The organism is Arthrobacter sp. TJ-170, assembly GCF_058269305.1.
Genome location: NZ_JBZCNL010000001.1, coordinates 1 through 55,939, shown reverse-complemented (window position 1 = coordinate 55,939; position 55,939 = coordinate 1). Strand labels below are relative to the sequence as shown.

Sequence of the window (55,939 nt, the reverse complement as noted above, 5' to 3'; positions counted from 1 at the left end):
ATCCGCGAGAAGGATGGCTTCCTGCTGGCGAACGGGCCCCGCGACTCGCGGAAGTTCAACACTCCGAGCGGCAAGGCGCTGCTCACGGTCAATGAACTGGATCCGATGGACTGCCCGCCTGGGCGCCTGATCCTGCAGACCATGCGCTCGCATGACCAGTTCAACACCACCATTTACGGTTACAACGACCGGTACCGCGGAATCAAGAAAGGCCGCCATGTAGTGTTCGTTAACCCTGAGGACCTTGCGGAATTCGGCTTAAAGGACGGCGATCTGGTGGACGTCCATGGCGAATACGCGGACGGCAAGGACCGCGTTCTGCGCAAGTTCCGCGCTGTGTCCTATCCGACTGCCCGGGGCTGCGCCGCCGTGTACTACCCGGAGGGGAACGTCCTGGTGCCGCTCGACGACACCGTCAAGGGCAGCAACACACCTGTCTCCAAGGGCGTCATTGTCCGGCTGGAACCTGCAACGGATGGCCCGGCCGGCGGCAGCAGCGAGGAGAACGCGCAGGAAAATATGCCGTCAACCGTCTGATCGGGGGCCGCCTCCCGTGCTTCGGCTACTGGTTTCCAGCTAACTGAACCACGGGAGGGGCAGCACGGTTATCTTCTCGTCCGGTTCACAGCCCTGCTCCGGGATAACGAGGACACCGTCGGCGTCGGCCAGTCCGCGCAGCATGCCCGAACGGTGGTGGACCGTCGGCATTCCTCGGCCGCTCTCGTGACGGTAGGGCACCAGCCGGGTGCGTCCGGACAGCGGCTCGAATGCCTCACCGACCAGGATCGAGCGCGATTCCGGGAAGGCGGCCCCGCGCAGGCCGGCGAGGAGGGGTCCGCCGACCGTCAGGAGGGCCATCATCGCGGCCAGTGGGTTTCCTGGCAGGCCGACGAAGAAGCGCCCGTCCGGCAGTCTCGCCAGAAGGGTAGGGTGTCCGGGCCGCATCGCAATGCCGTCGATGATGAATTCGGCTTCCAGCACGGCCAGCGCGCGGCGGATGTGGTCGGCGTCGGACGCCCCGGTGCCGCCGGTACTGATCAGAACATCGCCCGACGCACGCGCCAGCGAAAGTTCGTCCAATGCTTCCGCGCTGATCGCGGCGACGACATCGTCAAGATCGTCGCGTGCGCGGGCCACGGTATCCACGTGGCCACCCAGCATCGAGACGAGGCCGGGCAGCTGCGGACCAAAGGTGTCGCGGACCTGGCCGGGCTCAGGCAGTCCCGCTTCGATGACCTCGTCGCCGGTCAGCAGAAGGGAGACGCGCGGGGCGCGAAGTACTGGGAGGTTGTCCCATCCGCAAACGGCGGCGAGGGCGATCTGTGCCGGATTGAGCACCGAGCCGGCTGCGATGGTCTCGGTTCCTTCGTCTGCCTCCTCGCCCGCCGGCCGGAGGTGTTCATTCACCGCGGGTTCGTCGGGACGCGCACGTTCGTTCCGGGTCAACACACCGTCGCGGACTGCTCCGTGTTCGGTACGCAAGATTCCGGTTGCCCCCGGCGGGACAACGCCGCCGGTAAGGATGAACGTTGCCTGGCCGGGTTCCAGGGTGGCGTACCCGGACTTCTTGTGTTCATGTGCGCGGTGCCAGGGACTCTCGTCCTTCTGAACGGGCGTAATCAGCGTCCAGGGCGGCTCACCATTCAGCGCCCAGCCATCCATCGCCGAGGATGCGTAATGCGGGATAGGCTGCAGCGCCACAACGGGTTCCGCCAGGGTCTGGCCAAGAGCATCCGCAAGGTTCACGGTCTGCGCGGTCTTCGGGATGGCGGATTCGTACGCGAGCTGCCGTGCTTCCTGCCAGGTTACGTTGCGCCCGGGACCGCTCACCGGCGGTCCTCCGCCTCGGCGATGGGCGGACAGGCGGAGTGCGCGGCCTGCATCGCCGACCTCATGGCTGTGGCGCTGTCCGCCTGGCCGTATCCAACTGCCATTCCTGCCGCATAACCGGCAATGAAAGTGGTCAGCGGAGCCGCTGGACGGACCACGGAGTGCGCAGCCTGGCCCGCCAGGGCGAGAACGGCATCGACGTCCACCTCCGTACCCTCAAGTTCGAACATTTCCAGAAGCTTTTCGCTCCACTGCCTGAGCAGGCGACCCCGATCCTCCATGGTGAACCTCTCGCTATTTGCCCGCGTCTGGCTCCTCCACCCCGAATTGCCGGGCGTCGGACCACGTATCGATGTCGATGGTTGAGCCTGCGGGAACCTCGACTGGACTCCATGTCACCCTAGCAAGGAGGGCGCGCATAGACAGGTTTCTTACTTCCTGCCGGTCGACAGCACTCGCGAGGTCAGTCCAGCGATACAGAGCCGCGAGCGGCTGGTCCCTGCCGCCGTCGTGCGCCAATACCGATAACCCGGTTGCGAGGGCGCCCGAGGCAAGTGCGGGCAGCGCGTCGCTGATGCGCGGCATGTCGCATGCGAACACCAGCACCCAGGGCGGGGGATTGTCTTCCAAATGCACGACGGCGGCGCGCACCGCCGCCGCCGGCCCACCGAACGGTGGATCCTCCCGGATCAGCTCCGCCCTTGCCGGCAGGTCGGGCGAGGGACCGCCCACTACGACAAGACGCCGGGCCGCAGCGAGCGCGTCACAGGTACGTACCAGCAGCGATGTGCCGTCGACCCGCAGGGAAGACTTTGGAACCCCGCCCAACCTGGACGATCTGCCACCGCTGAGCACCACGGCGTCAAACATCAGCTCCTCGGCGGCGCTCGGGTCCGCGGTCGGGCTGCTCACGCCGCGTTGTCGGCGGGCAGGAACTCGCTCCACTGTGGCGAGGGCTTCTCAAGTTCCCGGATCTGCCAGGAAGTCCCGCGGGGAGGCCTGGGCACAACACGGAGCGACCAGCCGAGGGAGCCGAGAGTCTTGTCCCCCTTCGCGTTGTTGCATTTCAGGCAGCAGGCGACGAGGTTCTCCCAGCTGTCCTCTCCCCCGCGCGAGCGCGGGACCACATGGTCGATTGTGGATGCGGCCTTGCCGCAGTAGGCGCACAGATGATTATCACGCCGGAGGACGCCGCGTCGCGTTGCTACCGTGCTGTTGCGGTAGGGGATCTTCACATACCGGTTAAGCAGAATGACAGATGGTCTGGACAGGACTTCGTTAGGACCAACCACCGGGTCCTCCCCTTCCGCGACGACGCTGGCTTTCCCTGTGAGAACAAGGACCAGCGCCCGGCGGAAGGTGACCACCGCCAGTGGTTCATATCCAGCATTAAGAACGAGAGTGCGCATGCACATTCCTCTTTGCCGACCATTGTCCAGGAGATTCCGTGAAATCCCTGAAGCTAAAGCGAAGGTACTTCGGATTAACAGTGCAAGAGTAAGCCGTTCCGCTTATGGTTCGTCAATCGCCACACCCGCTTTTTCCCGGCGGACGGGCACGAAAATGCCCCTCGCCGGAGACGGTGAGGGGCATTTACGGATCTGTCGGAGAATTAGCCGCCGACACGGATGAACACAGGGCCCGATCCGAGTTCGGAAGGCGCGATGACGGTCTGGTTGCCGTTGAATCCGCCATGGACGGCCTGGCCGCCGCCGATGTAAACAGCGATGTGGGCAAGTCCCATCCCGCCGTCGGCATAGTAAATGAGGTCACCGGGAATGGCTTCTGCGGCGCTGACCGTGCGGCCGAGGGAGAGGTAACCGGCCGGCCACCCGTGGAAGTTGATGCCGGCAGCGGCGAGGGCGTTGCTGGCGAGGCGGGTGCAGTCCTGGGTCACTCCGAGCTGCGCCTTCGCCGCAGCAGCGATGGTAGCGGCTACGCCCGAGGACGCCTGGGGTGCCGCTGCGGGGGCAGGCGTCTTGGCGACGGCTGGCTGCGCGGCGACAGTGGCCGTTGTTTCCACTGCTACTGCGGGCTCGATTACCGCAGGTTCTGCCTCGACAAGCGGTGCCACAGCGGGAGCGATCTCAATCGTTTCCGCCTGCGGCTGAATTACAGGGGCAACCACCTCAGGAGCGGCGACAGCCTTGACGGCCGCCTTGTTGAAGGAGATCTCAGCGTCCGCAGGTGCCTGGACCGGCGCCGTGGCGGGCTGAACCTCGAGCGTGGTGGTGACGGTGTTGCGCTCCGAAGGCAGTTCCACCGCGTTTGCGGCGACGCCGGTGGTAAGAACCAGTCCGGATGCTGCGGCGATGACGGCTGCCTGGCGGCCTACGCCCCCGGCGTTGTCGCTGACGGCGCGCGCAATGGTGGAGAGAGGGGCTGATCGCTGCACTTCGGCGCGGTGGCGCGCGATGGCACGGGTATTCGGGGTCATATGTGTGAGCTCCAGGTTTTCTGGTTCTTAGCTGACGCGGACGAAGCTGTAGCCAGAGAGATCGGACAGGCTGTGAAGACCGGTGTTCATACCGTTCAGGCCACCGCTGATGACCTGGCCGTTGCCGACGTAGATCGCGACGTGACCACCGGAGACCACGAGGTCACCGGGAGCGGGAGTGGGAACGACGGATCCAAAGGCGAAGAAGTCGCTGGGAGCGATGTCGCCTACGGACTTGCCGATTGAGCGGAGGGCCTTCTCAACCATCGCGGTGCAATCCTGTGCGACACCGATCTGGGAGTAGGCCGAGCCGACCAGCGCTGCACCGACGCCACTGGCGCTGGGTGCCTTGACAGGAGCGGGAGTCTCAACGGCGGCGGTCTCTACCTTTGCCTGGGCCGGAGCTGCTGCCGCAACCTGGACGGCCGGCGTTGCGACCTCGACAACGGTCTCGACGACCGGGGCCGGGGCGGCCTCAACAACCTCAGTCTGCACTGCGACAGGAGCGTCCTCGACGGCTTCGACAACCGGAGCAGCTACGGCCTCGACGGCCGCACGCTCGAAGGTGACAGCCGCATCAGCAGAAGCGCTGACTGCGGTGGGCTGAACGGCGACTGCGCTGAGCGTCTTGACAGCCTGGGCCGAACGCTGGGCGTCGGATGCGCCGTGGGCCGGAAGTCCGGCTGTAAGGACCAAGCCTGAAGCTGCCACAATGACCGCTGCCTGGCGTCCTACGGAACCTGCGTTCGAAGATACAGCTTTCGAGATGGCTGCGAGCGAGTTGGTATGAACCGGCACCGCACGGTGGCGGCCCAGCGCAGAGCTGTTTGACACGTTAAATTGCCTCTCCCTACGCCTGCGAGGTGAGCTGTCGGATTCGGATGGGAGTCACCCGGCCGCGGATCGTCTCAAATCCTGCGACTTAACCCCAAGGACTTCTGAAAAGAAGCCCGCAATTGGTTCCCCCGCCCCTGCCATGCGATTTACGAACGGACCTCGTGCAGTGGCAGAGCTAGGCGATCTGCGCGAGAGTGCCGAACCCCCTGCGATCCGGCACGAGTTGAACGCTACCCCAGAAATTGAGGTATGTCACATTCCGATCACGGAACGGTGTGTTCCCGGTTACGACGATATTGAAACCGTTCAAAGCCAACCGAGCGGGTCGACGTTCTTGCCGTCTACAAGGACCTCGAAATGCAGGTGGCATCCGGTAGAAGCACCGGTGGATCCCACCCGTGCGATAGCTTCGCCGCGGTCAACAACCTGACCGACTGTCACGTCCATCGCTGACAGGTGGTTGTAGGTGGTCTCCAGGCCGTTGGCGTGCTGCACGACGACGCGATTGCCGCCGCCGTACGCGTGCCACCCTGCGAAGGTCACTGTGCCGGCCGCTGCAGCCTTCACGGCCGTTCCGCAGGCTTCGCTCATATCCTGCCCCGTGTGGAGCTCACCGGTGCCGGTGATGGGGCTGATTCGGGTGCCGAAGGGCGAGCTCATTACTCCGCCGTCCAGTGGCGCGGAGAGGGAACCTTTGGATTCTGCGGTCACGATGTCACTGCCCGAAGCGGAGACCATTTCGGCGAGCTTTGCCTCGGGGTCGAACTTCCCGTGCAGCCCAGCCCGGTGGAACGAGACATCCGCACCCGCGGCGGCCTGAACCCGCTGTGGTTCGTCCTGCTCAGCCGGAGCGGAAACGGCCTGTGCGTCGGAAGGCGCAACCGCTGCGGTTGTGGGCAGCGCGACGGTGAGGACCATTCCGGATGCAGCGGCGGCAATGGCAACCTTCTGGCTAAGCCCTGCCAGGGAAATATCCCGGCGTACGGTGACGGCGCGGCGTCGTCGTTCGATCCGCTGCGCGTCCCGGGGACGGAGGCCATTAGTGGACTGGGCCCCAGGCGCGGATTGTGCCGGGGCTTCGGAGACGTTGCGGGCCTCGCGCCGGGACATCGGCGCAGCTGGGCACGCAGCAACCGCCGCCGTCGGGGTCTTGAACTCCTGGACAGCTGACGTGACCGGCACAGCGACGTGGGGCGCTGTGAGGTGGGGCACAGCGACGTGGCGGGCTGGGAGGTGGGGCACAGCGACGTGGCGGGCTGTGAGGTGGGCGGTTCGCTCGGCCCGGTGACGCCTGTGGGCGTCGCGGGGCCGTGCTTCAGCAACCGGGGTGCCTGCACGGCGGCGCCCCGAAGCAGTGTTCGACAAGGAGACCCTTTCTCATTTTCGCCTGCGAAGTTAGCTGTCGGGTTCGAGTATGAGAAAACTCGGTTCGGATACTTCCGTTATGGCAGCACCCGGCACTTCACCCCAAGGCCATGGCGAGCCATAACCGGTGGTGGGTCCTCCGCCCCTGTCATCTGTTCAACACTGCGTTCGCTGACAGGGTTAGGCATGCGAACCAGGTAACGCTGGAGTATCAGCGCCAGGTATTAACTATAAAACCGGTGAGATCGAGCGTAACCGTTTCGTAACCAAACTGTGGATAACCTTAGGCAATCCAGAGCTTTCCCGACTTTGGTCAAGACTGGGGATGAACCGCCACGAAAACGTGTGAGGCGACTTCCGGCGGCAGTTCCAGTGCGCCCTCCACACCGGGCACCCGAACGGACACGTAATCCCCCGCCGCCTGCAGGGTCATGGACGCTCCGGGTCGCAGGCCACCCTCATCCAACTGCGTGAGCAGTTCCGGATCGACCTGGATAGGTTCAGCCAGACGGATAAGAGTCACAGCTGACCCGGCGATATTCGTCGCCAGGGCTTCGCTGAGGGTACACACACCGAGGGTCACGGTTTCGGAGGGCGTTCCGCCGATCGCTTCAAGCCCGGGAATGGGATTGCCGTAGGGCGACTCCGTCGGCTTTCCAAGCAATTCGTAGAGGCGCCGTTCGACCCGCTCACTCATGACGTGTTCCCACCGGCACGCCTCGTCGTGGACATAGGCCCAGTCAAGACCGATGACATCGGAGAGCAGTCGTTCAGCCAGCCGGTGCTTGCGCATCACCTCGGTGGCCCGCCGACGTCCGAGTTCGGTCAGTTCAAGGTGACGATCGCCGGTCACCACAACCAGCCCGTCGCGTTCCATCCGGCCCACCGTCTGAGACACCGTGGGTCCTGAGTGGCGAAGGCGCTCTGCGATGCGCGCACGCAGGGCCACGATGTTTTCTTCCTCGAGCTCAAGGATGGTCCGCAGGTACATCTCGGTGGTGTCGATGAGGTCCGTCATGCGGGGTTCAGCTCCTTGGCACTGGTGCGGATTGAGCGTTGATGCAGCGGTTGCCTGCAGTCCCTGGAAGGTGGGCCGCCGTCGTCATCCCTACGCCCCACAAGGTTAACCCATTTAGTTGGCCCGTTTGACGGTTGTCGTTTGCCACCGAACCGAGCGGTCATAATGCACCCGCGACGGAATCGCTGGGGCAGAATGGTCTGCGACCCCACATCACAAGTAAACGTCCTGGAGCAACCATGAGCACTTCCGCCGATATCCGCATCCCCGCCGAGCTGCTGCCGCAGGATGGACGGTTCGGCGCGGGTCCCTCCAAGATCCGTCCGGAGCAGCTGGACGCTCTCAAGAGTGCAGGTAGCGCACTGCTCGGAACCTCTCACCGTCAGGCCCCCGTAAAGAATCTGGTCGGATCGGTGCGGTCCGGCCTGATGGATTTCTTCGGCGCTCCTGAGGGCTACGAGGTTGTCCTCGGTGTCGGCGGATCCACTGCATTCTGGGATGTCGCCTCGTTCGGCCTCGTCGAATCCCGCGCACAGCACCTCTCCTTCGGTGAGTTCGGGTCCAAATTCGCTGCGGCAACGTCCAAGGCACCCTTCCTCGGGGAGTCCACAGTGATCACCTCCGAGTCCGGTTCACGACCGGCTCCCACCGCCGAGTCCGGCGTCGACTTCTACGCCTGGCCACAGAATGAGACCTCCACCGGTGTGGCGGCGCCCGTTGAACGCGTGAGCGGAGCAGACGACGGCGCGCTCGTTGCCATCGACGCGACCTCCGCGGCAGGCGGGCTTGCGGTGGACGTCTCCCAGGCAGACGTCTACTACTTCGCTCCGCAGAAGAACTTCGCGTCCGACGGCGGTCTCTGGCTTGGCCTGTTCTCCCCCGCAGCGCTGGAACGGGCAGCTGCAATCAAGGCATCGGGTCGCTGGATCCCAGATTTCCTCGACCTCCAGACAGCCATTGACAATTCGCGGCTCAATCAGACGTACAACACTCCGTCGCTTGCCACTCTTGTCACGCTGAACGCGCAGATCGAATGGCTCAACGGCAACGGCGGCCTCGACTTCGCCGCGAAGCGCACCGCCGATTCCGCGGGCCGCGTATACAGCTGGGCAGACGCCTCCGCCGTTGCCACCCCGTTTGTGCAGAATCCGGACCACCGTTCCAACGTCATCGCCACCGTCGACTTCGATGACACCGTTGACGCCTCAGCTGTGGCGAAGACCCTGCGGGCGAACGGGATTGTCGACGTCGAGCCGTACCGGAAGCTAGGCCGCAACCAGCTGCGCATCGCAACCTTCGTGGCGATCGAGCCCGCCGACGTGTCGGCGTTGCTGCAGTGCATCGACTACGTGGTGGAACGCTCCTAGCCGTTCCGCTCCGCCGTGTTTCGCGCCGTGGCGGCCAGGGTCAACCTGAGCCGCCGTGGGGCGGAGTGAACCAGCCGCACGGTGACGTGGTGAGACCGCCACACCCAGACCAGCCCGGCAATAGCGGCGATGAAGCCTGACACGGCGGCCACCACAAGCCCCCACCGTGGACCGAAGGCGTTGGTCACCCACCCCACAATGGGCGCCCCAATGGGCGTTCCGCCGAGGAAAATCGCAAAGTACAGAGCCATCACCCGCCCGCGCATCTCCTGCACGGTAGTCGTCTGAACGTACGCGTTGGCGCTGGTCATCAGGGTGAGCGCGAAGAGCCCCACAGGGACCAGCGCGACGCCGAAGAGCCAGACGGTGGGCGCGAGCGCTGCCAGCATGCACGCCAGACCGAACGCTCCCGCCGCCCCGAAGACGAATCTGAGGCGCGGCCGTTCCCGCCGCGCGGAGAGCAGGGCGCCGGCCACCGAACCGACCGCCATGATCGAGGACAGCGTGCCGAAGATTCCGGCGCCTGTGTTGAACTCGGTGCGCGCCATTGCGGCGATGTACACCGCAAAGTTTAGGCCGAAGGTCCCGACGACGAAGATCGCGAACATCACCATCATGAGGTCCGGGCGCTGCCGCACGTAGCGAAACCCCGCCCGGATTTTGCCGCGTCCGGGCGCGGAGCGGTTGAGGACGCGCAGTTCACTTCGGCGGATGGTTCCAAGGACAAAGATCATCGCGCCGAACGTCACGGCGTTGATCAGGAACACCCAGCCCGGGCCGACGGCGACCGTGAGCAGTCCGGCGATGGCGGGCCCGAACATCCGTGCACCGTTGAAGGAAGCACTGTTGAGGGCTACGGCGTTGGGCAGGTATTCGTCACGCACCAATTCGGAGACGAAGGCCTGGCGGGCGGGAGCGTCAATTGCGGAGACAAGACCCAATGCGAGCGCGAACGCGTAGACATGCCAGAGTTCCGCCAACCCAAGCACCACGAGGATACCGAGGCCGACGCCGAGCACCGCCATGGCGCTCTGTGTTCCGATCAGCAACTTGCGGCGATCGACTGAATCAGCGATCAGCCCTGCCCACGGGGCGATGAAGAGCTGGGGACCCAACTGCAGGGCCATGACGATTCCCATCGCCGCGGCGTCCTGGTCCGTAAGGATGTCGTAGACCAGCCAGTCCTGGGCGGTGCGCTGCATCCACGTACCCACATTGGAGATGAGTGCACCGATGAACCAGAGCCGGTAGTTGTGGATGTGCAGGGATCGGAACATGCCCATCAGGCAAGGCTCCTTCCTGCGGTTCTTTCCACCCTAGGCAACCGGGGAGTCGTCTCCGGGGGTGCTTGGGTCTTCATCCGGGGCGTGCTCGTCCGCGGCTTCGCCGTCAACGGTGACGTCGGTACTCGGATCCGGCGCGGCGTCCTCCTCGGTTCCAACGTTGTCGGGGGTGTCCTCCGGGCGCACGCGTTCGGACCACGGAACCCAGTCCGGAGCCAGGAGCGCTTCTTCCGAGGGCAGCAGGCCTACTTCGCAGATGGTCACGTCCTTGCCGCGGGGAATCCTCGCGAGGGTGGCGAACCAGTGCCAGCCCACGTAGCCGGGAACGTTCGCGACGAAACGATGCGTGACCAGTCGCTCGGCTTCGGGGAAAGCGCCCAGGTGCTCCCCCACTGGAGTGTCCCCTGCAATTTCGAGCACACCGTTGCGCGCGGTCTCCACCGCCGCAGCCAGCACAGCATCCGGCTTGGACGGCTTCCGGATGGGCCTGCGCTTGGCCGCGGGAACAGCGGGGACTGCCGGGACCGCTGATTCAGCTGGTCCTGCTTCCACTGTTTCCGTCGACGCCGGGGATTCAGTCATGGGACTTAAACGTCCAGGTCATCCGCGACGGCGCGCAGCACTGCGGCAACCTTTGCGGAGTGAGATTTGTCGGGGTACCGGCCGCGACGCAGTCCGTTGGAGACATCATCCAACAAACGGATCAGGTCTTCGGTGATCACGGCCATGTCTTCCGCCTTCTTGCGCGTTGCCTTGGCAACGGAGGGCTGCGCGTCAAGAATGCGTGCGGACAGCGCCTGGAGGCCCTTGCGTCCGTCCGCGACGCCGAACTCCAGCCGGGCGCCTACCTTGACCTCGGTCACTCCGGCGGGGAGTGCCGAGGCATGCAGGAAGACTTCCTTGCCGTCATCCGTCGCCAGAAAGCCGAAACCCTTCTCAGAGTCGAACCACTTGACCTTGCCGATAGGCACGTAATTACCTCGTTCTCGAACTGCTTGGCGTATACCGGCCGTGCTTCGCAACGGTGATCGATCGCAATCGAGAAGTTGCCAGTCAGCCAAGGCACACGCAGGGAAAAAGTCTGCCTTAGTAGGATACCCGCCACCGGAGCGCGGAATGGGCGGGGAGCGCCCTTGTACGCTAGGAGCATCATGACGCACAATCCTCCCTCTGTTCCGGCGAACGACGGCGCCGGCCCTGTCCGCGGTTCCGGACGGACCCAGCGTGCGCGGCTTGTCCTGCTGATTGCCGCCGTCGTTCTTGCAGTTATTGGCCTCCTTTCCCTTGTGGTGGTGCTCCTGTCCGCCTGGGCGGGAGCGGACCCGTGGCCGGGCTTCATGACGGCGGCCTACTTCTGCCTCCCGCTCGGCTTCCTGCTGATGATCGTCAACGTGGTTGTCAGCGTCATCTCGCGCGGCCGCAGCTGAAGTCCCTCGAAAGGGCAGGCTCGCCGCTGAGTCACCAGGATGCCGTAACGGCGTCGCCACGCGGTGCGAGTAACGTTAATGTGGTGTCCGCCATCCGTGCCCTCGCCGAGGATCTGGCCTCCCGTAGTGACGCCGAACTCCGAAAGCTCATGGCCGCACGCCCGGATGTGGTGCTCCCTCCCGTACCGGATTTCGCGGCCCTCGCGGCACGCGCCTCAACGCGGGTTAGCGTGCAGCGGGCACTCGAAGGGCTGAGTTCCCCGCAACTGATGGTGCTTGAGGCGGTGGTCCTCAGCACGGACCTCGATGCTCCCACCGGAAGCACGGCGGCAAGCCTGAAGGCGGCGATCGCTTCCATGAGCGCCAAGACCCTTGAGCCGTATCTCACCCAACTGCAGGAGCTGGCGCTCCTGAGAGTCGGACCAGTGGTGAAGAGCCGCAGGTCCTACTTCCCGCTGGAGACCCTGCACGAGGCGCTCGGACCCTATCCCGCCGGTCTGGGACGTCCGCTGGCAACACTGGCTCAGCAATACCCGGAGTACGGCGAGCGCATCAGATCCGGAGTTGAATCCCTGCGCGCCGCGGGCATCCCGCTTCCTGCAGGCCCGCCCGCGTCCACGGCGGATCCGGCAAGGGACCTCGCAGTGATACTCAGGCAATCCTGGGATGCGGTGCTGGACCTTGCGCCGGATAAAACGCGGGAGCTCCTGCAGAAGCTCGCGGCTTCTCCCGTCGGTTCGGCAAAAGCCGGTGCACCGGGCACCGCATCCCCGCTCGAGTGGCTGCTTGGGAGTGGCTTGCTCATCCGCCTCGACGCCAACCATGTGGAACTGCCCCGGGAGGTCGGAATAGCGGCGCGCGGCGGCCTGGTGATTCCGTCCCTGCCGGTTTCACCGCCGGTTCCCCAGCTGACCTCCGTACGCTCCACCCTTCGGGACAACGCCGCCTTCGGTGCGATCGCGGAGACCCTTCGGCTTATCACCGAGCTTCTGACCTCTGTGCAGTCAGAGCCCATCGCAACCCTCCGCACCGGCGGAGTAGGCGTCCGCGAGATCCGGCGGCTCGCTGACACCCTCCGAATTGACCGTGAACAAGTGGCATGGCTGCTCGAGCTGGCGGCGCTGGCCCGGCTCATCGTGCTGGATCCGGACAGTTCGCGGTGGATGGTCACGGCCGACGGCTTCTGGCACCTGTCGGAACGCCACGAACAGTGGATCCGTCTTGCGCGTGCCTGGCTCGACGCCGAACGCGCCCCCTCACTGGTGGGCGGGCAGCTGCCCGCCGGCAGTACCGTCAATGCCCTGTCCTCGGAGGCGACGCGCACGGATGCGCCTGCTGTCCGCCGTCGTACGCTGTCAGCGGCGTTAGCGCTGTCAACGGAAGCCGGGCACGACGCCGGCCGCACGTGCGTCCTCGACGCTCCTTCCCTGATCGAGCGCCTCACCTGGCAGCAACCCCGCCTGCGGCGGCGCTTCACACGGCTGGTTCCGGGCATGGTCGAGGAGATGGGGCATCTGGGCCTGCTGGGCTCCGGTGCCCTGACTGAGTTGGGAGGAGCGGTCGCCGAGGAACGGTTCGACGACGCCGTCGCGGTCCTTCGCGATGCGCTGCCGGAACCGCTCACACACTTCATGCTGCAGGCCGACCTGACGGCCGTGGCGCCGGGCTACCTCGAACCACACGTGGCACAGGAGCTGGCCCTGCTCGCTTCCGCCGAAGGGCAGGGCCCGGCAACCGTGTACCGTTTTTCCGCCCAGTCCGTGCGCCGGGCGCTCGACGACGGCCAGGATGCCGCGGGCATCCTCTCCTTCCTCCAGAAGCACTCAGCCACTGACGTTCCGCAACCGCTGCGCTACCTCATTGAGGACACCGCCTCACGTTATGGTTCGCTGCGCGTCGGCCCCGCCTCCAGTTATGTGCGCAGCGACGACGACGCCGCGCTCACCGCGCTCCTCTCGGATCCGGCGGCCGCGGCGCTGGGACTCGTCCGCCTTGCGCCGACAGTGGTGACGGCACAGGCCACGCCGACAGAACTCGCGACCGCGCTTCGTGAGCTCGGTTACTCTCCCGCGCTGGAGGGAGGAACTGCGCAGAGGCCTGCCTCCCGGGCGGCAGGCGGCTCCGCGCCGGCGTCGTCCGCGGTGCGAACCAACCCGTGGGTACTCACGGAAGGGGACGTCGAAGCGCAGATGAAGGTACTGCGCGGCGGCGCGCGGCCGGGCCCGGGAGCAGGAGCGGAAAGCGAAGCGATGATCGGTCTGGAGACGCTGCGAACGGCTATCCGGACCAAGCAGGCCGTCCGGATGGGCTTTGCGGACAGCTCCGGGAATTCCACCCGTCAGGTCTTTGTTCCACTGTCAGTTCATGCCGGGCGCGTACGGGTCTTCGACCCGGAGAAGGAAACCGAGCGCGTGATCTCCGTGCACCGGATTATGGATGTGGAAACTGTGGAAGGGGCTTCAACGGATGCCTAATGGCCCGCTTATTGTCCAGAGCGACAAGACGATCCTGCTGGAGGTCGATCACGAGCAGGCCACCGAGGCCCGGCATGCCATTGCCGCTTTCGCGGAGCTGGAGCGGGCGCCCGAACATATGCACAGCTACCGGCTCACGCCGCTCGGCCTGTGGAATGCCCGGGCTGCCGGGCTGGACGCCGAGCAGGTGCTGGACACACTGCTGAAGTACTCACGCTTCCCGGTGCCGCATGCCCTCCTCGTCGACATCGAGGAGACCATGTCGCGGTACGGGCGTCTCCGCCTGGAAAAGGACGCGCAGCACGGCCTCGTGCTGCGCACCAATGACTACCCTGTCCTCGAGGAAGTACTGCACGCGAAGAAGATCGAGCCCCTCCTCGGTCCGCGTATCGACGGTGAGACGGTGGTGGTGCACTCCTCGCAGCGTGGGCAGCTGAAACAGCTCCTTCTCAAGCTGGGATGGCCAGCGGAGGATTTCGCGGGCTACGTTGACGGGACGCCGCATCCCATCGTGCTGAATGAGGACGGTTGGGCCCTGCGCCCCTATCAGAAGGTGGCTACGGAGAACTTCTGGGCGGGCGGCTCGGGCGTCGTCGTGCTGCCCTGCGGCGCGGGGAAGACGCTCGTCGGCGCGGCTGCCATGGCCACGAGCTCCACCACCACGCTCATCCTCGTGACCAACACCGTCTCCGCCCGGCAGTGGAAGGACGAGCTGCTCAAGCGGACGTCGCTGACGGAGGACGAGATCGGTGAGTACTCCGGATCCGTCAAGGAAGTCCGGCCGGTCACGATCGCCACCTACCAGGTCCTGACCCTGCGCCGCGGCGGGCTCTACCCACACCTCGAACTGCTCGACGCGAACGACTGGGGACTCATCGTCTATGACGAGGTGCACCTGCTTCCCGCGCCCATTTTCCGCATGACCGCCGACCTGCAGGCCCGCCGGCGCCTTGGCCTCACCGCGACCCTGGTACGCGAGGACGGCCGCGAGGGCGAGGTGTTCTCCCTCATTGGGCCGAAGCGCTACGACGCACCGTGGAAGGACATCGAGGCTCAGGGCTACATAGCACCCGCGGACTGCGTCGAGGTTCGCGTGGACCTGCCCCGCGATGAGCGGGTTGCGTACGCAATGGCCGACGACGGCGACAAATACCGCCTCTGCGCCACCTCCGAGACAAAGACTTCAGTGGTGGAGAGGCTGGTCGCCTCCCACAAGGGCGAGCAGCTCCTGGTCATCGGGCAGTACATCGACCAGCTCGACGAGCTCGGTGCGCGGCTGGACGCTCCGATCATCAAGGGCGAAACGTCGGTGAAGGAGCGCCAGCGGCTGTTCAGTGCCTTCCGCTCCGGGGAACTGCACACCCTGGTGGTATCGAAGGTGGCTAACTTCTCGATCGACCTGCCGGAGGCCTCAGTGGCTATCCAGGTATCGGGCTCGTTCGGATCCCGCCAGGAGGAGGCCCAGCGCCTGGGCCGGCTGCTGCGCCCCAAGGGTGACGGCCGTGCAGCGCGGTTCTACACCGTCGTCGCTCGCGACACGCTGGACCAGGACTTCGCCGCCAAACGGCAGCGCTTCCTGGCGGAGCAGGGCTACGCCTACACGATCATGGACGCGGCCGACATACCGAAGGGCTGACCTCGTTCGCTTTCGGGAAACATCCAGAAAACTCCCAGCAACTGGGAGCAGACTGGGAATCGTGAACAAATCAGGACCTGAAGCCAAGCTGCTTGTAGTTGACGACGAGCCGAACATCCGGGAACTGCTCTCCACCTCGCTGCGGTTCGCGGGATTCGACGTGGTCGCCGCCGCGAACGGGCGCGAGGCCCTCGCCGCTGCCGAGACCCATAACCCCGACCTCGCCGTGCTCGACGTGATGCTGCCGGACATGGACGGCTTCACCGTCACCCGTCGGCTCCGCGCCGCCGGCCGACACTTCCCCGTGGTCTTCCTGACCGCACGTGATGACACCGATGACAAGGTCACCGGCCTCACCGTGGGCGGCGATGACTACGTCACCAAACCCTTCAGCCTGGACGAGGTGGTCGCCCGCATCCGCGCGGTCCTCCGACGCACGCAGCCTCACGACGACGACGGCGCAGTCATCCGCGTCGATGACCTTGAACTGGACGATGACGCCCACGAGGTGCGCCGCGGCGGCCAGGTCATCGACCTCTCCCCCACCGAGTTCAAGCTCCTGCGCTACCTGATGATGAATCCCAACCGCGTGCTCTCGAAGGCGCAGATCCTCGACCATGTGTGGGAATACGACTTCAACGGGGACGCCTCCATCGTTGAGTCCTACATCTCCTACCTGCGGCGCAAGATCGACAAGAACCCGGACGCCCCGGCGCTCATCCAGACCAAGCGCGGGGTCGGTTACCTACTGCGCACCGCTGACAAGCGCTAGCAATCCGCTCCGTACCCGCTGTGATTCGTCGTTGGAAATCTGCCTCACTCCGCACGCAGCTGATTGCCATCATGACCCTGCTCATGGTGTTCACCGTTGCCATCACGGGCATCGTGACAATGTCACTCCTGAGGAACAGTTTGGTCATTCAAATGGACCAGGACATCGAAGCTAACGCACAGTCGGTGACCAACAGCATCGGCGCCATGGGCAGCGACACCAGCCAGAACCTGTTCCGCTTCTACGGCGTATGGCTCGATGCCGACGGTGACACAGTCCGCTCCACCCACCCCTCCGGCCTTTCAGAGGTTCCCGCACTTCCTCGCCTTGACCGGGAGGATGTTGAGAGACTCGACCAGAAGGGCTTCACCGTTCCCGGGAGCAGGAATGAGAGCGAGTGGCGCGTGATTGTCTTCCCGCTGGTCGAGGACGACAGCTCCGTTGCTGTTGCCACCCCGATGTCCACTGTGAACGACACCGTCTCCGAGGCGGGCCGCATCATCTTCACGGTCGGACTCTTTTCCATCGCTGCGGCCTCGATCGTCGCCTACCTCGCGGTCACCCGGCAGTTCCGACCTCTCAGCCGGGTGGAACGAACGGCGGCCGCAATCGCCGGCGGAGACCTTTCACGACGCGTCGAAGTTGAGCGCCCCGCCACGGAAGTGGGCAGGCTCTCCCGCTCCCTCAACGCAATGCTCGCTCATATCGAGTCGGCATTCGCCGCAAGGATGGAATCTGAGCGGAAGATGCGCCGTTTCGTTGCGGACGCCTCGCATGAACTGCGCACGCCTCTGGTCACCATCCGCGGGTTCTCGGAGCTTTACCGCCACGGCGCCCTCCAGAATAACGACGACGTCAAGGCCGCCATGGGTCGCATTGAAAGTGAAGCCAAGCGCATGGGACAGCTGGTCGAGGACCTGCTGACCCTGGCGCGCATCGATGAGCAGCGGCCGCTGGAGTCCCAGCCCCTTGATCTGCTCGTGCTGGGAAACGACGCCGCCATGGACGCGCGCGCCATCGCGCCTGAGCGGACCATCAGGGTGATAGGGCTCGACGGCGGGCCTGCCCGGCATGCCCCGACGGTCGGCGACGAGGCCCGTCTACGCCAGGTCGTCGGGAACCTGATGACCAATGCGCTGCGCTATACGCCCGAAGGGTCACCGATCGAGGTTGCGGTCGGCGTCGCTCCGGTCATCCACGGCAGGAGCGATTCCGTGCTTGAGGTTCGCGACCACGGCCCCGGAATCTCCGAGGAAGATGCCGCACGCGTTTTTGAGCGCTTCTACCGAGCGGATTCTTCGCGCTACCGGGAAACCGGCGGCACGGGTCTGGGCCTCGCGATTGTCGCCGCCCTCGTTGCACAGCACGACGGAAGCGTGCGGCTCGAAGAGACTCCCGGGGGTGGAGCAACCCTGTCGATCAGACTGCCGCACGACGCCGAGAGCGTTGCTCCGGCGGACGACTGATTCCTCGGGCGCGACTTCAGTGCTTCTGTAGTCCCGCAGGCCTTTCCTCCACAGCCAGCCGGGCGGGTGCTGGTTACCCACATTCGGCTTCTTCCGGCTCCGCCGGCCTGCCCCCGCGCTCTAGCGTCAGGAGCGCAGGGCATCCCGTTAGGAGAAAACACAGGAGGAACAGGTGACCTATTTCAACGTCAACACGGATTCATTGGCGGCCAAGAGTGCAGATGTGCAGAACACTATTGCGCGGCTTCAGGCGGAGGTGAACGCCATGCAGTCGGGCCTGCGGTCCCTTGAGTCGGAGTGGCAGGGCCAGGCATCGCAGAACTTCCAGCAGCTGGTGACGGACTGGCGTGCTACCCAGACCAGGGTTGAGGAGTCGTTGACCAGCATCAACCAGGCGCTCGGCGTGGCAACAGAGCAGTACACGCAGGCTGAGCTCAGCAACGCCCGCATGTTCATGCACTAGCCCCTTCAGCAACCTGAAAGGCAGAAGGCCGTTCACCCGTGAGGGGTGAACGGCCTTCTGCCTGTCTTTGCGCTTTGGAGCGGCCGGTGAGGCGGGAGGCTTAGAAGCCGCCCATACCGCCCATGCCGCCCATCTCGTCGCCGCCGCCTGCGGGAGCTGCCTTCTCAGGCTTGTCCGCGACAACAGCTTCGGTGGTGAGGAACAGACCCGCGATGGAGGCAGCGTTCTGCAAAGCAGAGCGGGTAACCTTCACAGGGTCGTTCACACCGGCAGCCAGGAGGTCCTCGTAGTCGCCGGTTGCGGCGTTGAGGCCGTGGCCTGCGGGCAGTCCGCGAACCTTCTCGATAACGACGCCGGGCTCGAGGCCTGCGTTGAAAGCGATCTGCTTGAGGGGGGCGTCGATGGCGATGCGAACGATGTTTGCACCGGTTGCCTCGTCCCCTTCCAGGTTGAGGTTGGCGAATGCCTTGGCGCCGGCCTGAATCAGGGCCACACCACCACCGGCTACGATGCCTTCTTCAACAGCAGCCTTCGCGTTGCGTACGGCGTCCTCGATGCGGTGCTTGCGTTCCTTGAGCTCAACCTCGGTTGCTGCGCCCGCCTTGATGACTGCAACGCCACCGGCCAGCTTGGCCAGGCGCTCCTGCAGCTTCTCGCGGTCGTAGTCGGAATCGGAGTTCTCGATTTCGGCGCGGATTTGTGCAACGCGACCGGCGATTTCCTCGGCATTGCCTGCACCCTCGACGATTGTGGTCTCGTCCTTGGTGACAACAACCTTGCGTGCCTGACCCAGGAGGTCCAGTGTGGCGCTCTCCAGCTTGAGGCCAACTTCTTCGGCGATGACCTGGCCACCGGTGAGGATAGCGATGTCAGCCAACTGGGCCTTGCGGCGGTCGCCGAAGCCCGGAGCCTTGACGGCAACGGACTTGAAGGTGCCGCGGATCTTGTTGACCACGAGGGTAGCCAGTGCTTCACCCTCAATGTCTTCAGCGATGATCAGCAGCGGCTTACCGGACTGCATGACCTTCTCGAGGACAGCAACGAGGTCCTTGACGTTGGAGATCTTCGAGTTGACGATCAGGATATAGGGGTCTTCGAGGACCGTCTCCTGGCGCTCTGCGTCAGTGACGAAGTAGCCGGAGATGTAGCCCTTGTCGAAGCGCATACCCTCGGTGAGCTCAAGCTCGAGGCCGAAGGTGTTCGACTCCTCGACGGTGATGACGCCTTCCTTGCCAACCTTGTCGAGGGCTTCGGCAATGAGGTCACCGATCTGCTGGTCACCGGCGGAGATCGAAGCCGTGGCTGCGATCTCTTCCTTCGTCTCGATTTCCTTGGCGGAAGCGAGGAGCTCGGCGGTGACGGCGTCAACTGCCTTCTCGATGCCGCGCTTGAGGCTCAGCGGGTCAGCACCGGCGGCTACGTTGCGCAGGCCTTCCTTGACGAGTGCCTGGGCGAGGACGGTGGCGGTGGTGGTTCCGTCACCTGCGACGTCGTCAGTCTTCTTGGCAACTTCCTTGACCAGCTCGGCGCCGATCTTCTCGAACGGATCGTCGAGTTCGATTTCCTTGGCGATGGATACACCATCGTTGGTGATCGTGGGAGCGCCCCACTTCTTCTCAAGGACAACGTTGCGACCGCGGGGGCCCAGCGTAACCTTGACTGCGTCAGCGAGGGTGTTCAACCCGCGCTCGAGGCCGCGGCGTGCCTCTTCATCAAAAGAAATGATCTTGGCCATAACGGCGTAGGTCCTTTCGGGACGGTCATGCGTATGCTGCTACCGGTCTGTGATGCCCGCGACGGACGAGCAGATCCGGGAAGATCTCTGTACCTCCCGAACCGGCCCTCAACACAGAGGTTGCCTGGTTCACTCATGGGGCGGCGCCTTAGCAGTCGTCGCACCTGAGTGCTAACTCAATAATTAGCACTCACACCCCGCGAGTGCAAGCTGTTTCACCTGAGAGAAAACAACGACGACGGCGCGCCGCCCCTGACAGGGAGAAGCGCGCCGTCGTCGTTCGGGTACTGTGTGGGTCGGCTCAGGATGCGAGGCGCACCGCCTCAGCCTGCGGCCCCTTCTGTCCTTCACCGATCTCGAATTCAACCCGCTGGCCCTCGTCGAGTGCGCGGTAGCCCTCCATCTCGATTGCCGACCAGTGCACGAAGACATCCGCCCCGTCTTCATCGACGGTGATGAAGCCATATCCCTTTTCAGCGTTGAACCATTTCACGGTTCCCTGCGCCATGTTGTTCTCCCACTATGTAGATCCCCGCTTAGCTGGTGGTGGCGGGGCTGAGATACATCTAATCCCAGAACATCTGACCGGTGATGCAGAACACAATGAATGTTATTGATCCTTAACCGGATGCCTACTGGAAACCCGGACCAACCACCACGGTGATATTGCCGAACCCGGCATCGCCCTGCACTATGCCGATTCCCAGGGTGCCCGCAAGCGCCTCAGCCGTGGCGCGCTGTTCTTCGCCGTTGTAGAAGACGACCGACCCCTGCAGCTGCTGACCGGACCAGTTGCCGATCTGGGTCACGTTCCAGCCGTCGCCCTGCAGGCGTCCAGCCGCGGTGCTCGCCAGCCCGGCGACCGTCGTTGCGTTCAGTACGGCGACCGGCTGCTCGCGGTCGACGACACCCTCCGATTCAGTCTCTTCCGCGGTCGGCTCTCCTTCCGGGGTGGGTTCAGTGCTGGGAGACCCGAAGTCCGTCGGCGTCGGCTCCGCGCTCGGAGACCCGAAGTCCGTGGGCGTCGGCTCCGCACTGGAATCTTCGTCTGACCTCTCGCTCGCTGCATCCTCGGCCGAAACAGACGGCTCCGGGGCGGAACTGCTGGTCTCGGAAGTCGCCGCGCTGACCTGTCCGATACCCAGGCGCGGGAAAAGGAAATACGCGGCCAACCCAACCGCCAACACCAGGAGCCCTGCGACAATCTTGAAGGCCAGGCCGCTTGACTTAGGCGGCACCCGGCGCTCACGGTGGACTCCCTGCCGAGCGGCGGATTCTGGGACCCGGTCGAATTCGTCGCGGGGATATTGGGTCATGTGGCGGTGAATCCTTGGCTCGAGAGTGGCGTGAGTGCTAGACGTCAACGCCAAGACGTCGCGCAGAACGGGCTCGTTGGCGGGTTGTACGTAGTCTACGCAATCTCTTTACGAGCATCGGATCGTGAGCAAGGGCGGCCTCGGTATCGATGAGAGCGTTGAGAATCTGGTAGTAGTGCGTGGCGGAGAGATCGAACATCTCCCGAATAGCCTGCTCCTTGGCGCCCGAATACTTCCACCACTGCCTCTCGAGCTCAAGCATGCGCTGTTCGCGCTCACCGAGACCGGATTCCCGGGCTTCTGTGGAGCCTTCACGATCCGTCTGCGCTACCGGGCCCTGCATCCCCACGACGCACCGTCCAATCCACCGTTTCCGCGCGATCTACTTCGTCCATGGTAGTGCCGAATCACACCGTTGTCATTTGTACCGGTTGTAGAGGCCGCGTGCCGAAACCGGTCAAGATGGAGCCATGAACGACGACGGCGCCCCCACCCTGCCCTTCCCGCCGGTGCCCGGGGCGGCTCTGCCGTTCGCAGCTCCGGCAACGCTCCACGACGTCATGGCAACGGATTGGGCTGAGGCTCTGAGACCGGTCCAGCCGCAGGTTCACGAACTGGCCCGGGCGTTGGCACTCGAACAGCGGAATGGAGTTCAGGTGCTGCCGGGCCCGAACCACATCCTGCGGACCTTCACCTATCCACTGAGCCATGTGAAGGTCATCATCGTGGGCCAGGATCCCTATCCCACGCCCGGCCACTCAGTTGGGCTCGCGTTCTCAGTGACCCGTCAGACCAAGTTGCCGCGCAGTCTCGTGAATATCTACAAGGAACTCGCCGCGGACCTTGAGGCCCCGGCTCCAACCCACGGTGATCTATCCGGCTGGGCAGACGAGGGAGTCTTCCTGCTCAACCGGGTTCTCACTGTGCGCGCGGGAGAAACAGGATCCCACCGAAAGCTGGGCTGGAACGCCGTCACTGACGCCGCGGTCCGGGCGCTGGTTGCGCGCGACCAGCCGCTCGTAGCCATCCTCTGGGGCCGCGAGGCCGCACAGCTCAAACCGCTGCTCGGCTCCACGCCGCTCATTGAGTCCGCCCACCCAAGCCCGCTGTCCGCTTCCCGCGGCTTCTTTGGTTCCCGGCCCTTCAGCCGTGCGAACGTGCTCCTCGCGCAACAGGGCGCCGAACCTGTGAACTGGCTGCGCAGCTAGTCACAGTCAGCGGCGGCGGTTGCGACGCCGTTCATTGCTGCTCAGATTCTTGGTCAAGGGCCGTGCCAGATTGTCACCGAGGACCACGCCTCCGGCAATGGCGAGGATGATCGTGAGTGCGTTGAACAACCCGATAGCACCGGCGCCGGACAGGTCAGTTTCGATCGTGAGGTCATACATCGACCGGAAGATTGTGAGTCCCGGGTAGAGAAACATCACGGCAGGCACCGCGACCACAAGCTGCGGAGCGCCCATCCGAAGGGCAACCACTCTGGCAAGCATGCCGATCAGCACAGCCGCTATGGCCGGTGCCAGCCTGTAGCCGACGCCGAGACTGACAACCAGCGAGTAGAGCAGGAACCCTGCCGTTGCGATGAGCGAGGTAGGGACAACGAGTGACATGTCCGTCTGCTCGGCGACACAGATCATCGCGACCGCTATGAAGACGAGTACCGCAACCACAGGCAACGGATACAGCGAACCATCCGACGACGTCACATCGAGTTCCGGGATGCCGATGAGGTTTCCCAGCACAAGCGCCACGGAGATGCCGGACACGAGGCCCGCGAAAACAAAGAAAGCGGAAAGGAACCGACCTGCTGCGGTGACTGGAAAGCCGTTGATAGCGTCCTGGGTAGCGGAGACCAGCCGTCCTGTCGGCAGCAGCAGCAGGATGCCGCCGACCACTACCAGGGCTGGCGAGATCGGCGCATTCAGCCACCACATCAGCATCGCGATCAGCGTGACCAGCGCCGCCGATGTCGCCGTCGCGAAGAACTCGGGCACCCTCCAGCGCCCCAACTGCCGTGAGAACAGGTCGACGCCGATGCAGCTTGCGAACGAGATGAGGGATCCCAGCGGACCGCCGCCGATGAAGGCGACGATCGCCGCCGCGAAGACGCCGAAAGCGGCCGTTACCATCCAGCGCGGGAACGGCTTGGGTCGGTGGGTGATCTCGTCCAGCCGCCGGATCGCTTCGGAACGGTCGACGCCGCCGTCGACGATATCCGTCACCAGCTGATGGACACGCGTCAGCCCGGCATAGTTGTTGGTCCAGGACCGCACCACCCGGAGGACGGTGGTGGGCGTCTGGTCCTTGGCTGAGTAGTTCAGCACAACCGACTGATTGGTGATGTCCACTTCGATGTTGTCGAGTCCGAACGCGGCGGTCACGGCAATGATGCTCGTCTCCACCTCGAGCGCTCCTGCGCCGTACCGGAACATCGTCTCTGCGAGGCTGAGGGCGAAATCGAGCGTGCGGCGGGCGCCGACGTCGGGCCCGCCCGCCTGAATGGTGGGGTTCGCGTAGGGGCTGCCTGCGAGCCGCTCGACGAGGTTCATTGCCTGGGTAGGCGGCGCCTCTCCCTGGACCAGGCGTCGCAACATCTTGCGGGCCGCGAGCTGCGAACGGTCAGGACGCGCGTTCTGCGGGGTGATCGGCAGAGCGTGGGTCGGATTTGCAGGGGGCTGGGCGGGAGCACCGGCTTTCCTTGCAATCTTCGACTTGGCCTTTCCCGGCGTTACCGGAGGCCTCACAACGGGCAGCTGTTCGGCCACCGGAGAGGGGTTGGTATCCGGGCTCCGGCGCTTGCTGGCACCGGTCTTGTCTGCCACTTCTTATGCACCTTTCATGACGCGAGCTCGCTTCGCGCCCGGGTTTTATTGCGATTTAGTAGAACGGTTGATGTGTGCGCCGCCAGTAGATCTGACGCATGACCCGCTCGCCCAGCTTCTGCCATGCACGGTACTTCATGGGGCTGAGTACCAGGTCATAGCAGCCCACGAAGTCCGTGACGGACTTCGTGAAACTCGTCTTGAAGAGGCCGAGCCCGTGGTGCTGGTGGCTTTTGTCCTTCAGCTGATCGCTTGGCGGCGTTCCACAGAAGTCGTATTCAACAATATTGTGCTCGGTCTTGAGGTCATTGATCGCCTTCCACTGCAGGAGATGTGAATCTCCGTACTGCGAGCGCCCCGGTTTGGAGCCGCCATCCTTGTACGTGCCCTTGCGGCCGTAGTTGATCACGAATGCGCCGACCGAGGGTTCGCCGGCCTCATGTACGAAGTACAGGCGGCCCTGCCCTGCGGAGACAAAGTTCGACCAGAAGCGCCGGTAGTACTCGAACGAGCGGAGGCGTGCCGCTGACCTGTCCTCGATGTGTGCCATGAGGCGGTACATCGTCCGGAAGTTTTCGTCCGTGGGTTCCATCTGCTGGACAGTAACACCTTCGCGCTCGGCACGCCGGACGGCATTGCGGCCGCGGGAATGCAGGTTGCGCAGCAGCTGATTGGGTTCCGGAGTGGTATCGAGGATGGCGGTGTGGTCGTTCGGCTGCAGGTTGAAGGACTTGACGAGGCCTGCGCGGCGGAAGAGTAAGCGGACGTTCTCGTTGTCCACGATGTCGGGCTCAATTTTTACCGCGAAGACCGACAAGCTGGAGTTCCGGACGAACTCTTTGCAGGCGTCCAGCACTGACGGAACGTCTTCGGGAGCAGCGACATCGGGGCCTTTGATCAGGTACCAGAGGCTTCCGAGCAGCGGAACTTCCTTCTCGAGGACGAGGTTGTACGTGTTGTATTCCGCGGATTCAAAGACAAGGAACAGCGGTTTCCAGCCATGGTGGGACTTCACCTCGGCAAAAGCGGCAGACTGCAGCAGATTGCCGCCGTTGGGGTTGGTTAGGACCAGGGAATCCCAGTTCTTGCGTTCTTCCTCAGTGGCAAATCGCGCAGTAAACGTACCCATGGTCCTCAATCACAAACTGGTCGGCAGGCGTCGATTCAGTGTAGCCGTTTGTCCCCAGGGAGCTGACTGCGCCCTATACCGCTGGGGAAGAGGATGGATAGCATCGAAACTATGGAATTCAGATACCTCGGAAACAGCGGACTCAAGATCTCGGAAATCACCTACGGAAACTGGCTGACGCACGGTTCCCAGGTGGAGAACGACGTCGCCACCCAGTGCGTGCGCGCGGCGCTCGACACAGGCATCAGCACGTTCGACACAGCAGACGTATACGCGAACACCGCGGCTGAGACCGTGCTTGGCGAGGCCCTCAAGGGTGAGCGCAGGCAGTCGCTGGAGATTTTCACCAAGGTCTACGGGCCAACCGGCCCCAAGGGCCACAATGACACCGGCCTGTCCCGCAAGCACATCCTGGAGTCGATCGACGGTTCCCTTCAGCGGCTGCAGACGGACTATGTGGATCTATACCAGGCCCACCGGTATGACTTCGAATCACCCCTGGAAGAAACGATGCAGGCGTTCGCCGACGTTGTGAGGCAGGGCAAGGCGCTCTACATCGGCGTAAGTGAGTGGACGGCGGAGCAACTGCGGGATGGGCATGCCCTTGCCAGGGAACTGGGCTTCCAGCTCATTTCCAATCAGCCCCAGTACTCCATGCTCTGGCGGGTCATCGAGGAAAAGGTGGTGCCGACCTCGGAGGAACTCGGAATCTCCCAGATTGTGTGGTCGCCTGTGGCCCAGGGTGTCCTGACCGGAAAGTACAAGCCGGGCCAGGCACCCGAGGACGGTTCGAGGGCTGCCGATGACAAGGGCGGCGCGGACATGATCAAGCGCTGGATGTCGGACGAGGTGCTCACCGGTGTGCAGAAGCTTCAGCCCCTAGCCGACGAGGCCGGCCTCAGCATGGCGCAGCTTGCCATCGCATGGGTGCTGCAGAACCCCAACGTCGCGTCGGCGATCATCGGTGCTTCGCGTCCGGAACAGGTCGAATCGAACGTTGCAGCCGCGGGTGTCAGGCTTGAGCCCGCGCTCATGAAACAGATCGATGAGGCGATCGGAGACCTTGCCGAAACGGACCCCGCCAAGACAACCTCCCCCGAAACTCGCCAGGCATGAGGCTCGCGGTCACCGGATCCACCGGCAAGCTTGGACGCAGCGTGGTTACCGGGCTGCGGGAGGCCGGACACCAAGTCCATGGCTTCGACCTGCACGGCGAGCGCGGACCGGGATTCCTCTCGATTGACCTGACCAACTACGGCGACGTCGTGGACGCCTTCATCGGAGTGGACGGTGAGCGCTCCGGCTTCGATGCCGTCGTTCATCTCGCCGCAATCCCCGCTCCCGGCTTGCAGGCCGATGCCGCCACTTTCCGTAACAACATGCTGGCGACGTACAACGTATTCCAGGCCTGCAGGAGGGCCGGAATTCAACGGATCGTGTACGCCTCCAGCGAGACCGTTCTCGGGCTTCCCTTTGAGGAGGACCCTCCGTACATCCCGGTCGATGAGGAGTATGACGCCCGACCGGAGAGCACCTACTCGCTCGTCAAGCACCTCGAGGAGCAGATGGCCATCCAGCTCACCCGCTGGGACCCGACGCTGAGTATTACGGCCCTGCGGTTCTCCAACGTCATGGACCCGGAGGACTATGCGGCGTTCCCCTCGTTCGATTCGGATCCGCTCCTCCGAAAGTGGAACCTGTGGGGGTACATCGACGGACGGGACGGCGCTCAGGCCGTGTTACGAGCCCTTGAGACTGCTCAGGATGGCTTCGACAGGTTCATCATCGCGGCGTCCGATACGGTGATGAGCCGTTCGAGCGCGTCTCTGGCAGCGGAGGTATTCCCCGACGTCGAGGTCGTCAAGGAGGTCAGCGAGCACGAGACCCTTCTGTCGATAGACAAGGCGCGGCGCCTCCTGGGATTCGAGCCCAAGCACAGCTGGCGGGACCACGCAGGCGGATAGGTCGGAGTGGTGCTTCCAGACAGCGGGAAGCACCACCGCAGCTAGCCTCCACCGAAAATGCTCAGTAGGCTTACTGATTACGGAGCGCCGCTCCAAAAGCAATCGTCGAAAGGACCGGTCATGACTGAGAATCTCCCCGATGAGGAACTGAACGTAGTAGGCGAAGAGCCGGACGCCGCCAACGAGTCGGTCGCACCCGAGGCTCTCGACCCCGTGCAGGACGGCCGGCCGGACAATTACCCCTCTGCTGCCGAGAATGATCCGGAGAACTGGCAGCAGGATCCGCTGCTCCAGGATGAACCCGGAGTCGGCGTCGGTCTTGAGGAAAGCGACCAGAGCCTGCGCGACGAGACGGAGGAGGCGCGCTTCCGCCGGGGTGACGAGCAGGTGCCGCCGGAAGAGCCGACCATCGGTGAAGCCGCTGCGGATGTCGATTTCGGCGACCCGATGAGCGATGAGGAAGTGGACGCAAGCGACGACGTCGCCAACTTCGGCGGATCGCCGCTGAGTCAGTTCGAGCCGGAGGACCTGGACCGTTAATCCCCGCGCTCCCGACCGGATGCGCGCCGGTAGACTGAAACCGTGAAAAAAATCGCTGCGCTATGCCTGCTCGTGCCTTTCAGTGCCCTGCTCGTGGGCTGCAACCAGATTGAGGAAACTGCGGGCGGGATAGCCGGCGATGCGGCATCCCAGGTGGCTGGCGCCGCCGCGGAAGAAGTCCGATCACAGGTGTGCTCCCTGGTGAGGGACGGAAACATCAGCGCTGAAGACCAGGATCTGCTTGCAGGACTGGTTGACGCAGCCGGAACAGCCGGGCTTCCTGCCGAGATCACAGACCCGTTGCGCGACATCGCGGAGGCTGGAGACCAGGTGCCGGCCGATTCGGTGAACGCCCTGAATGAGGCGTGCGCGCCCTCGTCGTAAACGCCGGAGGTAGCGTTTAGGTTTCGATTGTCCATCAAGTGTTCTATTGACCGGACGGTCGCAGTACCTTTTCCCTATGAGAGGCGGCTCTCCCCGGGACGTACGTGATGCGACTGCTTATCAGGACGCGGTTTCGCGGTCCATTAGGGCTGCGTGTGCCAGATGGGTCGCGATCGAGGTGGAGTTCGGCCTGCTGAGTGGAGCGGAGGTCGATGCGCTCCTTGGTCCGCATTTCCCGCCGGCAGGTTGCCTCGCCGCCGAGCGGAAGATTCTTGGTGTGGCGACCAAGGCCGGACGTGTCCTGTACCCGGGGTTCCAGTTCGACATGGAAGCGCACGCGATCCGGTCGATAGTCGCCGAAGTGGCCCAGATCGGCCTGGACGGTGGCTGGAAAGACCGCCATATTCTGCAGTGGTTCTGTGTACCGAACGGCTCACTCCATGGCGAACGGCCAGTTGACCTGCTGGATGACAGGGAACGGCTGCTTGCTGCAGTTCATGCGGATCTGGAAACAGTCTGGTGAGGAATCTCGCGGTCAGCATGATGGCGGCGTTGCTGTTGCTCACGGGTTGTGGCGCGGTGGCAGTGCCGGGCGAGAACGCGAGTGAAGAGCCGCTGCCGCCGGCTTCCGAGGAACTGATTGGGCAGGGCGTGGTGATTTCGGATGAAGCCGGGCCCGTGATGCTCTGTCTCGGACCCGTCATGGAGTCCTATCCTCCACAGTGTTCCGGGCCGGAAATCATCGGATGGGACTGGGACGCCGTCGAGCATTGGGAGAGGTCGGGCGATGTGAGATGGGGTACCTACGCCGTTCACGGGACGTGGGATGGGGAGGCCTTCGCCCTCACGCGGCCGCCGGTTCCACTGGCCCTGTACGACCCTCCGGCGGACATCGATCCGCGCACGGAACCTGCGAACCGCGGAGCAGGCGAGGCCACCGAGCTGGAAGCGCTGCAGCGGGACCTCCACGAGACGGAGGGCGCCGAGATACTCAGCTCGTGGGTTGAGAACGGCTACGTGTTTGTCACGGTGGTGTACGACGACGGCACTCTCCAGGACGCTTATGACGCCAAATACGGGGACAACATGGTGGCCGTTCGGTCGGCCCTGCAGCCAGCGGACCGTGGCTGATTCAGACTCACCGGGGTCGTCCCGCAAGAATGTCAGTGGCGCGAAGTACCTTGGTCGCATGAACACTTCAAGCATCTCCACAAGCATCTCCACAAGCACCGTCCGCCACCCCGAGAAGGGTCGCCGATACACCATAGAGGAACTCCGCAGCCTCGCTGAGGAGGGTGATGCATGGGCCCTGTGCCAGGTCGATCAGTGGGAACTCGAGTTCGCCAATGAGTACGCCGGCATACTGTCCGAGCGCTGCACCGACCGTGACTGCGAGGGCTACGGCGAGCCGGTGGATATGTGCTGCGACCATAACGGCGAGCTGATCGATGTGGATCATGGCGGTTGGGGACACAGCATCAGCTGGGTCCGGGCGGCCTGATATCTTCCCCGACGGACTGCGTTCACCGCCCGGTCACCTGTTACTGATATGTTCCGGCAATGGATGCTCTTTTGCCTGAACCGCAGCCGCTGACGGCCGGGGACCTCGCCGGTCGCCTCGGCTTCGATGAGGAGTTCCTCGGTTTTGAGGTGCTGCTGCCCTCGCTGACGGGCTCCGAAACCGTCCTGCTCCCCTACACGCACTTCTCGGTGCTGATGCGACCCGACAAGCGCCTGGCAGCTGTCGTCGGACTCGGTATCGATGGCGCCACGCTGATGAACCTCGACCGTTCGGGCATTGGCTGGCGCATGGATCCTCGATTGAGCGCTGACCTGCAGACCGGCGAGAGAGTCTACGCCCGGAATGACATTGACCGGGGGCACCTGGCGCGTCGCGCGTCAGCTGTTTGGGGCAAGACCCGAGCAGAAGCGGAGCAAGCGAATACCGATACCTTCTTCTACACGAACGCCGCCCCGCAGGCTGCCGGGTTCAATCAGGGTCTTGAGTTGTGGCTTGGGCTTGAAACCTATCTGTTGGAGAACGCCGCCGGCAATGCTCGGCGCCTTGTTGTTTTTACTGGGCCCATCTTCAGTGACCGTGATCCGGTGTATTGGGGAACTGAGATACCGCTTCGTTACTTCAAGGTCGCTGCCTTCCTCTTCGAGGGCTCGCTTGCCGCTACGGGTTACGTCGTGGATCAGACCCCTCAACTGCAGGATCTGCCGGACGTCGAGCTACCCGGAGCTCTGGACGAGGCTCCGCCGCTGGGCCCCTTCCGCACCTTTCAGGTGCCTATCCGAGACATCGCCGCTCTCACCGGGCTGAGGATGGCACAGCTTGTAAAGGCGGACCGCATGCCTATTTCGGCTGAGCTGCCAACAGCGGTCATCACGTCGGTGTGGAGGGAGCTGTCCACTCCGGAGTGCCTCGACCTGGACTTCGACCTGCAAGGCTGAAGCCGGAACAGTAGGACACCGCCGCCATGTGAATCGGCGCACATCCCAACGCTTCCTCTGAGCATAATCGTGGCGATAGGGTGTCATTCAGGCTGATTGGTCCGAGAAAGCCGTAAGACGAAGCGAACGCACCGGATACAGTGGAGGTATGTACCTCGACCACCCGCAAGCCCTGGCCGACGATGCGGTCCTCGAGAACCGCAAATCCATGTTGGCGACTGCACCGCACGTTCAGAGCCTGGAGCAATGGCGAGCCAGCTACGCAGCCATCAGATCAACACCCATTCCCCACTTCGACCCGGCTGACGCCGGAGACCAGGCACGCGTTCTCTTCGTGCTGGACCGCCCGCAGGAGGAAGTGCTCTCCGAAAGCGGAACAGGTTTCGTGTCCGTCGACAACCCCGACAGCGCCGCAGAGCGATGCTGGATCGAGCGCGATTCCGCCGGTCTACACGAAGGCGTCCTGATGTGGAACATGGTTCCCTTCCTCGTGTCGAACCCCAATGCTGACAACCGGACGGCAGGCGCAAAGGCGTTGGGCTCGGTGCTGCGCCTTCTGCCGCGACTGGAGGTTGTCCTGCTCTGCAGTGATGCCGTACAGCAGACCTGGGACAAGCATCTACAAGACCGGGTCCCCCGGGTCACCGTAATCAAGGCCCCGGGTGTCGGCCCGCAGTCATTGTCCCGCAAGGCAAAGCAGGACGAGCTTAGAAAGGCCGTCGAACGCGCAAAGCGTCTGGTCGGCTGACAAACGTCACCTCATCCGAAGCGCCCGCCTGCGCCGTCAACCGCCAGGAACGCAGCGCCGTCGCAAGTCTGCCGCCTGAGTGACACACTGACCTCATGACGGCAGTACTTCTGGGCTGGGACCCGGATAGGGGGAACTGGGGTGGGTTCTATCCAACGATAGTTGCAGAGGTGCGGCGTTCCGGGTGGCATGTGGAGCGCTGGCCGCTCGTCATCGGGAAGCCCTTGCCTGTTGGTACTGAAACCTGGTTGTTCGTGCATGGGGGTAGGCCCAACCAGCGAGGTTTGATCGGGCACGGATTCACGATTGATCAACCGTCAGCGGTGACACTTTCCGATCCGAACAGTGACAGCCCCCGCCTGCATGTCGGCGTGCAGTTCGACCTTCTCCTGCCCGAGGGCGAACAGCTGCGCATGGATGAACTGGTGGCTCGGATTCCCAACATCGATTGGAAGACAGCAATCACCTCGGGCAAGCAGATCCAGTCCAACGCGGAGGCGGCAATGAGGGCGGTCTGGGCAGAACATGTTCTGGACGGTGCGTCTCCGAGCGCGAATACCCTGGACCCGCTCCCGGGCTCATATCCGGAGGCCGCGTTGATTCGCGTTCCGACCAACCGGTACGAGCGCAGTCCCGAAACGAGAGCCGTCGCGATCGCCCATCACGGGCCGAACTGTCATGCCTGCGGTTTCGATTACGAGGCCAAGTATGGCGCTGAGGGCGCCGGATTCATTCACGTCCACCACACGGTGCCGGCCTCCTTACTTGGGCCCGACTATGAGATCGACCCGATCACCGATCTGGTCCCGTTGTGCCCGAACTGCCACTACATGGCTCACAGTAGACGCCCCACCCCGTATACCGTTGCCGAGCTGCGCGCCATGATCGCGACCGCGGGGCATTTGCCGGGAGTGGTCGTCACCGCGGAGCAACAGCGAGCGCAGGACGCTGCACTAAGGATCGCCCAAGCTCGCTCTGTTACAGAATGAACGATTCCGGACCGGCATCCGCCGCCCCAGACGACATGCAGCGGGACGACACATCACCGACGTGTCGTCCCGCTCAGAGTTCCCTAGGGTGTTTTGTACGGTTAGATCAGCGTCGCTGAACGGCCGAACAACTTGTTTGAGGCGATCTGCGCCCCGCGGCCCAAAGCTTCAAGCTTGGCTGTGGCGATCTGCGGGTGGAGTCGCCCTCCGAGGCCGCAGTCGGTCGAGGCGATGACATTCTCGCGCCCCACCAAGCTCGCGAAGCGTTCGATGCGCTGCGCGACCAGCTCAGGGTGTTCAACCACGTTCGTCGCATGGGAGACGACACCGGGCACTATGAGTTTTCCGTCCGGCAGCGTGGTGTCCTGCCAAAGGGCCCACTCGTGTTCGTGGCGCGCGTTCGCGGCCTCGAAGGAGTACGACCCGGCGTTGATGCTCAGCACAAGGTCCAATATGTGCCGGAACTCTAGATCCGTCGTGTGCGGACCATGCCAGGATCCCCAGCACACGTGCACTCGGACCTGGTCCTCCGGCAGGCCCCGCAGTGCGTAGTTGAGGGCCTCCACCCGGATGCGGGTGAAGCGCTGGTAGTCCTCGACGCTGGGTTCGGGGTTGATCTGATCCCAGTTCTCAGCGAGGGAGGGGTCATCGATCTGGACGATGAGACCGGCGTCGACGATGGCCCGGTATTCCTCGCGCAGCACGTCGGCCCATGCATAGATGAACTCTTCCTCGCTGGCGTAGTAATCGTTGCCGATCCTGCTCGCCGACCCCGGCGAAAGTGCGGTGATGAATCCCGTTCGGACGTTCGCCGCGTCAAGGCCTACCTTGAGGTTCGCTATGTCCGAGGCCAGTGCATCCTGGCCGATGTATGAAATTGGACCGGTAGCGGAGGGGAACGCCGTGGCGTTTTTGCCAAGCTGGATTCCGCTCTCAGGGTCCTGATACGCTGCTGCGAAGCGAGTCCAGTCGCGCCGATCCGCGAACGACGTCAGTTTGATCGCGCCGGGTTCGCTGCGTACGGCATCGGCGAGGATCGGGTTGTAGTCCGTCAGTTCAAGACCGGCGGTACGCTGGAAGCTGTAGGTCCACCAGGCGCCGTAGTCCACGGCATTCGACATGGCCTTGCCGTACTCGCCATCCCCCGGGATGGTAATTCCGAGGTCCTTCTGCCACTGGACGAGGTCCACCACGGCGGAGGTGAGCAGGCCCTCGAATTCCGGGGTTCGCTGCAGGGTGAAGCCATCCTCAGCGAGGGTTCTGGCGGCGTTGGCGGCGATCAGTTCCGGTGTGCGCGGCAGGGAACCGGCGTGGCTGGTGTGAATGCGATCAGTTGTCATGGTGCTGTTCCTTCCATCGGTCCTGCCATTAGCACCGTTCCGGATGGGAGGTCCGGGGGAAGCTGCAGCGTCACGGAGGCAGGTCTCTCAGCTGCTCTGGATGGTGGGGTTTAGGGCTCTAAATCCACCGGTGACGCAGGCACGCCCTCTCCACGGCCACAGGCCTAGCACCAACAGAAGAGGCTCCCACCATCATGGTGGCGCTGTCAGCCCCACCCAAAAACACCCCGTCACGAACCGAAACGAAGCATCCCACGAAGCTTAGAGCGGTGAATGGGATGAGCGCTGCTAAAGCCTGACCAATTCCCACTTTCGAGATCCATAGGGCGCTCTGTGCTCTCCCCCGGGCAAGGACCATACTGGATACAGAGCAAGCATTGTGAAAGTCATCGCCGGGTCCGTCGCTGTTACGCGCCGTTCCCTGTCGGTGAAGCTCCGCAAGACCAGGGACAAGAAGGCCGTTGATGCCGTTATCGGATGAAGAGCGTAGACGCCTACGGGAGCTCGAAGAGGAGCTCGCGGCAGAGGACCCCGATCTGGCCCACAAGTTACAAGACGCGGGACCATCCAAGCGTATCGGCGCGCGCGAAGTTTATGGGCTGCTGACCATCCTGGCCGGCTTCGGACTAATCATCGCTGGAATCAGCATGCAGCTGACCATTCTCGGTGTCCTGGGTTTCCTCGCAGCAGGCGCGGGAGCTTACCTCTTCTTCAGCGGTTGGAGCACGCGCCGCTTCCCCTGATGTCCCGGTTAGGTCTGTCGGCCGGCGACGAGGCCTCGCGGAGTTAGCGGTGTTGCGGCAGTCAACCAGCCTTCTTAGTGGAGCCCCCTGCCGGATTCGAACCGGCGACCCCCTGTTTACAAGCTCTTTGGTGAGCTTCCGCCAACGGGAACGAACGACGACGAACAAGCACGTCCTTCCGCGCAATTCCCCAGGTTTTCGGCACATTCGAGGTCTACGTTCGTAGCCTTTCGTGTCCGTCAGTTCTGCTTCGCACCGCGGGGTTGGAGGGGATATGGAGGGGTTGTCGGGTCTGGCGAGAGCTGCCTAGTTCGCATTCGCCTTCTCTTTTTTCTGCCAAACTCCGCGCTTCGACGCTCCGATGCTGGCGATGAGGAATAGTACAAGCCCCGCTAGGGTGAAGAAAAGGGCGGCGTCACCGAGTGGGTTCCCAAATAATTGCAGAATGAGGGGTGCTCCAAGCATGAGGAAGACCGCGAACGAAAAGGTGTACAACCAAACCTTGTTCCTGGCCCGCTCCACATCATGTGCGTCACTCGATTGTCCCGCCACTCGCGCGACTATCTGCGGCTTCTCCAACGGCCCGTCTGTCACGAAATGAATGTCAACCCATTCCTTGGGGTTCAGCATCTTTGGCTCGATGTGAACTTCATTTTCGCGCGATGAATCTAATGTCCAAGAGATGCCGTCAGCCGAGGTCGCGCTTACGGAAGCAGCCAGAAGTTGCCCTCTATTGAACAGAATGCGGATGGGACCGTCGAAATCTTCGGACCGGATTTCGGCCTTCCCGGCATTGCCTATTCTCAAGACCACGATGTTGGGACTGAAGACGTCTTGTCCGTCGTAAACCACTTTCAGCGGCAACGAACGACCCTTGAAGCTGACCAACGCCGTGGAGCTGATGACTTCCCAGCCCAGTCTCTTTGGTTTCCTGGACAGCCAGAAGAAGATAAATCCCGTGACTAAGCCCGCCAGACCTAAGAGGTTGCCAAGCTGGCTGTCCAGCCATTGATAGAAGGTGTCCACACCCTGATGCTAGAGGAGGACACCGACATTCCCGTTCCCAGCGACGGTCTCTGACGAGTAGCGCAGCAAGGGTTTCTAGAGTAACGTTCCCCTCGTCCGAACATGAACGGATGACGATACTAAACGAGAACATAGTCAATTGGGGTTCACCTGAACGCGGCAGCCTAGACTGCCGGGCCGAGCAGACAAGCAAGCCTACCTAACCCGGTAGCACCGACAATCAACGTCGGAGCTGAGCCGGGATTTTTTATGCCCTGTTGCAGCTCCCTTGAATTCTTGGAGCTAACCATGGCCGCACAACTACCGCGTAATCCGAACCCGCCTGTGTTCACATATCCCACCGGCGCGCAGTACTGCCACATGACGGTGCGTCAGTTGCAGGACGCTACCAGAGCAGGGCTTGTGACCCACGTCAAGCTGGGCCAATACGTCAGGTTCCGTCAGAGCGATCTAGACGAGTTCCTTGCCCGGGCGGAAGTGCGCGCTACTTCCTAGCCCTATCACCGCTGTATTCCGAGTAGTCCTCGCGGTCTTTCGGCTTGGGCTCTTGCCATTGAACCCGGTCCGCGTAACGCGGTGCAGGCGGATGATCCCGATCTTCGATCCGGCTTCTCAAATTCTCTCTTCTCTGATCCTTCATGACTAATTCTCCCCTCGAAACGGACGGTTAGCTATCCCGTTTAGGAAGGTCTTCTCATGTACGAACCATCCCCCGTCGGCACTCCAATGCTGGGAAACCATGTGTGGTTGAAACTCCCCATCACTTTAGAGATGGACTCCGCCTTGTCCGCCCTCAGTCAGGAGACACAAGTGTCGAAGCGCAGTCTCGTTCGCACCGCAGTTGTCTCCCTCCTACGCACCTCGGGCTACCCCGAGATTACAGACCTGCCACCAACCCGAAACAACAAGAAGAAAGAGAAATGACATGTCAGAACCGGTTTATCGTCCATTGGACAACGGCAATGTTGGGCCAACTCCACCCGCTGTTACTGCTCTCGCACGGCTGAGGCAACTCGACCCTCTCTCCGACCTCACGAACCTCTCGGAAGCGTTGGACGGCGCATCCGTTGCTTTCGCTGAGCGTGCAGTCAAGCAGCAAGAAACCCGGCACGTACTCGACCAGCTCCGGTCACAGCATCGCAACCGCAAGTTGAAAGGAAACCAGCCGTGATCGCACGAAGCATGACCGCACTTGAGTACCTGAACGCTGTTGATTCGGACCAGGAACTCGCAACCTACATGTTGACTCCGGACGGCAAGAAAGCGCGTAAGGCGGCGGACCGGGAGTTGCGTGAGAGCGTGCAGAAATACTCAGACCGCAACGCTCGCAACGCGGAGGCCTTCACCCAGCAACTAGCTGAGCGGCTCGCGCAGGTATCCGACCTGACCGCAGAACTGCAGACCTTGCGGAAGCGCATGAGAAGCGACCTCTCCCCCGCTGACTTCGAGGCGTTGCAGGAACAGTTCTTCACGGCGGAGGCACAAGTGCGAGCGCACATGGGGTGGGTTCTAGAGCGGGAGCAACGCGTCGAGGGCATCGTGAACCAGTTGCGGGACCCGGTCGCTGCGCTATCAGAGCTGCAAAGCAAATATCCCACAACACGCAAACCCTATCTCGCCCCGTTCGGCCGATAGCAATTCACCCAATGGGAAAGCCCACCGATTGGAAGCACCGGTGGGCTTTCATTCAACCAAGGAGTCTCTGGAAATGACCAAGGTCGCTACTCGTTCTACTCTGATCGGCCGATACGCGCTACTCCCGCCGCAATATGTTCGCTGGACCGAAGCGGATTACACCGGTGATCCGCTGGCCCATAAATCACCCATACACCGCCTAACAGCCACGGAGCTGGCTACCGTTACGGTCCGCATAGATAGGTCAGTAGAACCCACAGCCAGTATGGGCGGGACTGTAGGCGGGTGGGCGGCACTCAGACTCCGCGAGCACGCCGACGAGGGTCGATTGCTCGGGCGGTCGTCTCGCGATATCGCGAGAGAACTATGGCGGATGTTCTTCAACGGTCCAACGCCGCGCTACCCACTGCGCGGTTTCGACGTTCTGCGCGAGGTAGACAAAGCGGCAGAGCGCACCGGCGTCTCAGTCTGGATACAGGCCGCGCCGACCAAAGCGAACCCCCACGCCTACCGGGAGATGCGCTTCGTTGACCGTCTGAAAGAGTTGGAGGGGCAACGGTGACCGTCGCAGAAGACTGGCCCGAGCCCAACGACACTATCACTGCGGTCCTCGATGTGTTGGAGAACGTTACGCAAGCCGGTCCGACGCAGTGGCAGGCGAGCTGCCCTGTGCCGACGCACCCGGACAACACACCCAGCCTTTCGATCGGCGAGGGTGACACCCAGCCGCTGCTCGTGTTCTGTCATGGACAGTGCGAGCAATCGGAGATCGTCACTGCACTAGTCGAACTCGGCGTGGACAAAAGCGTTGCGGGTGGGAATGCCGAGATCCTCAATACAGGGCGCAAACTGCGGCTGTCCAAGCGAGAAAGACCTTCACACCGCCTCCGAAGCGTTCCGGACGGGCTGTCGCTGCCTGAGCGGATGGTTGAGCAGGAAGATCACTACAGGCAATGGCACGATCAGTTCGAGTACCAAGTATCCCGCGACGACTCATCTGCAGCTAAGGCTTGGAGCTTTCTCACAGATGAGCGCGGTCTGACGCCTGAAACCATCGAAAGGTACAAGCTAGGCTTCCGCGCCAGTGACGGTGAGCGAATCACCTTTCCCGTGCTGATTGAACAGAAGCTCTACAATATCCGGCGCTACAAGCCTCATGCCTCACAGTCCAAGATGATCTCTTGGAAGGGACAAGGCTCACCGCCTCTGGTCTATCCGTGGGCGGTGTTGCGCGACACAGAAAGCCGGTTGCCTGTGCTGTTCTGCGAAGGCGAGCTGGACGCCCTGCTGGCGAATCAGGAGTCAGGCGACCTGTTCGTCGCCGTCACCGGTACGGGTGGAGCGCAGTCTCCACCACGCGACCTGAGCATCTTGAAGAATCGTCAGGTATTCATCGCCTACGACTGCGACAAAGCCGGGCGCGCTGGTGCAGAGAAGCTGAAGAAGCGGCTCATCGAGGCCGGTGCTGCTGCATACGTTGTTGATCTAACGCGGCTCGGGTTGCCGCCGGACAGCAAGGAGGACGTTTCTGACTTCTTCCTGAAGCACGGCGGCACTGCCGAAAAACTCACGGCTGAGTTCGACCGGCTCCGCTCAAACCAACGCGAGCGCTTCAAGACGGTTTCCGCTGCTGACCTCGCACGTCCGGTGCCCGCTATGCGTTGGCTCGTGCAAGGAGTATGGCCGGAAGGCTCTTACGGCACGCTCGCAGGTGAGAAGAAGACGCTGAAAACCTATCTCGGCTTGTCGCTGGCGTTGGCGGTGGCCAGCGGGCAGCCGTTTCTCGGACGGTTCACCGTGCCGGAACCGCGCCCGGTGCTGATGTACCTAGGCGAAGGTGGCGAGCCACCCACCCGGCGACGGTTGCAAGCTCTTGCACCGACTATGAGTGTGGACTTGGGCGCGTTGCCGCTGCGGATGGTGTTTGATTCCGGAGACATCACAGGCGACGACTTCCTGCACGCGTTCCGGACGGCGGTAGCCGAACAAGAACCGGGGCTCGTGATCGTTGACCCGCTGTACGCCTTCCACCCGTCGGGGGTCGAAGCGCAGAACCTGTATGACCGTGGTGCAATGCTGGCCAAGATACAGCAAATGGTCCCCGAGGGGTGCGCGCTCATCATCGCTGACCACTTCCGCAAGACTGGAGGTCGCGACCTTGATCTAGATTCAATCGCGCAATCCGGTATGGCGCAGTGGGCTGACAGTTGGATATTGCAGAACCACGCCGCACCGCCGCGCGTGGACGAAGGCGAGTTCAGTATTGGAGTGCAGTTCGGCTCTCGGCAGTGGACCGGCCGGCAGTTCACGGTGGATTGGTCGCTGGGAACCTTCGATGAAGAAACCGGGGAACATGTTGGGTCGCTGAGCTACGCAGTGAATAAGTCGGAGTGGAACGTGAAAGCTAGTTCCACCAGCAGGTCAGCGGTGATCGAATCCCAAATTCTGGCTCTGCTCAGGGAGCAGCCTTCAACACTGACGAAGAGCGCTGCCGAGCCGATCCTTTGCGAGCGGTCCAAACGTGGAGCGAAAGCCGTCCGAGAAGCGTGGAAGTCGCTGGTTGACTCTGGGCAGATTGCCTCAGAGAAGCGTCCCGTTCCGCAAGGTAAGCGGGATGTGAAACAAGATGTGTGGCAATGCACCGGGGTGTTTCCTCCGAAGCTTCAGCTGGTGCCGGAGGCCGAAAAGTGACCACGTGCGCAAGCCAAGGCGCAACTTTGCCGGTCGGACCTGAAATGCGGGTGCGGCAACTCCGTTCGGCGCCGGGTCGGACTTGGAACGGACCTGAGAGCCGAGCACGGTTCTCACCACCAATACCAACGATTTCATGTCCGACCCGATCCGATCGGACATCGAACGGGGCTGCTGAGGCCGGGATGGAAAAGCGGCCGGAAACGGCGAACTCCGTTCCGCCGACCGGTCCCTTAGGGAACGGACCTGACCTAGACGGACCTGAGAATCACGCCGAACAGCGCAAGGAAAGTCCATGTGCAAGGAAGGAAACACACCTATGAAAACCGACACCCTTCAAGACCGTAGATGCACCGCTCATCGTAAAACGGGCGACCGCTGTAAGAACCGGCCAATCATCGGCGGGACTGTCTGCCATAAGCACGGAGGCTCAGCACCACAGGTGAAGAAGAAGGCAGCAGAGCGCATAGCTGAAGCAGCCGACGACGCAGCAGCACTCCTTGTGCAGTTCATGGAGAACCCAAAGAACGACATCAAGGTGCGAACCCAGATTGCACAAGACCTTCTCAACCGAGCCGGTCACAGCGGCAAGCAGGCCGTGGACTTGCAGATGACGGTCTTTGACCACGCGGTAGCCAACGGCGACTTTCTCGTGGACGTCGGAGAGATCGGAGACAACAACGGCCTACCTGTGCTCGAAGCCCCTGCTGTGGAGGAACCGCCTTTGAAACTGCACAAGCGTGGAGGGAAGCGGAAGCGATGAACCCGTACCAACGTCTGTGTGCACTGCCCGAACCGCGCCGACAGCTAACGTGCAACACGCTCGCAGAAGTGTTCGTGATCGCAGATAACTCGGAAGCCTGGACTGCACTGGTGATGAGCCTCGACACAGCAGAACGACCCGCACCCAACACCGTTAGTGCCGCCGCTCTGGTGCACCAAGTTCGATGGGGAACCTTGGACGAGAAGCGCGCGTTAGCTCGAACCTTTGTCGAAGCGGTTGTGGAGTACGGCGACAGCGTGGCTGGCGCTCTGCTGCTGGACGCCTACGTTCTGGCGCGACAGGCGGGAGAACAGCGTCACCCTGTCTGGGATGAGTTCACCTGATGCCCACCGCGCCCACGTAAACCCATCTAAGCCCACAGAACGCCTGAAGACGCTACTCCGGGGTGAAGCCGAAGATTCTGAGCCAGCAAATGGCCGAGTAGTGATTTCTCAGAGAAGAGAGTTCGATATCGCTTCGAGGCGAAAGGCGCATACGCCCGGTTCCGCCTCCTGACGGTGAAGGAGAAAGCCCATGCATGTACTTGGATACGTGCGCGTTAGTACCGAGGAACAAGAAAGGTCTGGCCTCGGCGTAAAGGCGCAGATAGACAAGATCACGGAAGAATGCCAGCGGCGGGGATGGAGCTTTGAGATCCTGATGGACCTTGGCTGTTCCGGCAAGCACATAAATGCCGAGCTACGACGCGCACTCGAACTTCTGCGCACCGGTCAGGCGGACGCGCTTGTGGTTGCCAAGATGGACCGTCTGGCCCGATCTACCAAGCACGCCAGCGACATTATGGAAACGGCGAGCGCTCAAGGTTGGAACCTCGTGCTGTTAGACCTGGCCATCGACCTGTCCACGCCTGCCGGCAAAGCTATGGCCAACATGCTTGCCACTTTCGCCCAGCTCGAACGCGACATGATCTCGACGCGGACTAAGGAAGCTTTGGCAGCGAGGGCACGGCGGGGACTCCCCAACGGACGCAAAAGCGCCATACCCGCCAACGTGATGCGGCGCATTGTTCTGGAGCACGACGAGGGGCAGTCCTTCCGCGCGATAGCTACCGCGCTCACAACGGACGGGATTCTGTCGCCTACCGGCCTGGCGGCGTGGCAAGAAAGCACCGTGCGCCGCGCATACAACGGCGCGTCTCGGGATACGGGAGCCGACGGGCGAGCGGTAGTTGGATACTCCAACCCCGGCCTCGCGCTATCGGAGCGGGTATAGGGAGGAACTCATGGCACATATCAAGGCACTCACCCGAGCCAACGGTAAAGCGGCATACGAAGTCCGCTGGCGCGACGGCGGCAGGCACCGGCAACGTACCTTCACCGTCAAACGCGACGCCGAACGCTTCGCCCTAACGGTCGAAAACGACCTTGCGCAAGGGGCTTCCACCGCACCGCTCGTGAAAAACTCGAAGACCTTCCGCCAAGTAACCGAGGAATGCCTCGCGGCTGACCGGCCACGGCTAAAGCAGAAAACGATGGAGGGGTACGAAACGACGTATGCCGTCCATGTGCACCCCGTTTTCGGTAACCGGCGCATAGGGACTATCACTAGTCAGGATGTCGAGAAATTTATCGCGGTGCTGCGGGCAAAGCCAACGCCTGGTGGCCGTATGCGGTCCGAAAGCTCGGTGCGCGGCGTGTTCCTCGCACTCCAAAAAGTATTCACCTACGCCCTCCGGCACCGGCTGATATCTCACAGCCCGATGGACGCCCTAAGCAAGCCCAAGCTCGGCGCATACGAGGCCAACTTTCTGACGTTGGACGAAGCCAACGCGATAGCGGCTCGCCTGGATGCCTTCGACCCTTACGGGCTGATCGTCCGGTTCGCCGTATGGACGGGGCTGCGTTCCGGCGAGTTGGGTGCGCTACGCATTCGCGATATAGACCTCCTGCACAAGGAAGTGAGGGTGGGACGGACGATGACTTGGGTCAAGGAAGGGTGGATCACCACGCCGCCGAAGTCCGAACGGTCCCGGCGCACTGTTCCTCTACTCAACGACGATCTGATCCGCGATCTAACGGACTATCTCGCTGCCCACCCGTACCGCACAAATCCTGACGCCGGGTTGTGGCCCGGGAAGGTCAAAGGCCACCCATTGGCGACGTTTGACCGTGCTTTCGATCCCAAGGGCTTCTACCGGTACAACTTCAAGCCCGTAGCCTCCGAACTTGGCCACCCAACGCTCAAGTTCCACGAACTGCGGCACTCCTTCGCTTCCCTCATGGTCAGCTACGGAGTATCTATGTTCGAACTATCCCGGCTGATGGGGCATAGCTCCATAACCGTCACAGACGGCACTTACGCCCACATGTACAAAAAGGACTACTCCGACCTACGACGGTGCATTGCCGCGACCCTGCTCACCAATCCTGCGACGGAAGGACGAGCGCTGTGACCGCATGATCTCCCAGTACGGACCCTTGTGCGCGTGCGTGTCATTGAGAGGCGGCGTCAGGCTTCCGACGATCTCCTTCTCCACTGCTTCAGCATCGGCCGCGGAGTCTGTCACCACATATGAAACCCGAATGAATTTCATGAGCCATTCGGTAAGGCGCCCATCAGCTTCCTCAGAGAGACTGAACTTGCCAGCTTTAGGGCTGACCTCTGCACCAGAAAGCAAATCCAATTCATTCATCAAAAGCGGACAGAGGGACCGACGCGGCGCTGACCAGCGCGTCTCGTAAAGATGCATTTCGTAGAAGCGCTTTTCCAGCCCGTTGGGCGCGGACCCTACGTACAGCGGCGCGGAGAAATCTACTGATGGAAAGTCCTTGGGCCAGTAGGGCCGCAGAGACCCTTCTTCATCCCACCACGCATAGACAGCAGGTTTATGCATCCCGGTTACAGAGTTCAAGCGTTGGCGCTGGCTCCCAATCAGCTCTTTCTGCACAGCTCGCCAAATCGTCATGAGGCCAACGCTCGCGAGTGTTCAGCTCTATGCCAAGCGAAATACTTCTCGTTATGTGATCCGAAGTTAGCAACATGACGGCCGGCCAGCGCGCGGACGTGCTCCAGTAGGGCCGGAGTTGGTGTCTCTCTGGGACCCGCTAACAGTCGGCCGTCAGCGTCCACGCTGATGAAGCCTCTCTCGAATAAGGCGTCGCACCCCAGCGCGCATGCAGCCATCACTACATGCTGGTCAACACGTTCTGACTTAGAACATTGCGCACGCCTCTTTATATGTGAAGTGACTAGTAGAACCGTGGGAAGAAGCCGCCCACAAATTGCACAATCGGCTTCCTTCTTCCCCTTGAATAGCAAGTTCTTCAGCTGGTGATGTTCGGCGCGCGTCTTGACGGTGATTTCGCCGTCGGGCCCAACGAGGATTACAGTCTGGAGGTTCTGCGCTTCACCGAGTGGAGGTTCGTCGTAAAGGGCATCTTCAGGGTCTGCAACGAGGCCCGCATTGCGCATGATCCAGACACCGACTTCGTCGGATAGATCAAAGAAGTATCCGAGGTTCACTGACCCAAATCGGTCGAAGGGAGAACCGTAGCCGGAGTTGCTTTGCCGGAACTCCTTCGGAAGACTCTCCAGAGTCAAGGCGACGTCCAATACTTCGTAAGCGAGCTTCAGTTCTCTACCAGATTGGGTCCACTCGCCGCCGGAATGCGGATTGGAAGCCAGCTGGGAACCCGCCAACACACGGCTTATCGCTCGGATCTGACCCTCTGCGTAGTGCACGACGATATCGTCGGGTTTCGCAAGGTCCATGCGCTCCCAATGGTGCTGCTTCCGGCCGGTCTCTGTCAGTAGGGGTGCCCATGCAATCCCCAGCTCGGATTCACGTGCATAGCTACGTCCCTGGTTTACCCACCAGAACTTCGTCATGTACTCCTCCAATGCCGTCACTTAGCCGCAACGCTCTTACTTTTGGTTTAGACCAACCCCATGCTGGGACTCAGGCCGTGGTCAACCCACTCTGACGCCAGTTCAGCATTGCTTCGTTCAAGACGTTGTTTATCAGACTTTCAATAAAAATAACGGTTTCTTCCCGCGCCACAACGTACTTTGTAGGATGCCCGCAACGATTTCGAAGGTTCAACTTCTCAGTCAGAAGCAACCGCGCATTCTTATTGAACACGCCAGCATCCTCACAAATGAGGAAGAAGTTGCTGTCCGATATATACAGAAGGTCATCACGTTTCTTTACCTTCTTATAGTTATTCCCGGTACCGAACCGCGCCACGTTGGCTGCCTCGAAAGCTTTGATGCCTCCCTGGTGTGACTCAATGGCCTGGTATAGATGCTCCATCACGGCAGACCAAACCATGAGTACGGAACCTCGATAGCAGCGGTTCTCATAGCAGTCCACGGCCTCATCCAAGTAGTCCCGGTACTCAGGTCTGCTCTTCCTCGCAGTCTCGCGTAGGGAGTGTAGGGCCTCGGCCGGGTTCTGTCGTGAAACGTCGCTGACCGGGATCGCATAAGCCTCCTGCAACGACCGGAGAGCGCTGATGCGTCGGACGAAGCCTTGCTCAGTCGTCGACATGCTTGTCGAGCACGTACCGTGCCATGTTCCTGAAGATTTCCCTGACAGTATCGGCAGTCGCGTCGGCCGCGATGTGGATCTCAACGTTGACATGTACGCTCGGGCTTGCACTCACGCTGACAGTTGGTGGGACCGCTGGCGCTGCATTGGGCGAGGAGCTTGTAACGACTGGGTTGCTCGGCTCCTCATCGGCTGGCGCGACCGAATCAACTTGTTCGTCAACCTCGCCAGCTGGATCTTCGTCACTCCTCATATCGAGGAAGCTAGATATCTGGTCCAGAGAAGTAGTGAATCTTGTTTCCTTGCCGCCTCGTCCGATAGTCAACGCGCCGAGGTTGGCAGCATCGGCAACTCGAAAAAAGAAGACTGCGCCGTCCTTAAGTCGAGCACCGTTGACTTCGCCGACTGTATCTTTGTGATGAGCCTGCCAATACTGACCCACCTCAACTGCTGTCACTGCTGATCTTGAACCGAAATGAAGCCACTCAACGGTTGATCGATATAGTTCGCTATGAAGGATCCCTTCCCGAAGTGTGACAAGGCGGTCTCCGTTCTGGAAACGCATTCCATTCTCAGTGGCCTTCAAATTTGTGCCATCTCGGTCGAGCAGCCTGAGATAGACCATGGCTCCGACCTTGCGGTCATCTAGAAGCTTAGAGTCGAGTGATTTCTTAGCTTTCTCCACCGCAACCCAACCGATTTGCCGGCTCATGAAGGACAAGACTGCCTCTATGTCCTCAATACGAGTGGCTATTGGAATCATGTTTGCCCCCAGTGCTTGCTTTTTGATTGAATCCCGTTCATTATCGCCGACGGCCTGAAGGGGAATGTCCTCGAAATGTATCGGTACGGTCACATTTCGGGTTGTCGCCGGACGACTGCCCCCACTGCAAACCATCCGACTAAGGTCGCTGCGAGCATGACGTGGGTCTGACCTTGTTGGACGGTTGGAGAAACTGCGTTTTGATCTACGTGTCGATAATGTTGTCCAGCCCATAAGGTCTGCATCATGTTGTAGATTGTTTCGTTCGCTGGGGCCTTCTCACCGTCTACACGCAGGCCATGAAACCAGTCTCCCTGATCGCGAAGGTATGCGACGGCATTCCCGAGTGAAGGTCGAGGATGATTGGGGCAGATTATCGGTGTCGCTGCCCTCTCCACCGCCTTCACTGCGAAATCCATAGCTTCAGCCGGCTTGGGGTCAACACCGAAAGCGTATCCCCATGCCTTTGCCAACAGTGGTCCTGCATCGTTAGCGCTGTCGATGACGTCCTGCGCTACTCGCTCAATTCCTTCTGGCAACCGGATTGCAATCCGCGGTGTCATAGTCGACAGAGAGACTTGATACTTCGAGAGTGATCTATCCAAAGTTCGCTGTAGTTTGCCCGCTTCCGCAGAGTCCAACGCCATGCGACTCAGCAAAAAGTCCGTGACTCGAAAAACGACAGCCTCTCCCTCTGCGAAGAGGCGGTGCACAAACCTATCGAGCTCGACATATCCGGTTGCGGGCGCACGAAAGTCGCGGCGAAGCGCTGTTTGAATCTCGTGAACCAAGTCGAGGTTGACATAGTCCACATTCGTGACCACCATCGACGGCCATTTCAGTTGTCGTCTCAACCATGCCCTAAGCGGCGCGTCCATTTCCGGAGGAATTCCCTCGCGAATGATGCTACGCGCCGCAATCTCTTCCTCAGTCGCGTCGAACGGAACGAAAGTCATATTCACATCATGGCAGGCGCGACTGACCCTTTCAGTCAAAGAGTTCGCGCGGGAGGGGTTTTGGAGGGGATGCTACACCGCGGACAAACGAGAACCGCCCAGTGCCTGGGCTACTTCCCAGTGCTCGGGCGGTTCTAATGGAGCCCCCTGCCGGATTCGAACCGGCGACCCCCTGTTTACAAGACAGGTGCTCTGGCCAACTGAGCTAAGGAGGCGGACTGGCTGAGCCAGTCGCCGTCGTCGTAAGTGAACTTTCAACGGCGCTACACAAGATTAGCCCAGCGCCGCGGTCGGCGGGAAATCAGTGGGCTTGGAAATTCTCAGTTCCTGGCTTCGACCTTCTCCCGGGTGACCGTTGCAAAGTCGCTCACCGCGTCCGGTACCTCCTCACCGTCGACGAACACAGTGGGAGTGCCGCTGACCCCGTAGGTTTCGGCTGCCTGGGTTCCGAACTTCACCCACGGTCGGAAAGTATTGTCATCGAGGCAGGCCGTGATGTCCCCGGCGCCGGCAGTTGTGGCCATCTCCGCGAGTTCCGCATCGGACAGTTCGCCGTTCTCGAAATTGCCGAACAGTGCCGTTGAGAAATCCCAGTAGGCCAGCGGCGAGCTATCCGCAACGCAAGCCAGGGCGGCAGCACCCCTGGAGGAATAGTCCGTCTGCGAGTTGGGGTCGAGGTACGCAACGTTCCGGTACTCGAAAGTGATGGCGCCCTCATCGAGCCAGGTTTGTATCTGCTCCGCGTGAGTGCGCTCGAAGTTGGCACAGTGCACGCAGTTCACGTCGATGTAGGCCACAACCTGCACCGGCTCGTCAGCACTGGTCGCAGCCACACCGGGCGGCGGCCCCGCTGGGCTGGGCGCTTCCTCCGGCAGTGTGGCGACGTCGACGGTGTCCACGGTGGTGGGCGCAAGCTCGGTCGTGGACGTCAGTGCGATCCCGCCGTACTCGTTGCCATGTTCAGGGGCCGGACCTGCATCGGGGACCTCGTTGCGCATGTTCCCGGCGACGATGAGACCGACGATCACGAGAATGGCAACGACCGCCGCCACAACTCCCCACTTGATGAGGAAGGATGCCCGCTGCTGCCGCGCCTCCATCTCCTGCCGCGCCTCCGACTTCCGCTGGGCCTTGCTGGGTCTGGGATTACTGGGCGTCATCAGTCCTCGTTGTTCACATCGGTTCCGTCTTCAACCCACTTTAGGCGACGTAGCTGAGCGCTTCCCCGCCGCGCGGCCGCGCCGCCCAACCAGCTAAAGTCATAAGTAGGCCTACCATCGTCAGGGAGACAGTATGCAATCAGGTGACACAACGTACGGTGAGTTCGAGTTCATTGTCGTGTCCAACCGGCTTCCGGTTGATCGCGTGACCGACGACGACGGCAACGGCACCTGGCGGCGGTCACCCGGCGGGCTGGTCACCGCGCTGGCTCCCGTCATGGAGAAGGCCGACGGCGCGTGGGTGGGGTGGCATGGTGCTGCTGACGAGACCCTCGAAGCCTTCGACCACACTGACATCCGGCTCGTTCCCGTCCCCCTGAGCGAAGATGAAGTCGAGTTCTACTATGAAGGCTTTTCGAACGCCACGCTCTGGCCGCTGTACCACGACGTCATAGCCCCGCCCGAGTTCCACCGCCACTGGTGGGATTCATACCGGAAGGTCAACGAGCGCTTTGCAGCGGCGACCGCAGCCGTAGCAGCCGAAGGCGCCACCGTGTGGGTGCAGGATTACCAACTCCAGCTCGTTCCCAAGCTCCTCCGCGAAGCCCGACCGGATCTGAAGATCGGTTTCTTCAACCACATTCCTTTCCCTCCGCTGGAGATCTATGCGCAACTCCCGTGGCGCCGCCAGGTCATCGAAGGCCTGCTCGGCGCCGACCTGATCGGCTTCCAACGGCCGAGCGATGCCAGCAACTTCCTGCGCTGCGTGCGCCGCTTCCTTGGGCTCGCGGTCCGTCAGCAGCAGGTGCAGGTGAAGGGCGCGGACGGTGCACCTGACTACGTATCGCGGGCCGAGGCCTTCCCGATCTCCATCGACGTGCAGCGCATCGTCGACCTGGCGAACCGCCCGGACATCATCGAACGCTCCCAGGAAATCCGCCGTGAACTCGGGAATCCCAAGCACATCCTGCTCGGCGTTGACCGCCTCGACTACACCAAGGGCATCGGTCACCGCCTGAAAGCATACGAGGAACTCCTCGCCGACGGCATGGTCCAGGTCGAGGACGCTGCGCTCATTCAGGTGGCAAGCCCCAGCCGGGAACGGGTGGAACAGTATCGGCTGCTCCGCGAAGAGGTGGAAGGCGCCGTCGGACGCATCAACGGCACCTACGACACCATCGCCAACACAGCCATCCGCTACCTCCACCACAGCTACCCCGTGGAGGAGATGGTCGCGCTGTACCTGGCTGCCGACGTCATGCTTGTGACCGCGCTGCGCGACGGCATGAACCTGGTCGCGAAAGAGTACGTCGCGGCGCGGACGGGCAACCGCGGCGCGCTGGTGCTCAGCGAGTTCGCCGGGGCGGCAGACACGCTGCGTCAGGCCATTCTGGTCAACCCACACGATATCGACGGGCTCAAGAGTGCCATTCTCGCCGCGCTCGAGATGACCCCGTCCGAGGCAAGCCGCCGCATGCGGACCATGCGGCGCCAAGTGCTGCAGAACGACGTCGAACGCTGGTCAAAGGCGTTCCTCTCCGAACTGCAGAACGGCACCCGGGAGGAACTCCTTGTCTGAATCGCTGAGCCCAGAACTGCTTTCCGCGCTGGCGACGGCGGCCGCCACGGACACGCTGCTGATCGCCCTCGACTTCGACGGCACCATGTCGCCGTTGGTTGACCGTGCGGAGGATGCCCGCGCACTGCCCGGATCTGCGGCAGCTCTGCGTGAACTGGCGCAACTTCCACGCACGACGACGGCGCTCATCTCCGGGCGCGCGCTGGACAGCCTGCGCCTGGTTGCCTCCCCCGAACCGGAAACCCTGCTCATCGGCAGCCACGGCGCCGAAACCTGGACCGGCCCCGACGGTGCGCCACTCGAGCTGACTCCTTCACAAGCCGAGATACTCCGAAATGCCACCGATGCCATTCGGAAGGTTGTCGATGCCCACCCCGGCACGCTGCTGGAACTGAAACCGGCCGGCGTCGTTCTCCATACCAGGACCGCTGATGCCGAGACGGCCGAGTCAGCTGCTTCGGTTGCGCGCACCGAACTGTCCTCGTTGGAAGGTGTCCACCTGAGCCACGGCAAGAATGTCCTTGAGCTGTCCGTTGTGCAGGCTGACAAGGGCAAAGGCTTGCGGTCACTGCGCGAGTTGACGGGCGCCACCGCCGTCGTTTTTGCCGGTGATGATGTCACCGACGAGCATGCCTTCAACATCCTCACCGCACCGGATGTCGGTATCAAGGTCGGCGACGGGCAGACGGCTGCGCCCTACCGGATCACCTCTCCGGAACAGCTCGTTGAGGTGCTGCAGGAGTTGGTCACGTTACGCGGTGCTGGCGCCTTTGCCTGACTTCGTGCCATACTCTCTTCTTGTGACCCAGTTCACGGTAGGTCGAACTCGGCCTGCGAACTGAATCGCTCCAATTGAATATTTCCATTCACTACGGATCGTCGGGCACGTACCTGCCCGTGAAAAGGATAAGAAAAAAATGGCAACGGTAACGTTTGACCAGGCTACGCGCCTGTACCCGGGCACCGAAAAGCCCGCTGTAGACAAGCTCAACATCGAGATCGCAGACGGCGAATTCCTCGTTCTCGTCGGACCCTCCGGTTGCGGAAAGTCCACCTCACTCCGCATGCTGGCCGGCCTGGAAGACGTCAACTCCGGCCGCATCCTCATCGGTGACCGCGACGTCACCGACGTTCCCCCGAAAGACCGCGACATCGCGATGGTGTTCCAGAACTACGCGCTGTACCCTCACATGTCCGTTGCCGACAACATGGGCTTCGCACTGAAGATCGCAGGCATCTCCAAGGAAGAGCGTGCCCAGCGGGTCCGCGAAGCCGCGAAGCTTCTCGACCTCGAGGACTACCTCGACCGCAAGCCAAAGGCTCTCTCCGGCGGTCAGCGCCAGCGTGTTGCAATGGGCCGCGCAATCGTGCGTAACCCGCAGGTCTTCCTCATGGATGAGCCGCTGTCGAACCTCGACGCCAAGCTCCGCGTTCAGACCCGTACGCAGATCGCTTCGCTGACCCGCCGCCTCGGTGTCACCACCGTGTACGTCACCCACGATCAGGTTGAGGCCATGACCATGGGTGACCGTGTCGCAGTCCTGAAGGACGGCATCCTCCAGCAGGTCGACACCCCGCGCAACCTGTACGAGCGCCCGAAGAATGTCTTCGTTGCCGGCTTCATCGGCTCCCCGGCCATGAACCTGCTCGAGCTGCCCACCACGGAGGCCGGCGTACAGTTCGGTGACACCACCTACCCGATTCCCCGCGATGTCCTGGGCAACGCACACGGCAGCACCGTGACTCTGGGTGTCCGTCCCGAAGACCTGGGCCTCGTCGGCGCCGGTGAAGGCTTGCGGGTTGAGGTTGACGTCGTCGAGGAACTCGGCGCTGACGCATACCTTTACGGACACACCTCGCTCAACGGCCAGGATCACGACATCGTGGCACGCGTCGACGGACGCCGCCCTCCGAGGAAGGGCGACACCGTGTACGTGCGGCCGGTGAAGGGTCACACGCACCTGTTCGACACCAAGGACGGGCTCCGCCTGGCTGACCACGTGTAACATCCCGCCCTCTTAGCGGTTCGGTAAACATCCCGCGATGGCCCCTTTCGGTTGACGGTAAACTCAACCGAAAGGGGCCACCGTCGTTTTTAGGACAGATAAAATCACCATGACTGATTCGAACCAGGCCAATTGGCATCACGAGCCAACGGACTACGATCAGGCCGGCAAGTTGCCCCGGACCCGCAGCGCACTCGACGAAGGCTCGCTGGGATCGCTCAACATCACCGCAGCGGCGACCGACCCCGAGTTGCTCGACCTGCCGTGGCACCTCGCGCTTGAAGAATGGCCCTCTGAGTACCTCGCCGCGCTTCCTCGAGGCATCTCCCGGCACATCGTGCGTTTCGCACATCTGGGTGGATCCGTGATCGCCGTGAAGGAGACCAGTGAGCACATCGCCCGGCACGAGTACCACATGCTCCGCAAGCTACAGCGCCTGGATGTACCGTGCGTGGAGCCGGTGGCCGTCATCTCCGGCCGGAAGACGCTCGATGGCGAGGAACTGAATCCAGTCCTGGTAACGCGCCACTTGAAGTTCTCTATGCCGTATCGCGCACTGTTCTCCCAGATGCTGCGGAAGGACACCCTGACGCGACTGATCGACGCCCAGGCGCTGCTCCTTGTCCGTCTTCACCTGATCGGTTTCTACTGGGGCGACGTGTCGCTGTCCAACACCCTCTTCAGGCGCGACGCCGGGGCTTTCGCCGCCTACCTTGTGGACGCCGAGACCGGCGAGTTGTACCCCGAGCTGTCCACGGGCCAGCGTGAATACGACCTTGAGATTGCACGCGTCAACATCGCCGGTGAGCTGATGGACCTCGCCGAGGGCGGGCTCATCGAGGAGAAGGTGGATCCGCTGGCTACCAGTGAGCTCATCATGGACAGCTACCGCCGCCTGTGGACCGAGCTTACGGAGCAGGAGTCCTTCGAGCTGGGCGAACGCTGGCGCGTCAATGCCAGAATCCGTCGCCTGAACGAGCTCGGATTCGACGTCGAGGAGTACGCGATCAAGACCGTCTCCGAGACTTCCCAGATCCAGCTGCAGCCGAAAGTGGTCGACGCCGGGCACCACAGCCGCCGCCTCATCCGCCTCACCGGCATCGACGCGCAGGAAAACCAGGCGCGGCGCCTGCTCAACGACATGGACGCGTACCGGGCAGACAACTCCCCCGACCTGGACGAGGAGATCAGCGCGCACCAGTGGTTCTCCCACGTCTTCGAACCGATCGTCCGCGCGGTCCCCCGAGAGCTGGGCGGGAAGCTTGAGCCTGCGGAGGTGGTTCACGAGGTGCTGGAGCACCGCTGGTACATGTCCGAGAAGCAGGACCGCAACGTTCCGCTCGCCGAAGCCGTGCAGTCCTATCTTGACTCCGTCCTGCGGCACCGTCGCGACGAAGCCGCGATTATGCTGACCGCCGACACCAATACGCTGAACATCATCAGCGGCGGGGCGCAGGAAGGAAGTTAGACCGGCTCTCGCTCTAACAACACAAGAGAAAAGCGTCCGCGGTTCAGGGCTTGTGCCCCGATCCGCGAACGCTTTTTCTTTGAAGTATCGCTGACTTGGTCCGTGCTCGCTACGGGTTCAGCTGGCTGCAGTCAATCTGCTGACCTTGGAACTCGTGAACACCGGGACCCGCGGATTGGCAGAACTCGATTACTTCCTGCGAGAAAGGAATGAGCGCGATCAGGCCAATGATGGCGATGATGCCTGTGATGACTCCGATCGCGCCGATGATGATGCCGGCGAGGGCGAAACCGTTGCCCATCCCGGCCTTCCGCGACTTCACCATTGCGATGATGGAAATGATCAGGCCGACAATGGAGATGGGCCAGATGATGGCGCAGATCAGCCCAACGATGCCGAGGGTCTTCCCGGGGTTCTCTGCCGGCTGGCCGTAACCGCCGCCGTATCCGCCCGGCGTCGCGTAGGGCGAACCCTGCGCCTGCCCGTAACCAGAGGGAGACTGCTGGCCGTAGGGCTGCCCGTAGCCGGGGGGCTGCTGGCCCTGGGGCTCGTTCGACGACGTCGGCTGCTGCCACTGCTGTCCGGCCGGGTAGCGGGAGGAGTCGTCCTGGCCGCCGTTCTGGCCCGGCTGACCGGTGGTGTTGTCTGACACGGTATTTCCCCATTTCTCAGGTGTGACGCCACTGGCCCCTGCCGCGGCGCTGGCTGATTTCAGTCTATCCGCAGGACACAACCGTAGTAGGTAGGAGCCACCGTCGCCCATGGTTGCCTGTCAGGGTATCGCCTTGCCCGGGTTGAGGATTCCGGCGGGGTCGAACACCTCTCTGATCCGCCGTTGCAGGTCCAGAACCTCCGGGCCCTGCTCCCAGGGGAGCCACCGCAGTTTGTACTGCCCGACTCCGTGTTCCCCGGTGATGGTTCCACCGAGCGCCAGAGCAACCCGCACCGATTCGTCCAGTGCCCGGTGAAGTCTCTCGACCCCTGACTCGCCCTCCTCTCGAGAGACCCAGAATGTGGGGTGAAGGTTTCCGTCTCCGGCGTGGGCAACGAGGCGGAGACGCACACGGTGCTCGCGCGCGATCCGCTCGAGTTCGGCAGCGTAGTGGACGAGCTGGGAGCGCGGGACAGCCACGTCCTCACCGACCCGGAAGTCGTCGTCGACGCCGTCACCCCTGGCATTACGGCGCAGGTCGAGGAGCATCCCCGCTTCCGTATCGTCTTCCGCCTCCACCGTGGCACCCGCCTGGGCAAGCACCTTGCGCACGACGACGGCTTCCGCCTCCGCACCGAAACCGTCGGTCTGAACGAGCAGGAGAGCACCACCTCTGGCAGCGAGGTTCGAATTGAATGCTGTATCAAGGATGCGCAGTGTGTTGCCGTCGAGGAGTTCCAGGATGGCCGGCTGAACGCGCGCCGCGCCGATGGCCAGGACGCCGGCGGCTGCTGCCGGGAGGTCTGGGAAGAAGGCAGCGAGGGTACGCGTTTCGACAGGGAGGTACTTCAGGCGCACCGTGATTCCGACGACGATGCCCAGCGTCCCCTCGGACCCCACGAAGAGGGCGGTCAGGTCGTATCCGGCTACCCCTTTGAAGGTCGCGTGTCCGGTGTGAATGAGCGTGCCGTCGGCCAGCACGACGTCGAGGGCCAGTACGGAATCGCGGGTCACCCCGTACTTCGCGCAGCGCAGGCCGCCTGCATTCGTTGCGACGTTGCCGCCCAACGTGGAGATCGTATGGCTCGCTGGATCAGGTGCGTACATCAGGCCGTGTGGCGCGACGGCGATATTGAGGTCAGCATTAATTACTCCAGGCTCGACGACGGCGAGCTCGTCCTGCGGGCGTACCTCAAGAATGCGGTTCATTCGTTCGAGGCTGAGCACGATGCACCCCGGCACGGCATGCGCACCGCCCGAAAGGCTGGTGCCTGTCCCCCTCGCGACGACAGGAACACCCCATCGCTGTGCACACCGCATAACGTGCTGCACCTCCGCGGTGCTCTCCGCCAGCACGACGACGGCCGGCTCGGCGGGCTCCGCTACGGGGCCCTGGTCGCGCGAGTAGCTTCTGAGAGCGTCGCCGTCGGTCAGCACCCGGGACCGTTCCATCTTGGCGACAAGTTCTGTGACCAGGGTAGGAGCCTTGGGACGATCGGCGTCTGCTGTCATGCCGAGCCTCCCATGAAGCGTCTGTAGGACGCCAGCACGGCCGACCATTTGGGAGCGGCAGCGAACTGTTCATGACCGAGCTCCCCGGTGGCCCAGCCATCATGGACGACGCTGACGCGCGTACCCGCGCCGTCGGAAGTGAACGACACTGCGACATGGCTCGAGAGATTGGGATTGCCCTGATGGTGCCACGCAAGCTGTAGATCTGCCACCGACGGCGTTCCAAGGAGGGTTGCCCACAAAGAAGAGTTTCCGGAAGCGTCCTCCTCGACGAGCTCGCCGTCAGTGAACTCCGGGTGGGTTCCCTCTCCGAAGCGGGTCTGGTCTGCAGGCCACCATAGGTGGATCCCATCAGTGAAACCGGCGAAGGAATCGTCCGCAGTCTGGGGAACAGTCACCTCGGCTTTGAGTGACCCAGGAGGGGTACCGGAAGCAGCGTCGGCCGGGCCGGCGTCGCCATGGGAAAAGAGGCTGTCCATAGTGCGACTTTAGTGTGGTTGGTGGGGTGTGGTTAAACGGGAAGGGCCTCACCATCCTGGTGAGGCCCTTGCCTTGAGTGTTGTCCGGCGGTGTCCTACTCTCCCACACTCTCTCGGGTGCAGTACCATCGGCGCTGTGGGTCTTAGCTTCCGGGTTCGGAATGGGACCGGGCGTTTCCCCCACGCTATGACCGCCG

59 protein-coding genes, 1 tRNA gene, 1 rRNA gene and 3 riboswitches (1 of these 64 cut by a window edge) are annotated in these 55,939 nt (G+C 62.5%); of the genes, 31 read left to right on the top strand and 30 right to left on the bottom strand.

Going from position 1 to position 55,939, the window contains the following annotated elements:
* Positions 1 to 537, top strand: partial view of an FdhF/YdeP family oxidoreductase gene (locus AC4D1W_RS00305; RefSeq protein WP_490897366.1) — the final stretch only. The gene continues 1,821 nt to the left of window position 1, outside the view; 537 of the gene's 2,358 nt are visible here — the last part of the coding sequence; the start codon falls outside the window, past its left edge; its stop codon occupies positions 535 to 537.
* Positions 538 to 576: 39 nt separating this feature from the next.
* Here the strand turns inward: AC4D1W_RS00305 and AC4D1W_RS00300 are convergent, their stop codons facing one another.
* The 8 genes from AC4D1W_RS00300 to AC4D1W_RS00265 all read right to left on the bottom strand — a co-directional run bounded on the left by AC4D1W_RS00300 (position 577) and on the right by AC4D1W_RS00265 (position 7,487).
* Positions 577 to 1,830, bottom strand: a complete 1,254-nt coding sequence (locus AC4D1W_RS00300) for a molybdopterin molybdotransferase MoeA (protein ID WP_490897365.1) — start codon at positions 1,828 to 1,830, stop codon at positions 577 to 579.
* On the bottom strand, positions 1,827 to 2,111 hold the full coding sequence (locus AC4D1W_RS00295; RefSeq protein WP_490897364.1) for a DUF6457 domain-containing protein: 285 nt from the start codon (positions 2,109 to 2,111) through the stop codon (positions 1,827 to 1,829). Before AC4D1W_RS00295 ends, AC4D1W_RS00300 begins: the two co-directional genes overlap by 4 nt.
* 13 nt (positions 2,112 to 2,124) lie before the next feature.
* On the bottom strand, positions 2,125 to 2,742 hold the full coding sequence (gene mobA, locus AC4D1W_RS00290; RefSeq protein WP_490892122.1) for a molybdenum cofactor guanylyltransferase: 618 nt from the start codon (positions 2,740 to 2,742) through the stop codon (positions 2,125 to 2,127).
* Positions 2,739 to 3,239 (bottom strand): HNH endonuclease, encoded by a 501-nt coding sequence (locus tag AC4D1W_RS00285; protein WP_490892121.1) that lies wholly within the window; start codon positions 3,237 to 3,239, stop codon positions 2,739 to 2,741. Before AC4D1W_RS00285 ends, mobA begins: the two co-directional genes overlap by 4 nt.
* A 203-nt stretch (positions 3,240 to 3,442) precedes the next feature.
* Complete coding sequence (locus tag AC4D1W_RS00280) at positions 3,443 to 4,267, bottom strand: NlpC/P60 family protein (RefSeq protein ID WP_490897363.1); 825 nt, start codon at positions 4,265 to 4,267, stop codon at positions 3,443 to 3,445.
* Between the two features lie 27 nt (positions 4,268 to 4,294).
* Positions 4,295 to 5,101, bottom strand: coding sequence for an NlpC/P60 family protein (locus tag AC4D1W_RS00275; RefSeq protein ID WP_490897362.1), 807 nt, complete (start codon positions 5,099 to 5,101; stop codon positions 4,295 to 4,297).
* 5 nt (positions 5,102 to 5,106) lie between these two features.
* A riboswitch (cyclic di-AMP (ydaO/yuaA leader) is annotated at positions 5,107 to 5,258 on the bottom strand.
* A 152-nt stretch (positions 5,259 to 5,410) separates the two neighbouring features.
* Positions 5,411 to 6,469: a M23 family metallopeptidase gene (locus AC4D1W_RS00270; RefSeq protein WP_490897361.1), complete on the bottom strand. Its 1,059-nt coding sequence runs from the start codon at positions 6,467 to 6,469 to the stop codon at positions 5,411 to 5,413.
* 4 nt (positions 6,470 to 6,473) lie between these two features.
* Positions 6,474 to 6,661, bottom strand: a riboswitch (cyclic di-AMP (ydaO/yuaA leader).
* Positions 6,662 to 6,782: 121 nt separating this feature from the next.
* Complete coding sequence (locus tag AC4D1W_RS00265; protein ID WP_490892117.1) at positions 6,783 to 7,487, bottom strand: iron-dependent transcriptional repressor DtxR; 705 nt, start codon at positions 7,485 to 7,487, stop codon at positions 6,783 to 6,785.
* Positions 7,488 to 7,726: 239 nt separating this feature from the next.
* On the opposite strand from AC4D1W_RS00265, the gene serC reads away from it, so the two are divergent.
* Positions 7,727 to 8,854, top strand: a complete 1,128-nt coding sequence (gene serC, locus AC4D1W_RS00260) for a phosphoserine transaminase (protein WP_490897360.1) — start codon at positions 7,727 to 7,729, stop codon at positions 8,852 to 8,854.
* On the opposite strand, the gene AC4D1W_RS00255 is transcribed toward serC, so the two are convergent.
* From AC4D1W_RS00255 to AC4D1W_RS00245, 3 genes are read right to left on the bottom strand one after another with little or no spacing between them, the layout of a single operon-like run.
* The gene (locus AC4D1W_RS00255; RefSeq protein ID WP_490892115.1) at positions 8,851 to 10,137 is read right to left on the bottom strand and encodes an MFS transporter; all 1,287 of its coding nucleotides are present in this window, start codon (positions 10,135 to 10,137) and stop codon (positions 8,851 to 8,853) included. The two genes, serC and AC4D1W_RS00255, sit on opposite strands and share 4 nt — an antisense overlap.
* Positions 10,138 to 10,170: 33 nt before the next feature.
* Entirely contained in the window at positions 10,171 to 10,719 is a 549-nt protein-coding gene (locus AC4D1W_RS00250; protein WP_490897359.1) for a DUF3027 domain-containing protein, read from the bottom strand.
* 5 nt (positions 10,720 to 10,724) lie between these two features.
* Complete coding sequence (locus AC4D1W_RS00245) at positions 10,725 to 11,108, bottom strand: cold-shock protein (protein WP_309070157.1); 384 nt, start codon at positions 11,106 to 11,108, stop codon at positions 10,725 to 10,727.
* Between the two features lie 180 nt (positions 11,109 to 11,288).
* Here AC4D1W_RS00245 and AC4D1W_RS00240 point away from each other — a divergent pair, with 180 nt between their 5' ends.
* From AC4D1W_RS00240 to AC4D1W_RS00215, 6 genes are all read left to right on the top strand, one after another.
* On the top strand, positions 11,289 to 11,564 hold the full coding sequence (locus tag AC4D1W_RS00240; RefSeq protein ID WP_490892113.1) for a hypothetical protein: 276 nt from the start codon (positions 11,289 to 11,291) through the stop codon (positions 11,562 to 11,564).
* 83 nt (positions 11,565 to 11,647) lie between these two features.
* Positions 11,648 to 14,038 carry a helicase-associated domain-containing protein gene (locus AC4D1W_RS00235; protein WP_490897358.1) on the top strand — a complete coding sequence of 797 codons (2,391 nt, stop codon included), beginning with the start codon at positions 11,648 to 11,650 and terminating at the stop codon, positions 14,036 to 14,038.
* On the top strand, positions 14,031 to 15,674 hold the full coding sequence (locus AC4D1W_RS00230) for a DNA repair helicase XPB (protein ID WP_490897357.1): 1,644 nt from the start codon (positions 14,031 to 14,033) through the stop codon (positions 15,672 to 15,674). Before AC4D1W_RS00235 ends, AC4D1W_RS00230 begins: the two co-directional genes overlap by 8 nt.
* Before the next feature lie 61 nt (positions 15,675 to 15,735).
* Entirely contained in the window at positions 15,736 to 16,446 is a 711-nt protein-coding gene (locus AC4D1W_RS00225; protein ID WP_490892110.1) for a response regulator transcription factor, read from the top strand.
* A 71-nt stretch (positions 16,447 to 16,517) separates the two neighbouring features.
* On the top strand, positions 16,518 to 17,912 hold the full coding sequence (locus AC4D1W_RS00220; protein WP_490897356.1) for a sensor histidine kinase: 1,395 nt from the start codon (positions 16,518 to 16,520) through the stop codon (positions 17,910 to 17,912).
* Between the two features lie 172 nt (positions 17,913 to 18,084).
* The gene (locus AC4D1W_RS00215) at positions 18,085 to 18,375 is read left to right on the top strand and encodes a WXG100 family type VII secretion target (protein ID WP_490897355.1); all 291 of its coding nucleotides are present in this window, start codon (positions 18,085 to 18,087) and stop codon (positions 18,373 to 18,375) included.
* A 100-nt stretch (positions 18,376 to 18,475) separates the two neighbouring features.
* On the opposite strand, the gene groL is transcribed toward AC4D1W_RS00215, so the two are convergent.
* From groL to AC4D1W_RS00195, 4 genes are all read right to left on the bottom strand, one after another.
* Positions 18,476 to 20,110 (bottom strand): chaperonin GroEL, encoded by a 1,635-nt coding sequence (groL, locus tag AC4D1W_RS00210; protein ID WP_490892107.1) that lies wholly within the window; start codon positions 20,108 to 20,110, stop codon positions 18,476 to 18,478.
* A 301-nt stretch (positions 20,111 to 20,411) separates the two neighbouring features.
* A complete protein-coding gene (locus tag AC4D1W_RS00205) occupies positions 20,412 to 20,618 on the bottom strand; it encodes a cold-shock protein (RefSeq protein WP_490892106.1) in 207 nt (68 codons plus the stop codon).
* Between the two features lie 124 nt (positions 20,619 to 20,742).
* Complete coding sequence (locus AC4D1W_RS00200; RefSeq protein WP_490897354.1) at positions 20,743 to 21,426, bottom strand: LytR C-terminal domain-containing protein; 684 nt, start codon at positions 21,424 to 21,426, stop codon at positions 20,743 to 20,745.
* A 37-nt stretch (positions 21,427 to 21,463) separates the two neighbouring features.
* Positions 21,464 to 21,769, bottom strand: coding sequence for a DUF3263 domain-containing protein (locus AC4D1W_RS00195; protein WP_490897871.1), 306 nt, complete (start codon positions 21,767 to 21,769; stop codon positions 21,464 to 21,466).
* A gap of 127 nt (positions 21,770 to 21,896) precedes the next feature.
* Between AC4D1W_RS00195 and AC4D1W_RS00190 the strand changes: the two genes are divergently transcribed.
* A complete protein-coding gene (locus tag AC4D1W_RS00190) occupies positions 21,897 to 22,634 on the top strand; it encodes a uracil-DNA glycosylase (protein WP_490892104.1) in 738 nt (245 codons plus the stop codon).
* A gap of 6 nt (positions 22,635 to 22,640) precedes the next feature.
* Here AC4D1W_RS00190 and AC4D1W_RS00185 read toward each other — a convergent pair whose 3' ends face one another.
* Positions 22,641 to 24,248: a threonine/serine exporter family protein gene (locus AC4D1W_RS00185; RefSeq protein ID WP_490892103.1), complete on the bottom strand. Its 1,608-nt coding sequence runs from the start codon at positions 24,246 to 24,248 to the stop codon at positions 22,641 to 22,643.
* Positions 24,249 to 24,303: 55 nt separating this feature from the next.
* On the bottom strand, positions 24,304 to 25,377 hold the full coding sequence (locus AC4D1W_RS00180) for a lipid II:glycine glycyltransferase FemX (protein WP_490897353.1): 1,074 nt from the start codon (positions 25,375 to 25,377) through the stop codon (positions 24,304 to 24,306).
* Between the two features lie 111 nt (positions 25,378 to 25,488).
* On the opposite strand from AC4D1W_RS00180, the gene AC4D1W_RS00175 reads away from it, so the two are divergent.
* From AC4D1W_RS00175 to AC4D1W_RS00130, 10 genes are all read left to right on the top strand, one after another.
* Entirely contained in the window at positions 25,489 to 26,493 is a 1,005-nt protein-coding gene (locus AC4D1W_RS00175; protein WP_490897352.1) for an aldo/keto reductase family protein, read from the top strand.
* Positions 26,490 to 27,341 (top strand): NAD-dependent epimerase/dehydratase family protein, encoded by an 852-nt coding sequence (locus AC4D1W_RS00170; RefSeq protein WP_490892100.1) that lies wholly within the window; start codon positions 26,490 to 26,492, stop codon positions 27,339 to 27,341. Before AC4D1W_RS00175 ends, AC4D1W_RS00170 begins: the two co-directional genes overlap by 4 nt.
* Before the next feature lie 120 nt (positions 27,342 to 27,461).
* Positions 27,462 to 27,881 (top strand): hypothetical protein, encoded by a 420-nt coding sequence (locus AC4D1W_RS00165; protein WP_490897351.1) that lies wholly within the window; start codon positions 27,462 to 27,464, stop codon positions 27,879 to 27,881.
* A 42-nt stretch (positions 27,882 to 27,923) separates the two neighbouring features.
* A complete protein-coding gene (locus AC4D1W_RS00160) occupies positions 27,924 to 28,265 on the top strand; it encodes a hypothetical protein (RefSeq protein ID WP_490892098.1) in 342 nt (113 codons plus the stop codon).
* A 76-nt stretch (positions 28,266 to 28,341) separates the two neighbouring features.
* On the top strand, positions 28,342 to 28,788 hold the full coding sequence (locus tag AC4D1W_RS00155) for a hypothetical protein (RefSeq protein WP_490892097.1): 447 nt from the start codon (positions 28,342 to 28,344) through the stop codon (positions 28,786 to 28,788).
* A complete protein-coding gene (locus AC4D1W_RS00150) occupies positions 28,785 to 29,396 on the top strand; it encodes a hypothetical protein (protein WP_490897350.1) in 612 nt (203 codons plus the stop codon). Before AC4D1W_RS00155 ends, AC4D1W_RS00150 begins: the two co-directional genes overlap by 4 nt.
* Positions 29,397 to 29,454: 58 nt before the next feature.
* Positions 29,455 to 29,766, top strand: a complete 312-nt coding sequence (locus AC4D1W_RS00145; RefSeq protein ID WP_490897349.1) for a hypothetical protein — start codon at positions 29,455 to 29,457, stop codon at positions 29,764 to 29,766.
* A gap of 59 nt (positions 29,767 to 29,825) precedes the next feature.
* The gene (locus AC4D1W_RS00140; protein WP_490897348.1) at positions 29,826 to 30,722 is read left to right on the top strand and encodes a DNA/RNA non-specific endonuclease; all 897 of its coding nucleotides are present in this window, start codon (positions 29,826 to 29,828) and stop codon (positions 30,720 to 30,722) included.
* Between the two features lie 148 nt (positions 30,723 to 30,870).
* Positions 30,871 to 31,470 (top strand): uracil-DNA glycosylase family protein, encoded by a 600-nt coding sequence (locus AC4D1W_RS00135; RefSeq protein WP_490892093.1) that lies wholly within the window; start codon positions 30,871 to 30,873, stop codon positions 31,468 to 31,470.
* Between the two features lie 95 nt (positions 31,471 to 31,565).
* Entirely contained in the window at positions 31,566 to 32,459 is an 894-nt protein-coding gene (locus AC4D1W_RS00130; RefSeq protein ID WP_490897347.1) for an HNH endonuclease, read from the top strand.
* Between the two features lie 101 nt (positions 32,460 to 32,560).
* Here AC4D1W_RS00130 and AC4D1W_RS00125 read toward each other — a convergent pair whose 3' ends face one another.
* Complete coding sequence (locus AC4D1W_RS00125) at positions 32,561 to 33,799, bottom strand: cobalamin-independent methionine synthase II family protein (RefSeq protein WP_490892091.1); 1,239 nt, start codon at positions 33,797 to 33,799, stop codon at positions 32,561 to 32,563.
* Between the two features lie 10 nt (positions 33,800 to 33,809).
* Positions 33,810 to 33,906: riboswitch (SAM riboswitch) on the bottom strand.
* 357 nt (positions 33,907 to 34,263) lie between these two features.
* Between AC4D1W_RS00125 and AC4D1W_RS00120 the strand changes: the two genes are divergently transcribed.
* Entirely contained in the window at positions 34,264 to 34,542 is a 279-nt protein-coding gene (locus AC4D1W_RS00120; RefSeq protein ID WP_490892090.1) for a DUF3040 domain-containing protein, read from the top strand.
* Positions 34,543 to 34,848: 306 nt separating this feature from the next.
* Here the strand turns inward: AC4D1W_RS00120 and AC4D1W_RS00115 are convergent, their stop codons facing one another.
* A complete protein-coding gene (locus tag AC4D1W_RS00115) occupies positions 34,849 to 35,568 on the bottom strand; it encodes a hypothetical protein (RefSeq protein ID WP_490897346.1) in 720 nt (239 codons plus the stop codon).
* Positions 35,569 to 36,735: 1,167 nt separating this feature from the next.
* On the opposite strand from AC4D1W_RS00115, the gene AC4D1W_RS00110 reads away from it, so the two are divergent.
* From AC4D1W_RS00110 to AC4D1W_RS00080, 7 genes are all read left to right on the top strand, one after another.
* Entirely contained in the window at positions 36,736 to 37,203 is a 468-nt protein-coding gene (locus tag AC4D1W_RS00110) for a hypothetical protein (protein WP_490897345.1), read from the top strand.
* A 265-nt stretch (positions 37,204 to 37,468) separates the two neighbouring features.
* A complete protein-coding gene (locus AC4D1W_RS00105) occupies positions 37,469 to 37,765 on the top strand; it encodes a hypothetical protein (RefSeq protein WP_490897344.1) in 297 nt (98 codons plus the stop codon).
* Positions 37,762 to 39,894, top strand: a complete 2,133-nt coding sequence (locus AC4D1W_RS00100) for an AAA family ATPase (protein WP_490897343.1) — start codon at positions 37,762 to 37,764, stop codon at positions 39,892 to 39,894. Before AC4D1W_RS00105 ends, AC4D1W_RS00100 begins: the two co-directional genes overlap by 4 nt.
* A 442-nt stretch (positions 39,895 to 40,336) precedes the next feature.
* Positions 40,337 to 40,657 carry a hypothetical protein gene (locus tag AC4D1W_RS00095; RefSeq protein WP_490897342.1) on the top strand — a complete coding sequence of 107 codons (321 nt, stop codon included), beginning with the start codon at positions 40,337 to 40,339 and terminating at the stop codon, positions 40,655 to 40,657.
* A gap of 74 nt (positions 40,658 to 40,731) precedes the next feature.
* The gene (locus AC4D1W_RS00090) at positions 40,732 to 41,001 is read left to right on the top strand and encodes a hypothetical protein (protein WP_490897341.1); all 270 of its coding nucleotides are present in this window, start codon (positions 40,732 to 40,734) and stop codon (positions 40,999 to 41,001) included.
* 190 nt (positions 41,002 to 41,191) lie between these two features.
* Positions 41,192 to 41,890, top strand: coding sequence for a recombinase family protein (locus AC4D1W_RS00085; protein WP_490897340.1), 699 nt, complete (start codon positions 41,192 to 41,194; stop codon positions 41,888 to 41,890).
* A 10-nt stretch (positions 41,891 to 41,900) separates the two neighbouring features.
* On the top strand, positions 41,901 to 43,070 hold the full coding sequence (locus AC4D1W_RS00080; RefSeq protein WP_490897339.1) for a tyrosine-type recombinase/integrase: 1,170 nt from the start codon (positions 41,901 to 41,903) through the stop codon (positions 43,068 to 43,070).
* On the opposite strand, the gene AC4D1W_RS00075 is transcribed toward AC4D1W_RS00080, so the two are convergent.
* The 7 genes from AC4D1W_RS00075 to AC4D1W_RS00045 form a co-directional block, all read right to left on the bottom strand.
* Positions 43,008 to 43,583, bottom strand: coding sequence for a GIY-YIG nuclease family protein (locus tag AC4D1W_RS00075; protein ID WP_490897338.1), 576 nt, complete (start codon positions 43,581 to 43,583; stop codon positions 43,008 to 43,010). The two genes, AC4D1W_RS00080 and AC4D1W_RS00075, sit on opposite strands and share 63 nt — an antisense overlap.
* Positions 43,580 to 44,506 (bottom strand): hypothetical protein, encoded by a 927-nt coding sequence (locus AC4D1W_RS00070; protein ID WP_490897337.1) that lies wholly within the window; start codon positions 44,504 to 44,506, stop codon positions 43,580 to 43,582. Before AC4D1W_RS00070 ends, AC4D1W_RS00075 begins: the two co-directional genes overlap by 4 nt.
* A 70-nt stretch (positions 44,507 to 44,576) precedes the next feature.
* Complete coding sequence (locus AC4D1W_RS00065) at positions 44,577 to 45,167, bottom strand: hypothetical protein (protein ID WP_490897336.1); 591 nt, start codon at positions 45,165 to 45,167, stop codon at positions 44,577 to 44,579.
* Positions 45,154 to 46,023, bottom strand: a complete 870-nt coding sequence (locus tag AC4D1W_RS00060) for a hypothetical protein (protein WP_490897335.1) — start codon at positions 46,021 to 46,023, stop codon at positions 45,154 to 45,156. The genes AC4D1W_RS00065 and AC4D1W_RS00060 overlap by 14 nt, the downstream gene beginning before the upstream one ends.
* The gene (locus AC4D1W_RS00055; protein WP_490897334.1) at positions 46,020 to 46,886 is read right to left on the bottom strand and encodes a hypothetical protein; all 867 of its coding nucleotides are present in this window, start codon (positions 46,884 to 46,886) and stop codon (positions 46,020 to 46,022) included. The genes AC4D1W_RS00060 and AC4D1W_RS00055 overlap by 4 nt, the downstream gene beginning before the upstream one ends.
* A 138-nt stretch (positions 46,887 to 47,024) precedes the next feature.
* A tRNA-Thr gene (locus AC4D1W_RS00050) sits at positions 47,025 to 47,101 on the bottom strand.
* Between the two features lie 105 nt (positions 47,102 to 47,206).
* A complete protein-coding gene (locus AC4D1W_RS00045) occupies positions 47,207 to 48,046 on the bottom strand; it encodes a DsbA family protein (protein WP_490897333.1) in 840 nt (279 codons plus the stop codon).
* Between the two features lie 133 nt (positions 48,047 to 48,179).
* Between AC4D1W_RS00045 and otsA the strand changes: the two genes are divergently transcribed.
* The 4 genes from otsA (at position 48,180) to AC4D1W_RS00025 (ending at position 53,099) form a co-directional block, all read left to right on the top strand.
* Positions 48,180 to 49,625: an alpha,alpha-trehalose-phosphate synthase (UDP-forming) gene (gene otsA, locus AC4D1W_RS00040; RefSeq protein ID WP_490897332.1), complete on the top strand. Its 1,446-nt coding sequence runs from the start codon at positions 48,180 to 48,182 to the stop codon at positions 49,623 to 49,625.
* On the top strand, positions 49,618 to 50,403 hold the full coding sequence (otsB, locus tag AC4D1W_RS00035; RefSeq protein ID WP_490897331.1) for a trehalose-phosphatase: 786 nt from the start codon (positions 49,618 to 49,620) through the stop codon (positions 50,401 to 50,403). The genes otsA and otsB overlap by 8 nt, the downstream gene beginning before the upstream one ends.
* Positions 50,404 to 50,542: 139 nt before the next feature.
* Positions 50,543 to 51,631 carry an ABC transporter ATP-binding protein gene (locus tag AC4D1W_RS00030; protein ID WP_490897330.1) on the top strand — a complete coding sequence of 363 codons (1,089 nt, stop codon included), beginning with the start codon at positions 50,543 to 50,545 and terminating at the stop codon, positions 51,629 to 51,631.
* 109 nt (positions 51,632 to 51,740) lie between these two features.
* Positions 51,741 to 53,099, top strand: coding sequence for a DUF4032 domain-containing protein (locus AC4D1W_RS00025; protein WP_490897329.1), 1,359 nt, complete (start codon positions 51,741 to 51,743; stop codon positions 53,097 to 53,099).
* A 109-nt stretch (positions 53,100 to 53,208) separates the two neighbouring features.
* Here AC4D1W_RS00025 and AC4D1W_RS00020 read toward each other — a convergent pair whose 3' ends face one another.
* The 4 genes from AC4D1W_RS00020 to rrf all read right to left on the bottom strand — a co-directional run.
* Positions 53,209 to 53,751: a hypothetical protein gene (locus AC4D1W_RS00020; protein WP_490892084.1), complete on the bottom strand. Its 543-nt coding sequence runs from the start codon at positions 53,749 to 53,751 to the stop codon at positions 53,209 to 53,211.
* Positions 53,752 to 53,871: 120 nt separating this feature from the next.
* Positions 53,872 to 55,263 carry an FAD-binding oxidoreductase gene (locus AC4D1W_RS00015; protein WP_490897328.1) on the bottom strand — a complete coding sequence of 464 codons (1,392 nt, stop codon included), beginning with the start codon at positions 55,261 to 55,263 and terminating at the stop codon, positions 53,872 to 53,874.
* A complete protein-coding gene (locus tag AC4D1W_RS00010) occupies positions 55,260 to 55,742 on the bottom strand; it encodes an SRPBCC family protein (RefSeq protein ID WP_490897327.1) in 483 nt (160 codons plus the stop codon). Before AC4D1W_RS00010 ends, AC4D1W_RS00015 begins: the two co-directional genes overlap by 4 nt.
* Positions 55,743 to 55,824: 82 nt before the next feature.
* Positions 55,825 to 55,939, bottom strand: a 5S ribosomal RNA gene (rrf, locus tag AC4D1W_RS00005); the annotation flags it as partial.

Coding starts and splice junctions, on each gene's coding strand:
- AC4D1W_RS00295 (WP_490897364.1), bottom strand. CDS start 2,111: ATGGAGGATCGGGGTCGCCTGCTCAGGCAGTGGAGCGAAAAGCTTCTG.
- AC4D1W_RS00285 (WP_490892121.1), bottom strand. CDS start 3,239: ATGCGCACTCTCGTTCTTAATGCTGGATATGAACCACTGGCGGTGGTC.
- AC4D1W_RS00280 (WP_490897363.1), bottom strand. CDS start 4,267: ATGACCCCGAATACCCGTGCCATCGCGCGCCACCGCGCCGAAGTGCAG.
- AC4D1W_RS00265 (WP_490892117.1), bottom strand. CDS start 7,487: ATGACGGACCTCATCGACACCACCGAGATGTACCTGCGGACCATCCTT.
- serC (WP_490897360.1), top strand. CDS start 7,727: ATGAGCACTTCCGCCGATATCCGCATCCCCGCCGAGCTGCTGCCGCAG.
- AC4D1W_RS00255 (WP_490892115.1), bottom strand. CDS start 10,137: ATGGGCATGTTCCGATCCCTGCACATCCACAACTACCGGCTCTGGTTC.
- AC4D1W_RS00250 (WP_490897359.1), bottom strand. CDS start 10,719: ATGACTGAATCCCCGGCGTCGACGGAAACAGTGGAAGCAGGACCAGCT.
- AC4D1W_RS00240 (WP_490892113.1), top strand. CDS start 11,289: ATGACGCACAATCCTCCCTCTGTTCCGGCGAACGACGGCGCCGGCCCT.
- AC4D1W_RS00230 (WP_490897357.1), top strand. CDS start 14,031: ATGCCTAATGGCCCGCTTATTGTCCAGAGCGACAAGACGATCCTGCTG.
- AC4D1W_RS00220 (WP_490897356.1), top strand. CDS start 16,518: ATGACCCTGCTCATGGTGTTCACCGTTGCCATCACGGGCATCGTGACA.
- groL (WP_490892107.1), bottom strand. CDS start 20,110: ATGGCCAAGATCATTTCTTTTGATGAAGAGGCACGCCGCGGCCTCGAG.
- AC4D1W_RS00205 (WP_490892106.1), bottom strand. CDS start 20,618: ATGGCGCAGGGAACCGTGAAATGGTTCAACGCTGAAAAGGGATATGGC.
- AC4D1W_RS00200 (WP_490897354.1), bottom strand. CDS start 21,426: ATGACCCAATATCCCCGCGACGAATTCGACCGGGTCCCAGAATCCGCC.
- AC4D1W_RS00195 (WP_490897871.1), bottom strand. CDS start 21,769: ATGCAGGGCCCGGTAGCGCAGACGGATCGTGAAGGCTCCACAGAAGCC.
- AC4D1W_RS00190 (WP_490892104.1), top strand. CDS start 21,897: ATGAACGACGACGGCGCCCCCACCCTGCCCTTCCCGCCGGTGCCCGGG.
- AC4D1W_RS00180 (WP_490897353.1), bottom strand. CDS start 25,377: ATGGGTACGTTTACTGCGCGATTTGCCACTGAGGAAGAACGCAAGAAC.
- AC4D1W_RS00175 (WP_490897352.1), top strand. CDS start 25,489: ATGGAATTCAGATACCTCGGAAACAGCGGACTCAAGATCTCGGAAATC.
- AC4D1W_RS00170 (WP_490892100.1), top strand. CDS start 26,490: ATGAGGCTCGCGGTCACCGGATCCACCGGCAAGCTTGGACGCAGCGTG.
- AC4D1W_RS00165 (WP_490897351.1), top strand. CDS start 27,462: ATGACTGAGAATCTCCCCGATGAGGAACTGAACGTAGTAGGCGAAGAG.
- AC4D1W_RS00155 (WP_490892097.1), top strand. CDS start 28,342: ATGAGAGGCGGCTCTCCCCGGGACGTACGTGATGCGACTGCTTATCAG.
- AC4D1W_RS00145 (WP_490897349.1), top strand. CDS start 29,455: ATGAACACTTCAAGCATCTCCACAAGCATCTCCACAAGCACCGTCCGC.
- AC4D1W_RS00140 (WP_490897348.1), top strand. CDS start 29,826: ATGGATGCTCTTTTGCCTGAACCGCAGCCGCTGACGGCCGGGGACCTC.
- AC4D1W_RS00135 (WP_490892093.1), top strand. CDS start 30,871: ATGTACCTCGACCACCCGCAAGCCCTGGCCGACGATGCGGTCCTCGAG.
- AC4D1W_RS00130 (WP_490897347.1), top strand. CDS start 31,566: ATGACGGCAGTACTTCTGGGCTGGGACCCGGATAGGGGGAACTGGGGT.
- AC4D1W_RS00125 (WP_490892091.1), bottom strand. CDS start 33,799: ATGACAACTGATCGCATTCACACCAGCCACGCCGGTTCCCTGCCGCGC.
- AC4D1W_RS00120 (WP_490892090.1), top strand. CDS start 34,264: ATGCCGTTATCGGATGAAGAGCGTAGACGCCTACGGGAGCTCGAAGAG.
- AC4D1W_RS00105 (WP_490897344.1), top strand. CDS start 37,469: ATGGGCGGGACTGTAGGCGGGTGGGCGGCACTCAGACTCCGCGAGCAC.
- AC4D1W_RS00085 (WP_490897340.1), top strand. CDS start 41,192: ATGCATGTACTTGGATACGTGCGCGTTAGTACCGAGGAACAAGAAAGG.
- AC4D1W_RS00080 (WP_490897339.1), top strand. CDS start 41,901: ATGGCACATATCAAGGCACTCACCCGAGCCAACGGTAAAGCGGCATAC.
- AC4D1W_RS00075 (WP_490897338.1), bottom strand. CDS start 43,583: ATGACGATTTGGCGAGCTGTGCAGAAAGAGCTGATTGGGAGCCAGCGC.
- AC4D1W_RS00070 (WP_490897337.1), bottom strand. CDS start 44,506: ATGACGAAGTTCTGGTGGGTAAACCAGGGACGTAGCTATGCACGTGAA.
- AC4D1W_RS00065 (WP_490897336.1), bottom strand. CDS start 45,167: ATGTCGACGACTGAGCAAGGCTTCGTCCGACGCATCAGCGCTCTCCGG.
- AC4D1W_RS00055 (WP_490897334.1), bottom strand. CDS start 46,886: ATGACTTTCGTTCCGTTCGACGCGACTGAGGAAGAGATTGCGGCGCGT.
- AC4D1W_RS00045 (WP_490897333.1), bottom strand. CDS start 48,046: ATGACGCCCAGTAATCCCAGACCCAGCAAGGCCCAGCGGAAGTCGGAG.
- otsA (WP_490897332.1), top strand. CDS start 48,180: ATGCAATCAGGTGACACAACGTACGGTGAGTTCGAGTTCATTGTCGTG.
- AC4D1W_RS00030 (WP_490897330.1), top strand. CDS start 50,543: ATGGCAACGGTAACGTTTGACCAGGCTACGCGCCTGTACCCGGGCACC.
- AC4D1W_RS00025 (WP_490897329.1), top strand. CDS start 51,741: ATGACTGATTCGAACCAGGCCAATTGGCATCACGAGCCAACGGACTAC.
- AC4D1W_RS00015 (WP_490897328.1), bottom strand. CDS start 55,263: ATGACAGCAGACGCCGATCGTCCCAAGGCTCCTACCCTGGTCACAGAA.
- AC4D1W_RS00010 (WP_490897327.1), bottom strand. CDS start 55,742: ATGGACAGCCTCTTTTCCCATGGCGACGCCGGCCCGGCCGACGCTGCT.